This window comes from Streptomyces sp. NBC_00670, assembly GCF_036226765.1.
Lineage (GTDB): Bacteria > Actinomycetota > Actinomycetes > Streptomycetales > Streptomycetaceae > Streptomyces.
In genome coordinates this window covers 2,827,833-2,885,196 of record NZ_CP109017.1, presented here as the reverse complement: position 1 = coordinate 2,885,196, position 57,364 = coordinate 2,827,833, and the positions used below count along the sequence as shown (strand labels likewise).

Below are 57,364 nucleotides of genomic sequence, written 5' to 3'. Positions count from 1 at the left end.
CCCGTCGATCCGGGCCTCGCGGTGTTCTCCGCGTACTGGGACCGCGGTGTCGCCTGCAACCCGGCCGCGATCGCCCGACGGCTCGCCGCGCTCGCCCCGGACATCCATCAGGTGTGGGTGGTCTCGCGCGAGCGCGCCGCCCTGCTGCCGCCCGGCACGGATCACGTGGTGCCCGGCACCCGCCGCTACTGGGACGTCATGGCCCGGGCGAAGTACCTGGTCAACAACGTCAACTTCCCCAACGCGGTGGTCAAGCGCCCGGACGCGGTCCACCTCCAGACCCACCACGGCACCCCGCTGAAGCGGATGGGCCTGGACCAGCTCGACTTCCCCGCCGCCGCCAAGGGGCTCGACTTCGAGGCGCTGCTGGCCCGCGTCGACAAGTGGGACTACAGCGTCTCCGCCAACAGCCACTCCACCCGCATGTGGGAGCGCGCCTACCCCTCCCGCTGGACCCCGCTCGACCACGGCTATCCGCGCAACGACGTCTACTACCGCGCCACCGCCGCCGACATCCGCGCCGTCCGCGACCGGCTCGGCATCCCGCCCGGCCGCCGCGCGATCCTCTACGCCCCCACCCACCGCGACTACGAGGCCGGCTGGACCCCCCGCCTCGACCTGGCCGCCCTCGCCGACCGGCTCGGCGGGGACACCGTGCTCCTCGTGCGCGGCCACTACTTCTACGGCAACGCCGCCTCCCCGCTCGCCGGGCTGCGCCGTACCGGCCGGGTGATCGACGTCTCCTCGTACGACCCGGTGGAGGAGCTGGCGCTGGCCGCGGACGCGCTGGTCACGGACTACTCGTCGATCATGTTCGACTACGCCAACCTCAACCGGCCCATCGTCATCCACGCCGACGACTGGGAGACCTACGCCTCCACCCGCGGCGTCTACTTCGACCTGATGGCCGAGGCCCCCGGCCCCGTCGCACGGAGCCAGGAGGAGCTGACGGAGATCCTCGCCACCGACGCCTGGCGCGACGACGGCGCCCGCAAGGCGCTCGCCGCCTTCCGCCACCGGTTCTGCGAGTACGACGACGGACAGGCCGCCGAGCGCGTGGTGCGCCGGGTCTTCCTGGGCGCCGCCGAGGACACGCTGCCGCCGGTCGTCCCCGTCGAGACACGCATCCCCGCCCCCACCCCCGAGGAGGCGACCGCCCTGTGACCGCCCCGGACGCCGTACCCCTGACCGTGCCCGAGATCACCAGCCCGGACGTCACGATCACCGTGATCGTCTACAACGACGCCGCACGGCTGCCGCGCGCGGTCGCCTCCGCGCTGCGCCAGACCCACGCCAACATCGAGGTGATCATCAGCGACGACCACTCCACCGACGACACCCCCGCCGTCGCCCGCGCGCTGGCCGCCCAGGACCCCCGGGTGCTGCATCTGCGGCTGCCGGAGAACAGCGGCGGGTGCAGCGCCCCGCGCAACCGCGCCCTTGAGGTGGCCCGCGCCCCCTATCTGATGTTCCTCGACAGCGACGACGAACTCCCCGACGACGCGGTCGAGCTGCTGCTCGCCGCGCACCGGGAGCGCGAGGTCGACTTCGTGATGGGCGCGGTGGAGCGGGTCCGCGTGGACACCGGACGCCGCTCGCGCTGGATGGCGCACCTCGTCGCCGAGCGCCGCACGGTCGACGGCATCGAGGCCGAACCCGGACTGCTGTTCGAGCACCTGTCGACGAGCAAGATGTACGCCCGCTCCTTCCTCGACCGCCACCGGCTGCGCTTCCCCGAGGGCATCCACTACGAGGACCAGCTCTTCTCCGCACAGGCGTACTGCCTGGCCAAGTCGTTCACCGTGCTCCCCGAGCCGGTCTACCGCTGGTACATCGCCCCGTACGCCGGCGCCGACGCCGCCTCCATCTCCAACCAGCGGCACAAGCTGACCAACGTGCGCGACCGGGTGCACGTCCAGCGGCTGATCGACGCGTTCCTCGCGGAGAGCGGGCACGAGTCGCTGCGCGAGGACAAGGACTACAAGTTCCTCAAGCACGACTTCCGCATGTACGCGGGCGACCTGCCCTACCGGGACGAGGAGTGGCTGCGCGCCTTCGCCGCCGAGGTCACGCCGTACCTGGACACGCTCGCGCCGGGCGCGTTCGCCCGGCTGCCGCGCCCGGAACGCGTGGTGCTCCAACTCGTCCGCGACGGGCGGTACGCCGAGGCACGGTGGGCGGCGCGCGGCCTCGGCCACGCGGTGGCCCCCCGGGAGACGACCGAGGACGGCACCGGGCGCTACTGGGGCGCCGTCCCCCCGGCCTCGGACCAGGGCCGCCGCGAACTGGACGTCACCGATCTGGAGCTGGACTCCCGGCCCTTCCCCGGCGCCCTGTTCCGCCACGAGATCCGCTCGGTCACTCCCGGCCCCGGACTCACCCTGGACCTGGCGGTGCGGACCTACGACCCCGGGCTGCGGCTGCCGGTGGGGCCGCAGCGGGCGAGCGTGGTCGTGTCGCCCGGGCGGCGCCGGCTGACCACCGCGTTCCGGCTGGATCCGGTGCGCCCGGGGGTGTTCGAGGGGCGGGTCCGCCTGGACCTGGCGGCGGCGCGGCTGCCGCCGCAGGGCTTTGGCGGGATCCGCCATCCGCTGCTGCGCCTGCACCACCAGGACCTGACGAACACGGGGGTGCTGCTGGCCCCGCTGTCCTTCCCGGTGCTGCGGGCGGCGGTGCACGGCACCGTCGTCCCGCACGAACTGACGGTCGAACCGGAGGGCAGGGGCGCGGGCCGGCTGCAACTGCGCTGGACCCCGGTGGGCCCGGCCGCCCGGCTGCTCCTCCCGCTGGCCCGCCGGCTGTCCTCGCCGAGGATCCGCCGGGCCACCCGGCTGCTGCGCAGCGCCCTGCGCTGACCCCTAGGCCGCCGCTCCCGCCCGCCGGGGGAGCAGCCGGGACAGGCGCCTGCGCAGCACCGCCGTCGCGCCCCGCAGGCCGGGGGCCACGCGCAGGGCCAGGGAGCCGGAGTGGGTGGCGTAGGGGTGGACGAGCAGGAGGCCGTGCCGGGAGCTCGCGAGTGCCGTACGGGTCAGCAGGCCGGGCCCGGCGCTCGCGTGGGCGGTGGTGTCGCGGACCGAGCCGTCGGCGAAGCGCAGCCGCAGCCGCAGGTCCCAGACGGCCGGGCCGGCCATGGCAAGGGCGCCCGGGTCCAGCGGCAGTTCGGCGGTCCAGGTGTCGAACTCCGGGTCGGGCGGCAGCAGCGCGGCCGTGCCGAGGTGGACCGTCCTGCCGTCCTCGCGGTGGACGAACACGGCCTCCACCTCGCGCGGACCGGCCTCCTCGACCCTGCCGTACAGCTCGTGCAGGCCCAGCCGCAGCCGGGTGCCGCGCGTCCGGGGGCGCAGCTCGGCGTCGACGGCGAGCGGGAGCAGCCGCAGCGGGCGGGTCAGGACGTGGTCCAGCGGCACCTGGGGAAGGTCCGCCGACCAGACGGGCGCTCCGCCCGCCGACCGCGCGTACGGCGGCCGGAGCCGCGAGGGGCGGGCGGCCAGCTCACGCAGCCGGGGCAGGTCCCGGGGCGCCTCGGAGGCCAGCACCACGCGGGCGATCACCCGCCCCGGCGCGGGCGCCCGCGCGAAGTCCGCCTCGTCGTACGCCGCCAGATGCGCCCGCGTGAGCGCCCACCACGCGCGCTGGTACTCCGCGTCGCGCAACCCCAGCTCGCGCGCGTACATCCGCACCTCGTGCTCCAGGAACTTGGCGCGCGCCTCCCGCGCGAGCCGTTTCTCCCCGGCGCCCAGCAGGATGTCGTACGCCTGCCGGGCGGCCTCCGTGCGCGCCCGCCAGTTGTCGATCCCGGCCCGGTCCAGCGAGATGGACAGCCGGCCGGCGGTGCGCCGCACGTGCCAGACGTAGACCCGGTCGGGGATCAGCGCGAGGCGCGGTCCGGCCGCCAGCACGCGGGCGGTGAAGACGAAGTCCTCGTAGGGGAAGCGGCCCTCGGGGAAGCGGATCGCGTGCGCGCGCAGGAAGTCGGTGCGGTACAGCTTGTTGACGCACAGGGTGTCGTGCACCAGCCGGCGGCGCCCGGCGGGCCGTTCGACCAGCGCCGGGCGCGCGTACAGTTCCGGCTGCCAGGGGCTCTCGCGCCCCGACGGCAGCTCGCGGCGCACGCACAGCCCCGCGGCGACCTCGGCGCCGTGGCGCCCGGCGGCGCCGAGCAGCGCGTCCACCGCGCCGGGCGGCAGGACGTCGTCGCTGTCCAGGAACATCAGGTACGGGGCCGTCGCGGCGTCGATGCCGTCGTTGCGCGGGGTGCCGCAGCCGCCGCTGTTGACCGTGCGGCGCACCACCCGCAGCCGCGGTCGTCCGGCGGCGAGCGCGTCCAGCAACTCCGCACTGCCGTCCGTCGAGCAGTCGTCGACGGCGATCACCTCGCGCACGGCGGGACCCTGCGCCAGCGCGGACCGTACGGCGGTGGTGACGTGGGCGGCGTCGTCGTAGCCGATGACCACGACGGTCACGGCACCGGCGGTGCCGCCTCGCGCGGGGGGTGTGCCCAGGGGGTCCACGGTGTGCTCCCGGTCAGGAGACGCTCAGGCTGTCGTCCGGGAGCCGCGCCGGGTCGGGCCGGGCGTCGCGGGGCGGGACGACGGACTCGGGGCGGTGCGCCGTGGCCCGCCACAGCCGTACGAACGACCACACGGCCGCACCGGCCAGCAGCCCGTTGCGCGCCAGCATCAGCAGGCACCCCGTCCAGCTGGAGGTCATGACCTCGCCGTACAGCGCCGGGTACACCACCGTGCTCGTCGCCGTCGCCGCCAGGATCAGCCAGGCCACCGGGCGCTGGGTGGTGTGCCGGGAGGTGAGGCAGACGGCGGCCAGGCCCACCAGCCACACCATGTACTGCGGGCTGATCACCCGGCTGGTCACGGTGAACAGCAGCACCGCCGCGAGCGCCGCGTCGCACGGCGTCGCCGTCGTCCAGTGCCGGGCCCGCAGCCGCCACAGCAGCAGCAGACCGAAGGCGACGGCGGTGAGCGCGAGCGACACCGTGGCGACCTCGCGCACGTAGGGGCCCACGAACTCCCGCGCCCCGAACTGGTACCGGGTGCGCCCCGGCCAGCCGGCGCGGCGGGCGAAGCCGAGGACCGTACCGCCGAGCGACTCGATCTGCACGCCCCGCCCGCCCTGCTGGCGCAGGAAGTCGAACGGGGTACGGAACAGCGTGACCAGCAGCGCGAGCAGCGCGCCCCCGGCGAGGGCCGCCGAGACCCAGGCCCGCCGGGAGTCGCGGCCGCGAGGGGTGCCGATCAGCACCAGCGCGGGCCAGACCTTCACCAGGGCGCCGAGCCCCGCCAGCGCGCCGGAGACGCGCGGGGAGCGGGTCAGCGCCAGCAGGGAGAGCACGGCGAACGCGGTGACCTGCACGTCGTAGCGGGCCAGCGGCAGATGCAGCAGCAGCGGTAGCCCGCCGATCCACAGCGCGGCCCCGCGCAGGCTGCGGCCGGTGCGCAGTCCCGTGCGGGTCAGGGAGAGCAGCACCGCCAGGTCCGTGAGGAGGGTGAGCGCGACGAAGCCCTGGAAGTACGTCAGGCCCGGCAGCAGCGCGGGCGACAGCAGGACGAGACCGGCGCCCGGCGGGTACTGCCACATGGGGTCGCCGACCGGGAAGGCGCCGTGCACGAGGACGCCGTACCAGTGCAAGTACAGGTGGTGCACCTCGCGCGAGACGCCGCCCAGGCCGAGCAGCCGGGTGTCGTCGTGCACGAGCAGCCACAGCATCAGGGCGCGGGTGGTCAGCCAGGCGGCGGCGAGGCCGAGCAGCGGGCGCGGGCGGCGGCGGGCGGCGGCGGTGATCGAGGTGCTCATCAAGCTCGGATCGTAGGCCGGGTATACGCCTCGTGCCGGGTGATACGCCGTCAAACGGGTGCAGAAGGATGTGATGAGTACAAGTTCGGGCGATACGCTCACCCGGCTGCGTCAGTCGTCAGTCGTCAGTCGTCAGTCGTCAGTCGTCAGTCCTGCGCGGCCGTGAGCTCTCCGCTCAGCGCCTCGGGGTCGGCCACCGCCGCGTCCAGGGCCGCCGTGAGGACGTCCAGGCGCTCCTGGAGGTCCCGGATCTCGTCCGCGCCGAAGCCGGTCGCGGCGCTGATCCGGCGCGGCACCTCCAGTGCCCGCACGCGCATCGCCGTGCCCTCCTCGGTGAGGCGCACCTGGACCGAGCGCTCGTCGAGGGTGCTGCGCTCCCGGCGGACGAGACCCGCCGCCTCCAGCCGCTTGAGCAGCGGCGACAGCGTGCCGGAGTCGAGGCGCAGATGCTCGCCGAGCCGCTTCACGGGCAGCTCGCCGTGCTCCCACAGCACCAGCATCGCCAGGTACTGGGGGTAGGTCAGGCCGAGGTCCTTCAGGACGAGCCGGTAGACGCCGTTGAACGCGCGCGTGGCCGCGTGCAGGGAGAAGCAGATCTGGCGGTCGAGGCGGAGGAGTTCCGCCTCCCGCGTCGTGGAGTGCTGCGTCCGGGTCATGGCACCAGGGTAGCGCCGGACGTCATTCAGTTGCGCGCAATTCAATTGGGTGCTTCACTTATGGCTGTACGGAAGCCCCGAACACCAGAGAGGGATGGTTTCCCATGGACGCGCTCTACACCGCCGTCGCCACCGCCACCCACGGCCGCGACGGACGCACCGTCACCTCCGACGGCAAGCTCGACCTCGACCTGTCCGTCCCGGTGGAGATGGGCGGCGACGGCAAGGGCACCAACCCCGAGCAGCTGTTCGCCGCCGGGTACGCCGCGTGCTTCGCCGGCGCGCTCGGGGTGGTCGGCCGGCAGGCCAAGGTCGACGTCAGCGACGCGGCGGTGACCGGCGAGGTCTCCATCGGCAAGCAGGGCGAGGGCTTCGCCCTGGCGGTCACCCTGCGCGTCGAACTCCCCGACGCCCTCGACAAGGAGACCGGCCGCAAGCTCGTCGAACAGGCCCACCAGGTCTGCCCGTACTCCAACGCGACGCGGGGGAACGTGCCGGTGGAGCTGGTGGTCGAGTAGCGAGGCGTTCGGGGCCCTGCCCGCTACGACGGGGCCCCCGTGACCGGCCCCGCCGCGAGCCCCCGCTCGCCGAACACCACATGCCGGACGACCCGTTCCGCCGCCCGTCCGTCGTCGTACGGGCAGAACCGCTCGCGGAACGCGGCCCGCAGCAGGGACGCGTGCCGTCCGCCCCAGTGTCCGGAGAGGAACACGTCGACGACCTCGTCCTCACCGCGCACCACCGGGCCCGGCGGAAACGTCCGCAGGTCGAAGTACGTGCCGCGCGCCGCCTCGTACGCCTCGCGGTCCTCCGCGTGGATCACGACGGGGCGGTCGAGGCCGGCGTAGTCGAACATCAGCGACGAGTAGTCGGTGAGGAGCACGTCCGAGGCGAGGCAGAGCGACTCCACGCTCGGGTGGTCGCTGACGTCGATCAGCCCGGGCACGTCCCGGACGCGCACGAGCGGTTCGCCGTACGCCGGGTGCGCGCGGGCCAGCAGGACGAAGCGCGGGCCGAGCCGGCGCAGCAGCCGCTCCAGGTCGAGCGGTCGGTACGGGGTGCGCCGGTAGTCGCGGTACGTCGGCGCGTAGAGCACCGCCACCGTGTGCTCGGGGATGCCCAGCGAGGCGCGGAGACGGGCCACGTCGGCGGTGCTCGCCCGGTGGAGCCGGTCGGTGCGGGGCAGCCCGTACTCCAGGATGGTGAACGCGGCGGGGAAGGCACGCTCCCAGACGAGGGTGGAGTGACGGTTGCCGGAGAGGACGTAGTCCCACCGGTCGGCGTCGTGCAGAAGCCGCTCCAGCTCGCCGTCCCGGAGGACGGCGGGGCGGTCCCGTACGTCCAGGCCCATGCGCTTGAGCGGGGTGCCGGCCTGGGTCTGCACCACGACCTGGCCGGGCCGCTTGCGCAGCCGCGCGTCGAAGGGCGCGTTGCCGACGAGGTAGCGCGAGCGTGCGAGCGCCGTCCAGTACGCCAACGAGCCGGGGCGCACGCCCCGCGTGCCCGGTGGGACGGTGTGCCGGTGCTCGGGGTGCGCGATCCATGTCGTACGGATGCGGGGTGCGAGCTCGCGGAACGCGGCCTCGAGCGCGGCCGGGTTGCAGCCGTAGGCGTGCCCGCCGTGGCTGGCGAACACGGCACGGTCGGCCCGCACGGGCAGCAGCCGCTGGGTCCGGTAGTGCAGCCGCCCCAGCACCCCGCCCAGCCCCCGGCCGACCCGGCCGGCCGCGTACCGCCCCCGGCACCCCTGCCGGGAGGCGAACGACAGCAACCGGTACGCCCGGTGCCACCCGAGCCGCACGAGCAGCCGCCGCAACCGGACACCGGGCAACGGCCGGACGCCGGACGGCGCCCCGGCGTCCGGCACCTGTCCGCCGCCGGACAGCGGCCGGTCGCCCGCCCGGGCCCCGGCGTCGCGGTGCGCACCGCCGCCCGGGAGCGAGCCGTTCGTCGTCCTCCGCGGCCCGCGGCGGGGCAGCCGGTGCCGTCGGCAGTGGGCGCGTGCCCGGCGCAGGAACTCCGCGCGCGCCCCGCGCGGGAGGTGGCGCCCGCCCCCGTCGAACAGTGCCGTGAGATGGTCCACCATGCGGCGGAACACCACCGGCCGCCAGCGCGCCAGATCGGGACGGTCCGCGAGCCGCGCGAAGACCCGGTCGTACTGCGCGAACACGTCGAACGGCCGCGCGCCCCCCGTACCGGGGAAGCCGACGCGGGGGTCCGGCACCCCGGCGACGCCGAAGGCGCCCGCGCCGGGCCGGTCGGCCCCGGCCGCCCCCGCCCCGACGGCCCCCGCCCCGACGGCCCCCGCCCCGACGGCCCCCGCCCCGGCGGCCCCCGAGCCGCCCGCGCGGGGCCGGCCCCCGCCGGGCCAGTCCCCGCCCGCCCAGTCCCCGTCGGGCCGGGGCGCCTCGGCCCGGGTCGCGCGGAACCGGGCGCCGGGTCGGTCCGGTGCCGTCGGTTCGGGGCGGGACCCGGCGGTGAGGGCCGCGTCGCCCCGGTCCAGCCGGCGGCGGACGCACACCCGGTCCAGCGTGGTGATCGTCTTCGCCGTCAGCAGGACCGGGTACGTCCAGGCCGGGTCGCCGTGTCCGCCCGGGGGGAAGAGGAGGATCTCGCGTTCCAGGAAGTCGCGCCGGTATGCCTTGTTCCAGGCCAGGGGCGGGAGTTCGAGCAGGTCGGGGCGGTCGTCCAGGGTGAAGGTGGGGGTCGGGCCGCGGCCCGTGGCGAGCCGGGCGGCGAACGGGTCGGGCGCCTCCTCGCCCGTCCACAGCGCGTACGTGTGGCCGTAGAGCAGCAGGTCCGGCTCCTCCGTCTCCTTCAGCCGGACCGCGATCGCCTCCAGCGCCCCCGGCGTCAGGCTGTCGTCGCCGTCCAGCAGGACGACGTAGTCCCCGTCCGCCCGGGCCAGCCCGGCGTTGCGGGCGGGCCCTGAACCGGCGTTGCGCGGCAGATGCACCGGCACCACCCGCGCGTCGCGGGCCGCGAACTCCTCGATGATCGCCCCGCACGAGTCCGGCGAGCAGTCGTCGACCGCGAGCAGTTCGAGATCCGGACACGACTGCTCCAGCACGGACCGCAGGCAGGCGTGCAGCTGGGCCTGCACCTTGTACGCGGGGACGATGACACTGAACCTGGGCACGGAGACATCCATATGGTCGGCACGGGCATATGCCCGGGAACGGCCGAAGGAGTGATCGGGTTACGCCGTTTGTGGCATTTGGGGGACACTCCGGCGTGTCGGCACACGGAAGGGGCGGACCCGTGCTCGGGTCCGCCCCCCGGAAGACGGCCGGCGCTACTTCACCGCCCCCGCCATCACCCCCGACACGAACTGCCGCTGGAAGGCGAAGAACACGACCAGCGGGATCACCATCGAGATGAACGCGCCCGGCGCCAGCACGTCGATGTTGCTGCCGAACTGCCGCACCTGCGTCTGCAGGGCGACCGTGATCGGCTGCGTGCCCGCCTTGGTGAACACCAGCGCGACCAGCATGTCGTTCCACACCCACAGGAACTGGAAGATGCCCAGGCTCGCGATGGCCGGCCCACCCAACGGCATCACCACCCGCAGGAACAGCCGCAGTTCGCCCGCGCCGTCCAGCCGTGCCGCCTCCAGCAGTTCGCGCGGGATCTCCGCGAAGAAATTCCGCAGCAGGAACACCGCGAACGGCAGCCCGAACCCGACGTGGAACAGCACCACGCCGAAGATCGTGCCGAACAACCCGATGTTGCCGAACAGTTCGGCGATCGGGATGAGCGCCACCTGCACCGGCACCACAAGGAGCCCGACCACGCCCAGGAACCACCAGTCGCGCCCCGGGAACTCCATCCACGCGAAGGCGTACCCGGCGAGCGAACCGATCAGCACGACCAGGACCGTGGCCGGCACCGTGATCAGCACCGTGTTCCACAGGGAGTCGGTGATGTCGCCGTTCTCCAGGAGCTTCTGGTAGCTGTCGAACGTGAGCTGGGAGGGCCGGCTGAACACCTTCCACCACCCGGAGGCGCTCATGTCCTCCGGTGTGCGCAGCGAGGCGAGCAGCAGACCGATCGTCGGCACCAGCCAGAACAGGCCGACGAGGAGGAGGAAGACCCGCAGCAGACCGCCGCTGACCCCCTCGGTGATCCGCGTCGCCCAGGACCGCCGGGCCTTGACGGCCGTCCCGGCCGGCGGCGCGGGCGCCGGTGCCGCCGTACTGATTCCTCCGGCCTCGGCAGTCATCGCCGCACCTCCCGCCGCAACCGACGCACGTTGCTGTGTCTTCCCGGGGGCCAACCCCCGGACCCCCGGCCGGAAAGCGGTCGTGCCCTCATCGCCGCACCTCCCGCCGTAGTCGCCGCACGTTGAACAGCATCACCGGGATCACCAAGAGCAGCAGGAACACCGCGATCGCGCTCGCGACGCCCGGCTGGTCCTCGGCGAAGCCCTTCCGGTACAGCTCCAGGGCGAGCACGTCGGCGTCGTCCTGCGAGGAGCCCGGCGGGATGATGAACACCAGGTCGAAGACCTTGAGCACGTTGATCATCAGTGTGACCACGACGACCCCGAGCACCGGCGCGAGCAGCGGCACCGTGACCCGGCGGAACACCTGCCACTCGTTCGCCCCGTCCACCCGCGCCGCCTCCAGGAGTTCGCGCGGCACACCGGCCAGCCCCGCCGCGATCAGCACCATCGCGAACCCGGCCCACATCCACACGTACGCCCCGATCACCGCCGGGGTGACGAGCGACGGGCCGAGCCAGTCGACGCCGTTGTACGGCTCCTTGAAGTTGCTCGCGGGCAACCGCAATTGAGCCCCGTCCGCCTTCGCCGACAGTGTGAACGTGCCGTCGTCGGCGGCCTTCGTGGAGTCGACGACCTCGCCGTCCTTCACCGCCTCGATCCGCATCCCGGCGTACCCCTGCTCCGAGGCGTCGACCCCGCCGAGCGTGCCGACGCCCTTGCCGCGCGTGAAGTCCTGCCAGGTCGTCCCGGTGATCCTCCCCGGGTCGGCCTTCGGCGCGGCCGCCTTCTTCGCGCTGTCCGGCATCTGGTCGGGCGCGACGCCGACGAGCGGCAGCGTGACCGTGTCGCCCGTGTGCACCGTCGCCCTCGTCAGGAACCCGCCGTCCCGCGCGACCAGCGGCGACTCACGCCCCGGGTGCGCCTTCGGGAACGCGGACGACTGCGCGAACGTGTCGTGCACGCCCACCCAGACCGCGTTCGCCACGCCCTTGTCCGGGTCCTGGTCGTACACCAGCCGGAAGATGATCCCCGCCGCGAGCATCGAGATCGCCATCGGCATGAAGACGACCAGCTTGAACGCCGTGCCCCAGCGCACCCGTTCGGTCAGCACCGCGAACACGAGTCCGAGGGCGGTCGCGACCGTCGGCGCGAACACCACCCACAGGATGTTGTTCTTCAGCGCCGTACGGATGCCGTCGTCGGTGAACAGGTCCTTGTAGTTGTCGATGCCCGCGAAGGAGTCACCGGAGGAGTCGTAGAAACTGCGGACGACGGAGTACCCGATCGGGTAGACCACGAGCGCACCGAGCAGCACCAGCGCGGGCAGCAGGAAGAGCGCTGCCACCGTGCGCCGGGTGCCGGTCACGCTTCTGCGCTTCGACGGGACGGGGGGCGTCGCCGGGGACTCGGCGACCCCCTCCGCGGTGGCCGACGTCATCGCCGGTCACCCGCCCCTCGTGCCCGGCGCGGGCTCAACTCCCGCTCCCGTACGCCTTGGCCGCGGCGGCCTCCAGCTTCGCCTGCGCACCGGCCACGTCCTTGGGGTTGGTCAGGAAGTCCTGCAACTCCTTCCACTCGCCCTTGCCGGGCGTGCCGCCGAACGCCTGCGGGGCCTGGTCGGACATGTCGAACCGGAAGTCGTCACCGGCCGCGACCAGCGACTTGGCGATCTTCCGCTGCACCGCGTTCGGGTACGCCGAGTCCGGCACGTTCTTGTTGGGGGAGAGGTAACCGCCCAGCTTGGCCTGGATGGTCGCGGCGTCCGGCGAGGCCAGGAACGTCACCAGGGCCTGCGCGGCCTTGGAGTCGTCCAGGATGACGGCCGCGTCGCCGCCGCTGACCACGGGCGCGGTGTCGCCCACGGCCGGGAACGGGAAGACCTTGGCGTCCGTGCCGATCCTCGCCTTGGTCTCACCGATGTTGACCTGCGCGAAGTCGCCCTCGTAGACCATGCCGGCCTTCGGCTGGTCGCCGCCGGTGAAGGTCTGGGTGACCGACTCCGGGAACGCCGTCCCCAGTGCGCCCTTCGCGCCGCCCGCGACGTAGTCCTTCTTGCCCCAGATCTGCGCGAGGGTGGTGAGCGCCTGCTTGACCGAGGGGTCGGTCCACTTGATCTTGTGTTGGGCGAGCTGGTCGTACTTCTCCGGGCCGGCCTGGGAGAGGTAGACGTTCTCGAACCAGTCGGTGAGCGTCCAGCCGTCCGCGCCGCCCACCGAGAAGGGGGTGACACCGGAGTCGTAGACCGTCTGCGCGGTGCTCAGCAGGTCCTGCCACGTCTTCGGCTCGCTCGCCCCCGCGTTCTCGAAGACCTTGGCGTTGTACCAGATCAGCGACTTGTTGGCGGCCTTGTAGTAGGCGCCGTACTGCTTGCCGTCGACCTTGCCGATGTCCTGCCAGCCCTGCGAGTAGTTCTTCGCGAGTTCCTTCGTCGCCTCCGCGCCCAGCGGCTTGGCCCAGCCCTTGTCCACGGCCTGCTTGATCGCGCCGGGCTGCGGCAGCAGCGCGACGTCCGGCGGCTGGCCGCCGGCCACCTTCGAGCCGAGGAAGTTGATGATCGGGTCCTGGGCGGGCACGAAGGTGACCTTGGCGCCGGTGCGCTTCTCGAACTCGGCGAGGACCTTCTTGAAGTTCTTCTGCTCACCACCGGTCCACACGGCGGCGACCTCCAGGCTCTCGCCGTTCAGCTTGGGCAGCTGAACGGTGGAGCCGCCGCCGTCGCTCGCGCGGCTGGGCTTGGTGTCGCCACTGGAGGTGTCGTCGTCCCCGCCACAGCCGGAGACGGCCAGCGCGAGGGCGGTGGCGAGGAGGACGGCGGCGGCTCTGGGGGTCCGCCGCCGGGTGGTCGTGGGGGAGGCCCGGAAGGTTTCCCTGGTACGGCGATTCTTCTCGGTACGGAAGGTGCTGTAGCTACTGGCGGTGCTGTCGTTATGGACGGTGCCGAAGTTGCTGCTCCTGGTGCTGCGCATCACTGCCCCGTTCTTCGTTCCTCGTCGAACGTCGTTCCGGCGCTGTTCCGTGCGCTCTGGTGTACGCCGGGCCAGGCGGGTCGGCAAGAGCGCCTACGGTGTCAAGCGGACCATCGTGACCGCGTCGTTGTGTGTGGGGGAGTGGAGGTGGGGGCGGAGCCCTCCGCGCCGGCCGGAGCGGAGCCCCCTCACAGCAGTGAGGGGACTGCCGTCGCCGAGACCGACCGGGCCGCCCGCTCCAACGCACTGGCGAGCAGCGCCAGATCCGTCGGCCCGTTGCCCAATTCCCGTACCGTGCGGCGGGCCGGCGGGTCGCCCATGCGCTCCCACTCCACGGGAGCCACCGTGGGCCGCACGGTCGCCGTCCGCGGGATGCGCCCCGTGACGCGGCCGCCCTGGAACTCCGTCGCCCGGAGGTCCCGGTCCTCCGCATCAGGCGCGTACGTCAACCGCCCCCGTCCCGGGGCGGGTTCGTCCGCGCCCGGCGCGGGCGTGCGCAGCCGCACCCGCAGCCCGGCGGCCCAGCCCGGCTCGGACCGCGGCGTACGGCCGCCCTCGACGCCCGTCGCCGCCACCAGGTGCACCCCGAGCCGGGCCCCGTCCCGCCCGACCGCCTCCAGCGCCCGTACGACCGAACCGGCCGACGGCCGGCCGGGCGAGCCGAGGGCGGGCGAGAGCAGCGCGTCCAGGTCGTCCACGACGACCACCAGCCGGGCCAGCGGCGGCCCCGGCTCCGGTGCCCGGCGTGCCGCGGGCGGCCGCAGCCGCAGCGTCGCGCTCGGCGGCGACTCCAGGTCGGCGGCGCCGGCACCGGAGCCCGCGGCCGTGGCGGACGTTCCGTCCGCCGCCCCCGGGCGCCGTGCCGCCGTCCCGCTCGCCGTGGTCCGCTGCGGCACCAACCGCTCCGACACCGCCCGCCGCGTGTGCCACTCGGCGAAGTCCAGCCGGCCCAGCAGCTCGGCGCGCCGCTTCAGCTCCGCGCTCAGCGCCTGCGCGAACTCCCGCATGCGGACGGGGTCGTTGGCGACGAGGTGGGTGGTGACGTGGGGCAGGTCCGTGCACAGCCGCAGACCGTCGTCGGCGCCGGAGGCGCGCGGCCCGCAGTCGCGGCCCTCTATCAGCACCATGCCGAGCCGGTCCGGGCGCTCGGCCGCCGCGAGGGACGCGGCGACGGCCCGCAGCAGCTCCGTACGGCCGCTGCCCGACGGCCCCTCCACCAGCAGGTGCGGACCGTCGGCGGCGAGGTCCACGACGACCGGACCGCGCGGCCCGGCCCCGAGCACCGCCCAGGCGCGGCCGCCCAGCGACTCGGTGTCGTCGGCCGCGGCCGCCCAACGGGCCATCAGCGAGGCGGGGGTGGCGCGGGCCAGCCCCAACTCGTCCAGCAGACGGGCCGTCCGGGGCAGCGGCGCGGAGACCCGCGGGTGCGGGAGCGACCCGCCGGCGGGACCGTCCGTACGCAGCGGGGCGAGCGCGCGGGCGAACCGCTCGGCCCACGCGAGGGACACCGCGTCGACGGCGGCGACGGTGCCCTCGCTCACCGGCCCGCGGCGTATCCGCCCACCGTCGCCGGCCTCACCGGGACCACGCCCGGCGACGACCGCCGCGTCCCGCAACGCCCGCCCGGTGCGGTCGTGATGCGTGGCCTGGGGGTCGTAATGGGTGGCTTGGGGGTCGTGGGGCGTGGTGCGGGGGTCGTGGTGGGTGGTCCGGGAGTCGTAATGCGTGGCTTTGGGGTCGTACGGGGCGCCGGGAGCGCCGTACTCGCCGCGGGGCTGCGGGATGCCGGTCGCGCGCCCCTCACCGGTGCGCCCGGCACGGGCGGTCGTCCCGCCGCGCACCGCGTCCCGCCCGTCGGCGGGGACCCCAGCACCGTACGCATCCGCGCCCCCGGCGAACCCGTGCCGCCCGGACACACCCCGGCCGTCGCCACCGGGGGCGGCCAGACCACCGGCGCCCGGCGCGCCCGGCCCACTGGCGCCCTGCTCGCCCGGCGCGGCCGGGCCGTCGGCGCCGTACGGTCCGGGTGCGGATCGGCCGCTCGCGTCCTGCGTGCCTGACACGCCCCGGTCGCCCGCGCCCCGGGCGTCCGGTGCGACCTGGCCGCGCGTGTCCTGCGCGCCCGGTGCCGTCCGGCCGTCGGCGAAGCCGTGCCGCCCCGACACGGCTCGGCCGCTCGCGCCCTGCGCGTCCCGTGCGCCCTGGCCGGCGCCGTACGAGGCCGGTGCGCCCTGGCCGTCGGCGCCGTACGAGCCCGGTGCGGTTCGATCGGGCGCGGAACCGGAACCGGGGCTGCGGTCGGGCCCGACGGCGGGGGAGCCGTTCGGCTCCGGTCGGGGTGCGACTCGCAGGACGTGCACCGCCGTGGCCACATCCCCGCTGAGCAGGGCCACCGCCCCGCACTCCCGGAACGTCGGCGAACCGGCGCACGCCGCCTCGTACGTCTCCGCGACCGGCGAGGCGGGGGAGGCCGCCGCCGTCTCGGCCAGGCAGATCACATGGATGCCGGCCCGCGGCCCCTCCCGTACCAGCCGCACCACCGCCTCGCGCACATCCGCGCCGCCGGGGTCGCCGTCCACCACCAGCACGGTGCGGGGACCGGCGTACGGCTCGGCCGGCGCGCCGTCCCCGTCCCGCGCCCAGGAGGGGCGCCGTACGGTGTCGTCCTCGTCCCTGGGGCCGCCCTGCTGGGGCACCCGGGGCGCGGCGTCGGGCGCCGGGTCGCCGAGCCGGTCGTCCAGGCGGCGCAGCAGCTCCGCCGTACGGGCCGTCGCCTGCTCACGGTCGTAGGCGAGCAGCAGCCGGCAGTCCTGGCCGTGCGCCGGTACGAGGTGCGGCAGCCAGCCGAGCCACGACCACTCCGCCGTGCGCTCCTCGACGGGGCGCGCGCGGTCCGCGCTGATCAGGACGAGTTCGAGCGTGTCGGGGGAGTGCAGCGCGGCCAGCTGCGCCAGTACGGCACGGGCGAGCCCGTCGAGGCGGGCCCGGGGTCCGGCCAGGCCGAGCGAGCCGACCTCGCGCAACCCCGTGGTCACCGGTACGGCGAGCAGCGGACCGGAGCCGTCGGGCGCGGCGGGCACGTCGGCGGTGCCGAGCCGCACGGTGAACGCCTCCGGGTGCAGCGGCCCGCGCTCCCAGAGCCGGGGCCCCGGCCGGAGCGCCGTCAGCAGCAGCGCGGCGGGATCCGGCCATTTCTCGGGTCCCTGCGGACGGTACGGCAGGGTCGGGGCCACACCCTCGGCATGCGCGGTCGCCGCACCACCGGCCGCGGTGTCCTCCCGTCCCCCGGCCAGCCGCCGGGCCCACGCGGCGAGCCCCCCGCGCCGCCGGCCCCCGGCCGCCGGCGCGCCACCCCACTCCTCCGGCACGTCGGTCCCCCGCACCGGCGTCCCCTTCCGGGACCGGCCGGTACCCCGCTCCCCGGCACGACCGCCGGAATCGCCGACCGCCGAGCCGCCGCCGTGCCGGTCGTCGCCGCGACCGCCGGGGTGGCCGGTTCCGCTGTCGCCCTGTGCGTAGCGGTCGTCCCGGCCCCTGTCGGCCTCACGGCTGTGCCCGCCGGCCCCGCTCCCCGCGTCGGCGCGGTCACCGGGGCCGGGGATGTCGGCCCCGACACCGCCGGGCCGCTCGCCGCCCCGGCCGGTACGGCCGTCGACGCCATGGCCGTACGGCTCGGCACGGTCACCGGAGCCGCTGGAGCCACCGGAGCCGCCGTGGCCGTCGGCGCCGGCACCGCTGTGCGCACCGCCCCCGCCGTGACCGGCCTCGCCACCACGGCCGGAACCGCCCGTGCCGTAGCCATGGCCGTGGCCGTCGGACCGGTCCGCGCCGGTGCTGTCGCCCGCCGTCGCCCGCGCCGGCCTGCGGGGCTCGCCCCGCCCCCCGGCGTCGCCCCCACCCTGCCCGTACGGCGCACCTGCGTGCGAGCCCGGCCGTCCCGCTCCGTACGCCCCCGGCGTCGCCTGTCCGTCGGCCGCCGGGCCGTGCTCCGGGCGGCCGACGGCCGTACCGGCCGCGGCGCCCGCCTGCGCACCCGGCACCGACGACGCACCCGGTACCGACGGCGCCCCCGCGCCCCGTACGCGCGCGTGTCCCTCGCCGTCCGGTGTCGTCGGGACCGGACGCACTCCGCCCGGCGGGGTCAGCCGCAGCGTCGACTCGCCGAGGCGCAGGAGCGCGCCCGGGGCCAGCCGGACCGGGCGGTCGGTGACGCGGACGCCGTCCAGCGTCGTGCCGTTGGTGGAGCCCAGGTCGGCGACCGTGACCCGGCCGTCGGGCGCGACCGTGACCGCGCAGTGCAGACGGGAGACGTCCGGATCGTCGAGCGGGACGTCGGCGTCGGCCGAGCGGCCCACCCGGATCTGGCCGCCGTGCAGCAGATGCACCCCGCCCGCGTCCGGCCCCGCCACCACGTGCAGCTCCGCCGAGACGTCGTCGTCCGAGGCCTCCGGGCCCGGCTCCGCCGGGGCGCCCAGCGTCAGCACGGCGCCGTCCGTCAGCGGCGGCTCGCCCAGCGTGCGGCGCTGCGGGTCGAGCCGCTCCGCGCCCGCGTACAGCACCGCCGGGCCCTCGCCGCCGCCCACCGCCGAGACGAGGCCCGCGACCACCGCCGCCAGCGCCGTCCCGGCAGGGGCGGTGACCAGGACGTCGCGGCTCGCGGCACGCGCTCCCGGCTCCGCGGGCGGGCCCAGCGGGTCAACGACGGTCAGCCGGATCTGCATCGCCGTCAGCGGTCCCTTCTGCGCAAGCACCCGCGGGCGGGGACGAAGGCGCCGCCCGCGGTCCCCCGACCGCGGACCTTCCCCCGGGACTCCCCCCACCGCTCACGAGCACATCGGCCAGTAACTGGAGGCATCCTCGCACCTGCCACTGACAACGCGCCCGCCCCCCGAGGGCAAGTGATCTTGATTGGTCGGCTCTGCCCGCAAAAGTGCCCGCCCGATGACCTGCCCCGATCCACGAATGACCACTCGGAGCCCGCTTGCGATCGACTGCGGACCGCTCACGCCAGGGCCGGGCAACCAACCGTCGCGAACCGAGCGTCTTCCCGTCGAACGCGCACGGCGGCAGGCCCGTACCCCTGCGCGAGGGCGCCGGAGCCCCACGGCCACGGCGAGGGCTTGACAACCCGGTGCCACCCGGCACCGCACTACAGTGGGTCGGAACACCCGGAACCCGGAGCCGGGGTCCCGGACCGGGGCCCGAAGCCCGGAACAGCACGGTGCGCGAGGTGGACAACGGTGTGTGGACAGCGGTGTACGGACCAGACACCCCGATCAGCAGGGAGCCCATGACGTGCGGCCGGTAGGCAGCAAGTACCTGCTCGAGGAGCCGCTCGGACGCGGCGCCACGGGCACGGTGTGGCGTGCGAGCCAGCGCGAGACCGCGGGCTCCGAGGCGGCCGTCGCCGGCCGGCCGGGCGAGACCGTCGCGATCAAGGTCCTCAAGGAGGAGCTCGCGAGCGACCCGGACATCGTGATGCGCTTCCTGCGGGAGCGCTCCGTCCTGCTCCGGCTGACCCACCCGAACATCGTCCGGGTGCGGGACCTGGTCGTCGAGGGCGATCTGCTCGCCCTCGTCATGGACCTCGTCGACGGCCCCGACCTCCACCGCTACCTGCGGGAGAACGGTCCCCTCACCCCCGTCGCCGCCGCCCTGCTGACCGCCCAGGTCGCCGACGCGCTCGCCGCCAGCCACGCCGACGGCGTGGTCCACCGCGACCTCAAGCCCGCCAACGTCCTGCTGAAGCAGACCGGCGGCGAGATGCACCCGATGCTCACCGACTTCGGCATCGCCCGCCTCGCCGACTCCCCGGGCCTGACCCGCACCCAGGAGTTCGTCGGCACGCCCGCGTACATCGCGCCGGAGTCCGCCGAGGGCCGCCCGCAGACCTCCGCCGTGGACATCTACGGCGCCGGGATCATGCTCTACGAGCTGGTCACCGGCCGCCCCCCGTTCGGCGGCGGCAGCGCCCTCGAAGTGCTGCACCAGCACCTGAGCGCCGAGCCGCGCCGCCCCTCCACCGTGCCGGACCCGCTGTGGACGGTGATCGAGCGCTGCCTGCGCAAGAACCCGGACCAGCGCCCCAGCGCCGAGAACCTGGCGCACGCCCTGCGGGTCGTCGCCGACGGCGTCGGCGTGCACGCGAACTCCGCGGCGATCGCCGCCGCCGAGGGCGTCGGCGCCCTCCTCGGCCCCGACCTCGCCCCGGCGCCCGTACCCGGCACGCCCGGCGCCGCCGACCCCCCCCAGGTTCTGCCGCACACGCCGGGCGCCCAGGACCCGGGCGGCTTCCACCGCGATCCCACCCTCCCGAACGGCTACGACCCCAACGGCGCCACCAGCGTCCTCCCGCACACCTCCGGCGCCGGGGCCGCCGACCCCACCGCCGTCCTGCCGCAGACCGGCGCCGCCGACCCGACCGCCGTCCTGCCCCCGGTGCCGCCGGGCGGACCCGGACAGCAGGGCGACGCGGGCGGACCCGAGCAGCCGCATCCCTGGCAGACCCAGCTCCGCGCGGCCCGCGACCGCAACGACCAGACCCAGGTCCAGTACCTCGACCCGAACGAGGACCCGCTGCGCCGCCGCCCGCAGCGCCAGGTCGCCCGCCCCCAGCAGCAGCCGCGCCGGCAGCCGCCCCCGCAGGACGGCTACGGCTACCCGCAACAGCAGCAACCGCAGCAGCCGCCCGGACAGCAGCGGTACGCCCCCCAGCGGGCGCCCCAGCGCCGCCGCGAGACCCCGCAGCCGCAGCAGTACGCCCCCGCGCCCCAGCACCAGCCCCAGCGCTACGCCCCGGAGCCGCAGCGCCCCGCGCCCCGCCCCGAGCGCGAGCCGAGGGCACCGCGGCAGCGCGGCGCCAACCCGATGAAGATCCCGGGCCTCGGCTGCCTCAAGGGATGCCTGTTCACGCTCGTCATCCTGGTCGTCGCGAGCTGGCTCGTCTGGGAGCTGAGCCCGCTCCAGGACTGGATCGGCGACGGCAAGGGCTACTGGCACCAGCTGCGCGACTGGGCCTCGTCCACCGCGGACTGGGTGAAGGACCTGGGTTCGAACTAGCTCCTCGCACTGCACACCGGACGGCACCCGGGGCACAGCCCGGGTGCCGTCCGGCGCTCCGACCTTGGGGATTTGTCGACACCCACCGGGTGATTTCCGTCGCCCGGGTGAAGGCCGGCTCCCGCGACGCGTAGTTTTGGCGACAACACGCGGACCGTTGGAGCGAGCGGAGCAGCCTTGGCACGGAAGATCGGCAGTCGGTACACCGCGCACCAGGTCCTGGGACGGGGCAGCGCCGGCACGGTGTGGCTGGGCGAGGGCCCCGAGGGGCCCGTGGCCGTCAAGCTGCTGCGCGAGGACCTCGCGTCCGACCAGGAACTGGTGGGCCGGTTCGTCCAGGAGCGCACGGCGCTGCTCGGCCTGGACCACCCCCACATCGTCTCGGTGCGCGACCTCGTGGTCGACGGCAACGACCTGGCCCTCGTCATGGACCTCGTACGCGGCACGGACCTGCGCACCCGCCTGGACCGGGAACGCAGGCTGGCCCCCGAGGCGGCGGTGGCGATCACCGCCGATGTCGCCGACGCGCTGGCCGCCGCCCACGCGGCCGGGGTCGTGCACCGCGACGTCAAGCCGGAGAACGTCCTGCTCGACATGCAGGGCCCCCTCGGACCCGGCGGCGCGCACCCCGCGCTGCTGACCGACTTCGGTGTGGCCAAACTCATCGACACCCCGCGCCGGACCCGCGCCACGAAGATCATCGGCACGCCGGACTATCTCGCCCCCGAGATCGTCGAGGGGCTGCCGCCGCGCGCGGCCGTCGACATCTACGCGCTGGCCACGGTCCTGTACGAGCTGCTCGCCGGGTTCACACCGTTCGGCGGTGGGCATCCGGGCGCCGTGCTGCGGCGGCACGTCACGGAGACGGTGGCACCGCTGCCCGGCATCCCCGACGAGCTGTGGCAGCTCCTCGTGCAGTGCCTGGCCAAGGCGCCGGCCTCCCGGCTGCGCGCCTCCGAGCTGGCGGCGCGGCTGCGGGAGCAGCTGCCGTCGCTGGCGGGGATGGGGCCGCTGGACGTCGACGAGCCGGGGGCGGAGCCGGAGGAGGACGACGACGAGGCTGGGGCCGCCCCGGGCGAGTGTGCCGACGGGGAGCGGACGGACGCGCCGTCGGGCGAGCGGCGGGTGCGGCGGGGGGCCGTGCCGCTGGTGCCCGGCGCGAAGCCGGACTCCAACCGGGACACGCACACGTCGATGCGGGTGCCGGGGCCGGAGGAGCTGGCGGGAGGTGCGCGGGGGACGGCGCGGGTGCCCCGGGCGGCGGGGGCGCCGCGGCCGGGGTCCGCGCGGAACCGTGCGGTTGCCCGCCGGCGGCGGTTGACGCTGGGGGCGGTGGCGCTGGTACTGGTCGCCGCGGCGGGCTTCGGGGCATGGGCGGCCATGTCGGACGACGACACCGACATCCACCCACAGGACTCCAACAACTCCGCACCGGCGGTTCCGTAGGCGTTCTCTCGCCCCCGCCGCCCCTACCCTTCCCATCCCTTCAAGGGGCTCCGCCCCTTGGACCCCGCACGGGGCTTCGCCCCGTTTCGCGCAGTTCCCCGCGCCCCTCAAGGGGCGCGGGGAACTGCGCGACAAGCCACGACGTACTCGCAGCCGCCCTCCCACCGATCCCCCCGAGTTCTCCCGCGCCCTTCCCCCTCCAGCGGAACCGTTACGCTGGGGAGCGTGGCAGTCGTCGACGTATCCGAAGAGCTCAAGTCCCTCTCCTCGACCATGGAGTCGATCGAGGCCGTCCTGGACCTCGACAAGCTGAGGGCAGACATCGCCGTGCTCGAGGAGCAGGCGGCCGCGCCGTCCCTCTGGGACAACCCGGACGAGGCGCAGAAGATCACCAGCAAGCTGTCCCACCTCCAGGCCGAGGTCCGCAAGGCCGAGGCCCTGCGCGGCCGGATCGACGACCTCGGCGTCCTCTTCGAGATGGCCGACGAGGAGGACGACCCGGACACCCGCGCCGAGGCCGAGTCCGAGCTCACGGCCGTGAAGAAGGCGCTGGACGAGATGGAGGTCCGCACCCTCCTCTCCGGCGAGTACGACTCCCGCGAGGCCCTCGTCAACATCCGCGCCGAGGCCGGCGGCGTCGACGCCGCCGACTTCGCCGAGAAGCTCCAGCGCATGTACCTGCGCTGGGCCGAGCAGCGCGGCTACAAGACCGAGGTCTACGAGACGTCGTACGCGGAAGAGGCCGGCATCAAGTCGACCACCTTCGCCGTCCAGGCCCCGTACGCCTACGGCACCCTCTCCGTCGAACAGGGCACCCACCGCCTCGTGCGCATCTCGCCCTACGACAACCAGGGCCGGCGCCAGACCAGCTTCGCGGGCGTGGAGATCCTCCCCGTCGTCGAGCAGACCGACCACGTCGAGATCGACGAGTCCGAGCTGCGGGTCGACGTCTACCGGTCCTCCGGGCCCGGCGGCCAGGGCGTCAACACGACCGACTCCGCGGTGCGCCTGACCCACATCCCCACCGGGATCGTCGTCTCCTGCCAGAACGAGCGGTCACAGATCCAGAACAAGGCCACCGCGATGAACGTCCTCCAGGCCAAGCTCCTCGAGCGGCGCCGCCAGGAGGAGCAGGCCAAGATGGACGCGCTCAAGGGCGACGGCGGCAACTCCTGGGGCAACCAGATGCGGTCGTACGTCCTGCACCCGTACCAGATGGTCAAGGACCTGCGCACCGAGTTCGAGGTCGGCAACCCCGAGTCCGTCTTCAACGGCGAGATCGACGGCTTCCTGGAGGCCGGGATTCGCTGGCGCAAGCAGCAGGAGAAGTAACGGAACGGGTTTCCGTCGCGGCCCGGCCGCCCCGGAAACACCGTTTTGTCGACAAGGCAACTGCCGCCCCAGTGGCGTCAGTTGCCTTTTCTCTGTGATCTTTCCCTACTCTCTCCGCACTCTCTCGTGACGAAAGCGGCGGTATGGGACATCGCGTGCGCAACGGCCTTGACGTTGCTTAAAAAAATCGGAAAGGTGTCGGGTGGCATGCGCATTATCGGGGCGCATGTGAACCGGGGGAGTTCCACGTTCATGACCTGCCTCCGTTGATCACGGCCCCGTGGCGCTGTTCCACTGACGATCGGCTACTGGGGGTAGCAGTCATATGACGAAGAAGACACGGGTCCGCGTGGCGCGCATCGCCGCGGGTGCCGTGATTGCCGCGGGTGCGTCGCTGACGGCCGCGGGTGCGGCGTCCGCGCTCGAACTCACCGCGAGCGCGGACAGCAACGGGATCCAGGCCCAGGTGAAGACGGGCGGTGAGGACGAGGGCGCTTCCCTCGGCCTGACCGAGGGCACGACCGCCGGCACGGAGGGCACCTCGACCGGTACGTCCACCGGCACTTCGGAGGGTTCCTCCGAGGGGACGTCCGAGGGCACCTCCGTCGGTGCCTCGGAGGGCACCTCCGAGGGCACCTCGACCGGTACGTCCGAGGGCACGTCCACCGGCACTTCGGAGGGCACGTCCACCGGCACTTCGGAGGGCACCTCGACCGGTACGTCCGAGGGCACGTCCACGGGCTCCTCCGAGGGCACCTCGACCGGCTCCTCCGAGGGCAACGGCAACGGTGGCAACGGCAACGGTGGCTCCGGCAACAACGGTGGCAACGGCAACGGTGGCTCCGGCAACAACGGTGGCAACGGCAACGGTGGCTCCGGCAACGCCGGTGGTTCCGGCAACGGCGGCTCCGGCAACGCCGGTGGCTCCGGCAACGGCGGTACCGAGGTGGACGGCGGCGGCAACAACCCCGTCGAGCAGAGCAAGGGTTCCTCCGCTCTGACCGACACCGGCACCGAGGCGTCGGACACCACCGCCCAGGGCGGCGACGACGGCGAGCTGGCCGAGACCGGTGCCGGCCAGACCGCGTTCCTGCTGGTCGGCGCGGCCACGATGATCGCCGGCGGCATCGGCTTCCGGTTCCTGCCCCGCCTGGTCAACGGCCGGGGCGGCGCCGCGGCCTGACCGCCATAGGCGCGACAGGCACGACAGGCGCAGCGTGACGTAACGCAGAAAGGCCCGGAGCAGCCGGCTCCGGGCCTTTCGCGTGTTCTGAAACGGACGGGACGACTACACCGTCTGGTGCGCCACCAGCGCCAGCGCCGCGATCAGTACGACGAGCAGGGCGATCAGCGTCATCGGGTTCAGGTGGGCGAACGGGCTCTGCTGCTGGAGCCGCTCCCTGCTGGCCCGGCAGACGGGGCAGCGACCCTCGCTCACGGGCGCAGCGCAGTTCGCGCACACCAATCGGTCGTACGTCATGCGCCTCGGCCTCCTCGCACCGCCTTCACCCCGTACAACGTGCCGGACGCCCATTACGTTCCCGTACGGTTCCGTCCCCGTTCCCGTTCCGCGTCCGCCACCACTTCCCACTGTGCCAGGTTCCGCGACTCCGCGCGGCGGCGCGGGGAAGCCGAGCGGTCCCGCGGCCCCGCGGGCCCCGACAAAACGCACAACATTCGCGCATGCCCACCGACGACTGCACGCACACATCCGGTTCGCGTATGGTCACGCTCACCAACCCCGGCGACTTGTGGTGCATCCCGTGATCCGATTCGACAACGTCTCCAAGGTCTACCCCAAGCAGACCCGCCCCGCGCTCAGGGATGTCTCCCTGGAGGTGGAGAAGGGCGAGTTCGTGTTCCTCGTGGGATCGTCCGGCTCCGGAAAGTCCACGTTCCTGCGTCTGATCCTGCGCGAGGAGCGGTGCAGCCACGGCCAGGTGCACGTCCTGGGCAAGGACCTCGCCCGCGTCTCCAACTGGAAGGTGCCGGGCATCCGGCGCCAGTTGGGCACGGTGTTCCAGGACTTCCGGCTGCTGCCCAACAAGACCGTCGCCGAGAACGTCGCCTTCGCACAGGAGGTGATCGGCAAGTCGAAGGGCGAGATCCGCAAGTCCGTGCCGCAGGTGCTCGACCTCGTCGGGCTCGGCGGCAAGGAGGACCGCAGACCGGGCGAGCTGTCCGGTGGTGAGCAGCAGCGCGTCGCCATCGCACGCGCCTTCGTCAACCGGCCCAAGCTGCTGATCTGCGACGAGCCCACGGGCAACCTCGACCCGCAGACCTCCGTCGGCATCATGAAGCTGCTCGACCGCATCAACCGGACGGGCACCACCGTGCTGATGGCGACCCACGACCAGAACATCGTGGACCAGATGCGCAAGCGCGTCATCGAGCTGGAGAAGGGCCGCCTCGTCCGTGACCAGGTGCGCGGCGTCTACGGCTACCAGCACTGACGACGAGGAACGAAAGGCTTAACCAGACGCCATGCGCGCCCAGTTCGTGCTCTCGGAGATCGGCGTCGGTCTCCGCCGCAACCTGACGATGACCTTCGCGGTCATCGTCTCGGTCGCCCTGTCCCTGGCCCTGTTCGGCGCGTCCCTCGTGCTGAGCGACCAGGTGTCCCAGATGAAGGGCTACTGGTACGACAAGGTCAACGTCTCGATCTTCCTCTGCAACAAGAGCGACGCCGACTCCGACCCCAACTGCGCCAAGGGCGCGGTGACGTCGGAGCAGAAGGAACAGATCAAGACCGACCTGAGCAAGATGTCGGTGGTCGAGAAGGTCACCTACGAGTCGCAGGACGAGGCGTACAAGCACTACAAGGAGCAGTTCAAGGACTCCCCGCTGATCAGCTCCCTCACGCCGGACCAGATGCAGGAGTCGTACCGCATCAAGCTGAAGGACCCGCAGAAGTACCAGGTGATCGCGACCGCCTTCGACGGGCGGGACGGCGTGCAGTCGGTGCAGGACCAGAAGGACACCCTGGACAACCTGTTCCAGCTGCTGAACCTGATGAACCGGGCGGCGCTCGGCGTGATGGCGCTCATGCTGGTCGTCGCGCTGCTGCTGATCGTCAACACCGTGCGTGTCTCGGCGTTCAGCCGCCGCCGCGAGACCGGCATCATGCGGCTGGTGGGCGCCTCCGGCTTCTACATCCAGGCCCCGTTCATCATGGAGGCGGCCGTCGCCGGCCTGATCGGCGGAGGCGTGGCGTGCGTCTTCCTGGTCCTCGGCCGCTACTTCACCGTCGACCACGGCATGGCCCTGTCCGGCAAGCTGACGCTCATCAACTTCGTCGGCTGGGACTCGGTCCTGACGAAGCTGCCGCTCATCCTCGCGGCGAGCATCCTGATGCCGTCCCTGGCCGCGTTCTTCGCGTTGCGCAAGTATCTGAAGGTGTGACACACGCCAACGGGGCGGGCGGGTCAACCGCCCGTTTCGTAGGCACCCTTCCCCTAGACTCACCGCCATGCCCGGCCGAGATCCGCTCTTCTCACCGCCCCGCCGCCGCACCGGCCGCGGGGCCGCGCTGACGCTGGTCTTCGCGAGCGTGGTGGTGGCCGGCGCGGTGACCGGCTCATTCAACGAGAGCGCGGCGGTCGCGAGCCGGGCCGCCGCCCGCCAGGCCCCCGTTGACGACTCCACCGGCTCGGCCGCCGCCACCCGGGAGCGGGAGGTCGCCCGGGCCGCCGCCCGCGCGATGGCCGACGGCACGTCCCCCATGGAGGCCGCCGAGCGGGCCGTCAGCCGCAGCGGCGACCGCTGGGGTGCCGTCTACTCCCAGGACGAGTACGAGGAGTTCCAGGAGGCCCTGGACGGTGAGTACACCGGCGTCGGGCTCTCCGCCGGGCGCGGGAGCGACGGCCGGATCGAGGTGACCCGGGTCCGCCCCGGCTCGCCCGCGGCCGCCGCCGGGATCCGCGCCGGGGACCGGCTGCGCAGCGTCGACGGCGAGAAGGCCGACGACCGCCCGGTCACCGAGGTCGTCGCCCTGCTGCGCGGGGACGCCGAGGACGGCGACGGCGCGGACGCCGGCGCCGGCACCCGCGTCTCCGTCGGCCTCCAGCGCGGCACGCGCGCGTGGACGACGACGCTGCGCCGGGCCCGGCTGTCCACCGAGGACGTCACCACTCGCCGCGTCGCCGGCCGGACCACCGTCATCAGGGTGACCGCCTTCACCAAGGACTCCGGCGACCTGGTCCGCGCCGCCGTCGAGGAGGCGCCCGAGGGCGACGGGATCGTCCTGGACCTGCGCGGCAACTCCGGCGGCCTGGTCACCGAGGCCGTCTCCGCCGCCTCCGCGTTCCTCGACGGCGGCCTCGTCGCCACGTACGACGTCGAGGGCGAGCAGCGGGCGCTGCACGCCGCGCGCGGCGGCGACACCGACAGACCCGTGGTCGTGCTCGTCGACGGCGGCACGATGAGCGCGGCCGAACTCCTCACCGGCGCCCTCCAGGACCGCGGCCGCGCGATCGTCGTCGGCACCCGCACCTTCGGCAAGGGCTCGGTGCAGATGCCGAGCCGGCTGCCCGACGGCTCCGTCGCCGAGCTCACCGTCGGCCACTACCGCACACCGTCCGGCCGCGGCGTCGACGGCCACGGCATCACTCCGGACCTGGAGACGGACGGGGACGCCGCCCTGACCCGCGCGGAGCACGTCCTGTCCGGCCTGGGCAGCTCGTGACCCGACCGACCCCTGCGGAAACTCGGTAAACGGCTTTCCCCCCACCCCCTCCGAGGTGCGAAAATGGCCAGCACTATGGCCAAGGGAATGTACGTACCGAAAGAGGCCCAGCCGAAGCAGGGCAAGCAGGCCGCGAAGGCGCGGGACGGCGAGAAGGGCGGCAAGCGGCGGATCGTCGCGCAGAACAAGAAGGCGCGCCACGACTACGCGATCATCGACGTCTTCGAGGCCGGCCTCGTGCTGAGCGGCACGGAGGTGAAGTCGCTGCGCCAGGGACGGGCCTCGCTGACCGACGGCTTCGTGCAGATCGACGGGGACGAGGCGTGGCTGCACAACGCGCACATCCCCGAGTACAGCCAGGGCACGTGGACCAACCACTCCGTGCGCCGCAAGCGCAAGCTGCTGCTGCACCGGGAGGAGATCGACCGGCTGGAGGCGAAGTCCCAGGAGACGGGGCACACGATCGTGCCGCTGGCGCTCTACTTCAAGGACGGCCGGGCGAAGGCGGAGATCGCCCTCGCGCGCGGCAAGAAGGAGTACGACAAGCGGCAGACCCTGCGCGAGCGCCAGGACCGCCGCGAGTCCGACCGCGCGATCGCGGCGGCGAAGCGCCGCCAGCGGGCACCGCAGGTCTGAGCGGCGGCCCGGGCGCTCCTGGGGCACCCGGAATAAGCTGGCACCGACCCGCGTTGGTCACGTACGATGGGACCGTACCGCGCAGCCGGTGCACGCGATTGAAAAATCAACATGGGGATGATCGGTTTCGACAGCGGCTGTCGAAGCAGGGGAAGCGTGTCGAGGAAGCGGCCATGATCTCGTAAACCACAGGCCGAAAAAAATAATCGCCAATACCAAGCGCGATTCCTCCCAGCAGGCCTTCGCCCTCGCTGCCTGATCTCAGGTAGCGATCGCGAGCCTCCTACACAGGGAGTGTCAGCCCGGGGCTGTTCCCGACCCGGATCCTGGCATCAGCTAGGGGACTAAACCTTGATCCCGGTCACGGGGTGAAGAGGGAAACCAAACAGTGACTGGGCCCGTCGGAGACTTGTTCGCGTGATCTCCGGGGCCGAGAAAATCGCAGCGAACTGCACACGGAGAAGCCCTGATTCCGCACCGTTGGACGCGGGTTCGATTCCCGCCATCTCCACCACCGAAGCCCGGGGGCACGTCCCCCCGGCTCCCGGTACCCCATGTGGGCAAAGGCCCCGCCGCGCGAAGCGGCGGGGCCTTTGTCATGCGTAGAGAACGGTCAGGTGCGAGGGCCGTCGTGGACGTTGTGCTGGCTCAGTTCCACTGCGAACCGGGCGGCCGTCACGAAATCCGCGTCGTCGTGCAGGACGACCATTCCGTGGTGGGCGGCCGTCGCGCAGATCTGAAGATCAATGGCGGACAGCGCCCTGTGTGCGCCCTGCTCCGCCGCCCGCTGTTGGAAGGCGCCGATCCAGTGGCTCGCGTTCTTGGGTACGGAAACCTCGTCGTAGAGATCGGCGAACATGTCGCAGAACGTCTGGTACTCCTTGGAATCGCGCGAAGACCGGAGGAATTCGGCGCGCTGCGGATAGCACGAGACCACCTCTCCGTCCATGATCGTCGGATGCCACGCCTCATGGAGATCCCGAGCCCTGAGCAGGCGCCACAGCGCCGACGAGTCGAGCAGGTAGCGCATCACAGCCGTGCCGACTCCTTGTCCGCACGATGCGCCTGCTCGGCTCCTTCGATGTCCCAGGCTTGGGCCAACTCGAAGTACCTGTCATGGGCGGCAGCGCGCGCCAGCCGCTTGTTGTAGGCCTCCAGCGCCGCCGACACGGCGGCCGTCTTGGTCCGGTGGCCGCCCAGCCGTTTGGCTGTTTCCAAGGCTTCGTCATCAATGTCGATGTGGGTGAGCGACATCGAGCCCTCCGCAATGTACATACCAGTTCGCTTTCGAGGAAATTATTGTACATCAGTACAGAGCTCGAACCAGACGGTCTTGCCGATGCCGCAGAGGCGGGGTTCCGCGCCCCAGTCGTCGGCGAGGGCGGCGACGAGGGGGAGTCCGCGGCCGGACTCGTCGTCCGGGGCGGGCTCCCGGAGGACCGGCAGTGTGTCGCTCGCGTCGGTCACGGAGAGGCGCAGCCGGTCGTCGGTCTCCACGCACCGGGCCCGGATCTCCCGGCCGGCCGGGACCTTGGCGTGCCGGTAGGCGTTGGTCATCAGCTCGCTGAGCAGGAGTACGGCGGTCTCGGCGATGGCGTCCGGGATTTTCCAGAGCCTGGCCTGCTCGCGGAACAGTGTTCGGGCGCGGCCGACGCTGCGGGGGTGGCGGGGGAGCCGCCATTCGATGTCGTGGGGGAGTGCGGTGCTGCTGGGGGATGGGGGCGGGGTCGACATAGGGGAGGGGTTCCTTGCGTGTGATTTCCCGTCGTTCGGTGAGATCAGGGTGGCGGCCTGTGTTTACGCTCACGAGTAGCGATCCGGGTACGCAGCGTGGCTGTACCCGGGGTGACGTGAGGGGACGGGTGGTGCGGGTGGCGACGGGGGAGTCCCAGCAGGCGCAGCAGAACTGGCGTTACTGCGGCGGACAGATCAAGCTGTGGCGCGAGAGCGCGGGCGTGACGCGGCAGGGCTTGGCGGACGAGGCGGGCTACGACTACGAGTACGTCAAGTCCATGGAGTGCGGCCGGCGCCGGCCGACGTTGCGGTTGCTGCAGATCGCGGACCAGATGTGTCGGGCGGGCGGCAAGCTGACGGCCGCGCACGAGTTCATGAAGCCGGAACGGTTTCGCTCCTACGCGGAGGATTACGTTCGGTACGAGGCAGACGCCATCTCCGCCGGTTGCTACCAGCCGCTGCACATCCCTGGGCTTCTGCAGACAGAAGAGACGATGCGGGCGCTTCTCAACGCATACTTGCCTCCGCTCGACGACGAGACCATCGACGAACGGGTCGCTGGGCGCCTGGGGCGGCAAGCGTTGATGGACAAGCGCACCAGGGCGTTCAGTTTCGTCATCGGTGAAGCCGCGCTGAGGAATCCTGTCGGGGGTGGCGACGTACACAAGCGGCAACTGCTCTGGCTGCTGGAGCTCGGCGGAGCACGCAACGTGACGATCCAGGTGTTGCTGTTCGTCGGAGCGGGCCCCGGCGTGGATGGCCCGTTCGTGCTGTTGGAGACCGTTGAGCACGAGTTGCTGGTCTATGAAGAGGGGCATGAGACGGGGAGGCTCTACGCGGACGCCGATAAGGTCAGTGCCATCGTGCAGAGGCATGCCATGATCCTTCGGCAGGCTCTCAGTCCCGACGAGTCAGCGCGGTTCATTACGGAGTTGGTGGAGGAGCTGTGAGCACCGAGTTGACCTGGTTCAAGTCCAGCTACAGCAACAGCGGCGGCGGCGAATGCCTCGAAGTCGCCTACCCCTGGCGCAAGTCGAGCCACAGCAGTACAGGCGGCGGTGAGTGCCTCGAAGTCACCGCCTGCCCCCACACCGTCCACGTCCGTGACTCCAAACTCGGAGCCCACAGCCCCCGCTTCGGCGTGCCCGCGAGCGCCTGGACCGCGTTCCTCGGGTACGTCTCCCACGACGCGGCCTGAGCCGAGCCCCGGATAGTAGGGCCACGTCGTGCTGCTACTGCTCCGGGGTGGATCCCTGGTGGCGTGTGGCGTGGAGGCTGCCCAGGAGGGTGAGGGCCTGGGCGCTGGGGGTGTCCGGGGCGGCGTGGTAGATCACCAGTTGCTGGCCCGGCGCTCCGCGGACGTCGAAGGTCTGGTAGGTGAGGTCGAGGGGGCCGACGTCGGGATGGACGAGCTCCTTGCCGTCACGGGTCTTTCCGTGCACGGTGTGCGAGGACCACAGGGCGGCGAACTCCTCGCTCGCCTCGGTCAGGGAGTCGACGACGTCGTGCAGGCGCCGGTAGTTCGGGTCCAGGCCCGTGGCGTGGCGCAATCCGGCGACGACCGCCTCGGCGGCCCGTTGCCACTGGGTGAAGAAGCCGCGGGCGGCCGGGTCGAGGAACGTCATGCGGGCCATGTTGTCCATGGCCTCGTACGGTGAGAACAGCGCGTCGGCCAGCGCGTTCGAGGCGAGGAAGTCGGTGGCCGGGTTCAGGACGAAGGCCGCGGCATTCGGGTAGCCGTCCAGCAGTTGGCGCAGCGCGGTACTCACCGTCTCCCTCGGCTGCGGTCGCGCGCCGTCCGGCGCGGTGCCGGCGAGCCGGAACAGGTGCTCCCGCGCTTCGTCGTCCATCCGCAGCGCGCTGCTGATGGACTCGAGGATCTGCGGGGACGGGCTGCGCTCGCGGCCCTGTTCGAGGCGGGCGTAGTAGTCGCTGTTCATGCCGGCCAGGACGGCGACCTCCTCTCGTCGCAGCCCCGCCACCCGGCGGGCGCCGTAGGAGACGAGCCCGACGTCGTCGGGGCGCAGGCGGGCGCGGTGGGCGCGCAGGAAGTCTCCGAGGTCGTTGCTGGTCACCTCTTCAGGCTAAGCCGCTCCCCCTCCGGGTGCCTGGGTGTGCCGTACCCAGGCACGGATCGTCCTGGCTCCCTTCCTCCGGGACGCTCAGGCTGGTGATCAGCAACCGGACATGAGAGGGAGCGCAAGCGCATGGTGAGGAAGAGGAATGAGTCGGGCCGGCCCGAGGAAGCCACCGCACGAAGGACCGATGGCGCGGACGTGGACGCGGACGTGGACGCGGACGCGGACGTGGACGTGGTCGGGATGTGGGTGACCGCGGACGGACACATCCGTCAGGAGCTGCTGCCCGACGGCCGCTACGACGAGGCCCGCGGCAACCGTCGCAGTGCCTACACCGGCCGCTACACGGTCACCGGCCACCACCTCGAGTACGTCGACGACACCGGGTTCACCGCCACCGGCGACATCCGCGACGGCGTGCTCTTCCACGAGCACCTCGTCCTGTACCGGGAGAGGGAGAACGAGACGGAGAACCACGAGGAGGAGCAGGCGTGATGCCCACCGCCAAGGTCTTCTTCATCACCGGCGTCAGCAGCGGTCTCGGCCGCGCCTTCGCCACGGGCGCCCTGGACGCCGGACACACCGTCGTCGGCACCGTCCGCAAGGACGCCGACGCGCGCGCGTTCACCGCGCTGCACCCCGAGCGCGCCCACGCCCGCCTTCTCGACGTCACCGACGACGAGGCGGTCCTCGCCGTGATCGGCGAGGTGGAGCAGTCCGTGGGCCCCGTCGACGTGCTGATCGCGAACGCGGGGTACGGCCTGGAGGGCACCTTCGAGGAGACGTCCCTGGCCGACCTGCGTACCCAGTTCGACGTCAACGTCTTCGGCGCCGCCGCCACCGTGCGGGCCGTCCTGCCGTTCATGCGCGCACGGCGCCGCGGGCACATCCTGGCCGTCACCTCCATGGGCGGCCTGGCCTCCTTCCCCGGTGTCTCCGCCTACTGCGGCAGCAAGTACGCCCTGGAGGGCATCCTCGAAGCCGTCGGCAAGGAGGTCTCCGGCTTCGGTATCCACGTCACCGCCATCGAGCCGGGCTCCTTCCGCACCGACTGGGCGGGCCGCTCCATGGTTCGCGTGCCGCGTTCCGTCCCCGACTACGACGAGCTGTTCGAACCCATCCGCACCGCCCGGCGGACCGCCAGCGGCAGGCAGCTCGGCGACCCCGCCAAGGCGGCCGCCGCCCTCCTGCGCATCCTCGACGAACCGGACCCGCCGGCCCACCTCGTCCTCGGATCCGACGCCCTGCACCTGGTACGGGCCGCACGCAAGGCGGTCGACCACGACCTCGACACGTGGGAAACCCTCACCCTCTCCACCGACCACACCCCCTGAGCCTCTCGGGGGGGGGGCCTGTCAACAGCCGCCCACTCCTTCGGGGACCGCGACCCACCCGAACCTCACCGCGTCGTCGTAGGTCAGGCAGAACTCAGCCGCGTGCGGCGAGCACGAACATGTGGAGCGTGAGCCACAGCCCGACGCCGAGCATGCCCAGGCCGATGAGAGTGACCACGGCCATCACCGTCTGCTCGTAGCGGGACTGGCGGGCGACGGCTCGGGCGGGGTTGTCCGGGTCGTAGCTCAGTTCCAGTTGCTGTCCTCCCGGTGTGCCCCGGTAGTGGTGGGTTCCGCCGTCCAGGTCCGTGTACCGGTAGATCCCCGCCTTGTCGGTGTAGTGGCTGAACTCGGCCAGCACCGTGATGCCGTGCCGGGGGAGTCGTATCCCGTCGTACAGTCCGCGGCCCAGCAGCCCCACGATGAGCGCTCCGGTGACGACGAAGAGTTGGACGCACGGCATGAGGGCGAGGTAGCCGGCGCCACCGAGCACCCCCGCCGTCACGTCGATCGCGGCGAAGAGGGCGAGCGCGGCGTAGATGGCGAGGCGGGTGCGCGACGGGCGGCCGCTTGTGGCGGTGACCGTCGTGACGAGGTCCTCGCCCTCGGGGCGCGGATCGTCCGGGCCTCGCTCGGGCAGTCGGGCTCGGACGGTGTCGCGGAACGCGGTCACCGCGGCGGCCCCGGCGCCGTGGACGGCGTAGACGGCGGCGGGGCGGTCGGACCGCGCGGTGGCCAGCACGACCTCGACACCGCGCTCCGTACCGCGCACGTCCTCGACGGCTTCGAGCGGGATGCGGACCGTCCGCCCGCCACCCTCCCACCGCACATGATCCGCCCCGCTCTCGAACCGAGCGGTGGCATCACGGCCGCGCAGAACAAGCGAGGGCGCGGCTGAAGGTGTCGTCGTCACACCTCCCAAGACAGCCCCGCCCGTCGAACGGTTGTAGCTCACAGTCGATGCCTGTCGCGAATGTCGTACATTCCTGCGAAGAGTGAACTATTGCGCCTGATGGGCTAGTTGGTCCAGTTGGGCGATATGCTCCGTGAGCGCACTGGACGCGCCCTCCTTCCAAGGACGATCCGGACCCCGCCCCTCGGGGCCCGGCCCGAACCAGAAGAGCGGCAGCCACCGGGAACTTGGCTGCCGCATCTGGAAGGAGGGCGCTATGGGGCGCCATCGGAAGAGGCCACAACACAAGCGGGTCGTCGCGAAGAGGGCACCGATCATCCAGATCGTTCTTCTCATCGTGGTGATCCGACAGCTGTGGAGGTGGTTCAACCGGCGGTGATCGCCAGTCCTCACAACACCTGAGGGCTGACGGTCGACAACCGTCATCCGATGAAGGTCCCCGTTTGGATAACCGGTCCAGGCGGGGGCCTGCTCCTCATGGAATCACAGTCGGCTCCTCATAGCATCACCCGCACGGGTGAGGGTCGCCCCGCCCCTCCTCACCCCACCGCCCTCCTCCCCGTGCTCCCCCGCACCGTCAGGTGGGGTGGGAGGAGGGTCGCGTCCGCCACCTTCCCGCCGTCCAGTTTGCGCATCAGTAGCTCCACCGACCTCGCTCCCACCTCCGCCGACGGGATCGCCACCGACGTCACCGGGACGCGGGCCCTCGTTGCCACCTCGTCGGGGCAGATGGCCGTGATCGACAGGTCCGTCGGGACCCGTAGGCCCAGGGATTCGAACGCCTCTATCAAGGGGTCCACCAGTGGTTCGTTGTGGACGACCACCGCCGTCAGCGCCGGCCGTTCGCGCAGGAGTTGCTCGGCGACCAGGCGCGCGCCCGTCGCCGTCGCCTCGCAGGGGTGGACCGTGGAGGAGAGGCCGTGGCGGGCCGCCGCGGCCGTGAAGCCCTGGACCACCCGTTGCGCGAAGCCCGTCTCCCGTACGTACACCTCCGGCGGCGAGCCGATCAGGGCCACGATCCGGTGGCCGAGCCCCGCCAGATGCTCCACGCACACCTCGCCCGCCGCCCGGAAGTCCAGGTCGACGCAGGTCAGGCCGGACGGTTCGGCGGGGAAGCCGATCAGGACGGAGGGGAGGTCCAGGGTGCGTAAGAAGGGGAGGCGGTCGTCGTGGAGTTGGACGTCCATCACGATCAGCGCGTCCACCAGTGCCGTGTCCGCGACCCGGCGCAGGCCGTCCTCGCCCTCCTCCTGGGTAAGCAGGAGGACGTCGTGGTCGTGGCGGCGTGCCGTCGTGACCACCGACACCGCGAACTGCATCACCACCGGCACATGCATTCCGGCCCGCAGCGGCACCACCAGGGCGAGGACGTTCGAGCGGCGGCCGGCCAGGGCGCGGGCGCCCGCGTGCGGGCGGTAGCCCAGCTCGCGGACGGCCGCCTCGACGCGCCGCCGGGTCTCCTCCGAGATCGGCCGCTTGCCGCTGAGGGCGTAGGAGACGGTGCTGGGGGAGACCCCGGCATGGCGCGCCACGTCCGTGATCTTCACCATCGTCACGCCCCCGAAGCCGACGCCCGGTCCCCCGGCTCCGTCGCCGATTCCCCCAGCTCCAACGACACGAACCCCGTCCCCGCCGCCGCCCGTACCACCCGCTCCCCGGCCGCCAGCGCCCACGGCGCCGCCGGGTCACCGCACGACGCGCGCAGCGTGTCGCCCTCGCGTACGACCGTGAACGTCACGCCGCCCGCTTCCACCGTCACCTGCGCCCCGCGTGCCAGTTCGTACGCGTGCAGGGTGACGCCGTCGGCGTAGGCGTAGTCGGGGCGGTCCGCCACCGCGCCGACCGGGATCACGGATCCCGGGCGGACCAGCAGCGGCACGCTCAGGAAGCCGTGCCGCTCCCGGACCCAGCGCGGGCCCGTGACCGTACGCCCCGTGCCGTAGTGGGTCCAGGTGCCCTCGGGGACGTAGTACGAGACGTCGCCCTCGTCGTCGAACACGGGGGCTACCAGCAGGTCGGGGCCCAGCATGTACTGGCGTTCGAGGTGTGCGCAGGCGGGGTCGTCGGGGAATTCCAGGACCATCGCCCGCATCATCGGCACCCCCTCCTCGTGCGCCGTGCGGGCGGCCTCGTACAGGTACGGCATCAGGCGCAGCTTCTGCCGGGTGAAGTGGCGCAGGACGTCGACGGACTCCTCGTCGAACAGCCACGGCACCCGGTAGGAGGAAGAGCCGTGCAGGCGGCTGTGGGAGGAGAGGAGGCCGAAGGCGATCCATCGCTTGAAGAGGGCCGGCGACGGGGTGCCCTCGAAGCCGCCGATGTCGTGGCTCCAGTAGCCGAAGCCGGTCATGCCGAGCGAGAGACCGCCGCGCAGCGACTCCGCCATCGACTCGTACGTCGCCTCGCAGTCGCCGCCCCAGTGCACCGGGAACTGCTGGCTGCCGGCGGTGGCCGAGCGGGCGAAGACGACGGCCTCCTCCTCGCCCCGGTGCTTGCGCAGCACGTCGAAGACGGTCCGGTTGTAGAGGTACGTGTAGTAGTTGTGCATGCGTTCGGGGTCGGAGCCGTCCGACCACGCCACGTCCACCGGGACCCGCTCGCCGAAGTCCGTCTTGAAGCAGTCGACGCCCTGTGCGAGCAGCGCCTCCAGCTTGGCCGCGTACCAGTCCCGGGCGGCGGGGCTGGTGAAGTCGACCAGAGCCATCCCCGGCTGCCACAGGTCCCACTGCCACACGCTGCCGTCGGGGCGTTTCAGCAGGTGGCCGAGTTCCTTGCCCTCGGCGAAGAGGGGGGAGCGCTGGGCGATGTAGGGGTTGATCCAGACGCAGATGCGCAGGCCCTTGTCCTTGAGCCGGGCGAGCATCGCCTCCGGGTCGGGGAAGACGCGGGGGTCCCACTCGAAGTCGCACCACTGGAACTCGCGCATCCAGAAGCAGTCGAAGTGGAAGACGGAGAGTGGGAGTTCGCGCTCCTTCATGCCGTCGATGAAGGAGGTGACGGTCGCCTCGTCGTAGGACGTGGTGAAGGAGGTCGACAGCCACAGGCCGAAGGACCAGTCCGGCGGGAGCGCCGGGCGGCCGGTGAGGGCCGTGTACTTGCGCAGGATCTCCTTCGGCGTGGGGCCGTAGATGACGTAGTACGTCAGCTCCTGGCTCTCCGCGCTGAACTGGACCCGGGAGACCGCCTCCGAGCCGACCTCGAAGGAGACCCGGCCGGGGTGGTCGACGAAGACGCCGTAGCCGCCGTCGGTGAGGTAGAACGGGGCGTTCTTGTACGCCTGTTCGGTGGCGGTGCCGCCGTCCGCGTTCCACATGTCGACGATCTGGCCGTTCTTCACCAGCGGGCCGAACCGCTCGCCGAGGCCGTAGACGTGCGTGCCCACGCCCAGGTTGAGCTGTTCGCGCAGGTAGTGGGCGCCGGACGCCTCCCGCATGATGCCCATGCCCTTGGGGCCGCTGGTGGTGAGCACCCGGCCGTGGGCGAGGAAGTCCACGTGCCAGGGCGCGGTGCGGGCCACCTTGAGCGAGAGCGCCCCGGCGGTGAGCGTCGCGGACTCGTCGTCGTAGGAGGTGTGCACCCCGAAGTCCTCGCGGGCGAGGCCGAAGTCGGGGCCGTGCGGGGGTTCGCCCTGGAAGTGGGTGAAGGTGACGCCGATGACATCGGGCATCGGCGCGTGCGCGGTGATCGTCACGACCGGTCCCTTCAGCAGGTCGCCGCGGTGCCGGATGGGCTGGGTGGGTGCGTGGATCTCCAGCGTGCCGGGCCCGGCGGTCACATCGAGGACCTCGACCGGGTGGGCGGCGGTGACGCCTTCGCGCAACAGCCAGTAGCCGTCGGTGAACTTCACGCGGGGACCCCTTACTTGACGGCACCCACGGCGATGCCGCGGGTGAGGGTGCGTTGGAAGACGAGGAAGAAGACGAGGGCGGGGAGCACGCCGAGGAGGGCGGCCGCGTTGGTCATCGTCGCGTCCATCAGGTGCTGGCCCTGGAGGACGCCGAGCGCCACCGACACCGTCTGGTTGTCGTTGGAGATCAGCATGACCAGGGGGAGCAGGAACTCGTTCCAGGTCCAGATGAAGAAGAAGACCAGCAGCACGCCGAGGGTGGGCCGGCTCACCGGCACCACGATCCGCCACAGCACCTGCCAGGCGTTGGCCCCGTCGATACGGGCCGCCTCGATGATCTCGCGCGGGAAGGTGCCGAGCACGGAGGAGAGCAGATAGGTGCCGAACGCGGCCTGGATCACCGTGAAGACGATGATCACGCTGAGCCGGGTGTCGTAGAGACCGGCCTGCTTGCTCAGGTAGTACACCGGGTAGACCAGCGCCTCCTGCGGCAGCACGTTGGCCAGCACGAAGAACGCCAGCACCCAGGTGCGGCCCTTGATCCGGCCGATTCCGATGGCGTACGCGTTGAGGATGGAGAGGACGACGGCCAGGACGGCCACCGAGCCGCTGATCAGGACCGAGTTCCACAGCTTCTGGCCGTAGTCGACGCGGTCCCAGAAGTCCTTCAGCCCGTCGAGGTAGAAACCGTGCGGCAGGCTGAGCGGACCGTTCTGCGCGTACTCGGCGGGCGACTTCAGCGCGTTGACGGTGACGATGAGGAACGGCACGACCATGAAGAGCGCGCCGATGCACAGCGCCACCAGGACGGGGTAGCGGGCGACGACGGAGCGGGACGCACGGCGCGGGACCCGGGTTCCCGCACGGGTGTCGACGGCGGTCATACGACGCCCCCTTCCTCGGCGTCCTCGGCACGGGTCTGGAGTTTCAGCCCGACCAGGGACAGCAGCAGGATGATCACGGTGAGCACGGTGGAGATCGCCGCGCCGTAGCCCACCTGGGTCTTCTCGAAGAAGGTCGTGAAGGAGAAGTACGACGGCACGTCGGTCGCGCCGCCCGGGCCGCCCTTGGTGAGCACGTACACCGCGCCGAACACCTTGAGCGCGGCGATCGTGCACCAGGTCAGCACGACGTAGATCTCCGGGCGGATCTGCGGCAGCGTGATGTGCCAGAAGCGGCGCCACCAGCCGGCGCCGTCCAGCTCGGCCGCCTCGTAGAGCTGCGGGTCGACGCGCTGGAGTCCGGCCATGAAGACGACGAGCGGGAAGCCGATCTGCACCCACACCATCACGCCCATCACGCTGTACAGCGCGATGTCCGGGTCGCCGAGCCAGTCCTGTTGCCAGGAGCCGAGCCCGACGGCCTTCAGCAGCTCGTTGAGTGAGCCGTTCTCGGGGGCGAGGATCCAGCTCCAGACGATGCCTGCGACCGCGATCGGCAGCACCTGCGGAAGGTAGAAACAGGCACGCAGCACGGCCGCGATCCTCGGGCCGAAGTGCTTGCCGACGAAGTCGAACAGCGCGGCGGCCAGCACGAGTCCGACGACCGTCGGGACGGCGGCCATCGCGATCACCATGAGCAGGCTGTGCCGGAATGACGCCCAGAACTCGGCGTCGTCCAGCAGCTCGCGGTAGTTGGCGAGCCCGGTCCACTTCGGGCTGCCCACGCCCGACCACTCGGTGAAGCTCACGCCGGTGTTCATCAGGAACGGTCCGACGATGACGACGGCGAAGGCGAGCACGCCGGGGAGGAGGAAGAGGGCGTACGGATTACGGGGGCGGCGGTTTCCGCGCGGGCGCCCGGCGGGGGCGCGCTTGCCGAGGGCGCGCCCGCCGCGGTCGACGGTGAGCGTCATTTCTTCGGCGCGCCCTTGTCGTACGCGCTCTGCAGATTGCCGAGGAACGCGTCGGGCTTCTCGCTGCCGGTGATCAGCTTCTGCGTCTCGGAGACGAGGACGTCGTAGAAGCCGGCGACCGGCCAGTCGGGGTAGAAGGCGAGGCCGTCACGGCCGGAGACGGTGGTGAAGTCGTCGATGAGGGCCTTGGCCCTGGGCTCGGTGATCGCGTCGCTGTCCGCGGCGACGGGGATGCCGCCGCTGTTGCCCAGCAGGTTCTGGATCTTCTTCGACATGGTGATGTCGATGAAGTCGTACGCCAGTTCCTTGTTCTTGGCGCCCTTGGGGACCACCCACAGGTTGCCGCTGGAGCCGAGGGTCAGCTTGGAGTCGGGCCACAGGGCGGTGTCCCAGTCGAACTTGTTCTCCGACGCGAAGCGGCCGTACCACCAGCTGCCGCTGAAGAAGATGGGCGACTTGCCCTGGATGAAGGAGAGTCCGGCGTCCTCGGCCTTGGTGCTGCTGGACTTGTCGCTGATGTAGCCCTTCTTCACCCAGTCGGCGAAGGTGGTGGCGGCGTACGTCCAGGCGGCGTCGTGGAAGTCGACCTTGCCCTTGTAGAGCTGGTAGTCGTCGACCCAGGAGCGGTCGGCCTTGGAGAGGGCGAGCTGGTAGAGGTACTGCTGAGCCGGGTACTCGGCGCCGCCGTTGGCGAGCGGGGTGACGCCCTTCTCGACGAAGGCGTCCAGCGCGGCGGTGAGGTCGTCGAAGCTCTTGGGCTCGGTGACGCCGTACTTCTTGAACAGGTCCTTGTTGAAGTAGACCATCGCGTACTCGGCGTAGTTGGGGACGCCGTACCAGTTGCCGGAGCCCATGACGCCGCTCGCGTCGTAGCGGGCGGTGGTGGCGACGCCGGCGCTCAGCTTCTTGTCCCAGCCGTGTTTGGTGACCTCGGAGGTGAGGTCGGTGAGCAGGCCCTGCTTGGAGAGCAGTCCGGCGGTGGCGTTGCCCTTGTTGTACTCCATGACGTCGGGGGCGTCGTTGGAGTTGAGGACCATGGGGGCGGTCTTCTGGATCTGTTCGAAGCCCTTCTCCTCGAACTCGACCTTCACGCCCGGGTGTTTCGCCTTGAACTCCTTGATCGCCTCGTTCCAGGCGATGCCCATGGCGCTGTCCGCGGTCTCGTAGTGCCAGAGCTTGAGCGTCTTGCCGTCCCCGGAACCGCCGTCCGAGTCGCCGCCGCAGGCGGTGAGCAGCAGGGCTCCGCTGAGCAACGCGGCCGCGGTTGCGACCAGACGCCTTCGTGCCGTCAACATCCCGTGCCTCCTGGGTCCTGGGTCCTGGGTTCCTGGGGGAGTCGGAGTGGGGGGGGTGCGTGGGGTGGGACGCGTGGTGGGACGCGCCGTCGAACCGCTTCGACAGTGGGCATCGAAGCGCTTCGACGGGACGGTAGGCGGGGGGAGGGGGCGCGTCAATGGGTCGCGCGTGGATCTCTGCTTTTTGAACGCGTTCAACATTTCGGCTACGCTCCGAGTCCCAGGCGGAGGAGGGGCAGCCGATGAAGATCGTGATTCCCGGCGGAACCGGACAGGTCGGCGGAATCCTGCGGCGCGCGTTCGGCGCCGCCGGACACGAGGTCGTGGTGCTCACCCGGCACCCCCGGGTCGACGGCGAGATCGCGTGGGACGGCCGGACGCCGGGGCCGTGGACGGCGGCGGTCGACGGCAGTGACGTCGTGATCAACCTGGCCGGACGCAGCGTCAGTTGCCGTTACACCGAGGCCAATCTGCGGGACATGATGGACTCCCGGGTCGACTCCGCCCGGGTCGTCGGCGCCGCGATCGCGGACGCCGCCCGGCCGCCCCGGCTCTGGCTGCAGATGAGCACCGCCACGGTGTACGCCCACCGCTTCGACGCCCCGAACGACGAGGCCACGGGCGTCATCGGCGGCGCCGAGGCGGGCGTGCCGGACTACTGGTCGTACAGCGTCGACATCGCGAAGAACTGGGAGCGGGCCCAGGAGGAGGCGGACACGCCGGCCACCCGCAGGGTCGCCCTGCGCGCGGCCATGGTGATGAGCCCGGACCCCGGCGGCGTCTTCGCCGTCCTGCTGGGCATGGTCCGGCTCGGCCTCGGCGGCCCGGTGGCCGGCGGGGCGCAGTACGTCTCGTGGATCCACGACGCCGACTTCGTGCGCGCGGTGGAGTTCCTGATCGACCGGGAGGACATCACCGGCCCGGTGAACCTGGCGGCCCCGCGCCCGCTGCCGCAGCGCGCGTTCATGCGTGCGTTGCGCTCGGCGTGGGGGATGCCGGTGGGGCTCCCGGCGACCAGGTGGATGGCGGAGCTCGGCGCGTTCGCGCTGCGCTCGGACACGGAACTGCTGCTGAAGAGCCGCCGGGTGGTGCCGGGCCGGCTGACGGGGGCGGGGTTCGAGTTCCGCCACCCGGAGTGGGCGGGGGCGGCGGAGGAACTGGTGGGGCGGGTACGGGGGAGTGCGCGCACGTAGGACTCCCGTAGCGTCTCAGCGTTGGTGGCCGTCGCGTCGGTTCCCGCGGCCGCCCCCGGCGAGGAGGCCGAGCAGCAGAGCCAGGGCCGCCGCCATCGCCGGTACCGCGTAACCCGTCCGTGGTGAGAAGTGCTCCACCACCGAGCCGCCCGTCGCGGAGCCGGTGGCTATGCCGGTCAGCAGGGCCGTCACCGCGAGGCTCATGCCCTCGTTCAGGCGGCCCTCGGGGGAGCGGCGCTGGACTAGGGTCATCGCCGTCACCATCGTGGGGGCCGTGCCCGTCCCCGCGAAGAGGAGCGCGAGGGCCAGCAGGACGAGGGAGCCGGTCGTCCAGGCGGACAGGCCCGGCAGGGTCATCAGGCCGGTCATCGCCAGCAGGCACCACGGCAGCCGGCGCTCCGCCGCGCCCTTCCCGCCCGCGCGCAGCGCCCCGTACGCCAGCCCCGCCGCGCACGACCCGGCCGCCTGGAGCGCGAGGATCACCCCGGCCGCCGAACGGTGGCCCCGCGCGTCGGCGTACGCGATCGTGACGACCTCCATCGCCCCGAACACCGCGCCCGTCGCGACCAGGGTGAGCAGCAGCGCCGGCATCCCGGGGCTGCGCAGGGGCGAGCGGCCGCGGGCCTCCGCCCGGGTGGGCGGCGGTTCCGTCGCGCGCTGGGCGGTGAAGACCAGGACGCCCGTGGCCAGCAGAACGGCCGCGAGGAGCGTGCCCGCCTCCGGGAACAGCGCGCCGCACAGGAAGGCCGCGAGGACCGGGCCGAGCATGAAGCACAGCTCGTCCGCGGCCTGTTCGAAGGAGTTCGCGGTGTGCACGGCGGCGGGGTCGTCGCGGAACAGGTGCTGCCAGCGGGCGCGGGACATGCCGCCGGTGTTGGGCGTGGTGGCGGTGGCGGCGTAGGAGGCGAACAGGGTCCAGTCGGGCGCGTCGAAGTGGACGCAGAGCAGCAGGGCGAGGCTGCCGAGCGCGGCGGTCAGCGCGGCGGGCACGGCGACCCGGGCCTGGCCGTACCGGTCCACGAGCCGCGCGGTCCAGGGTCCGGCCACCGCGGTCGCCGCGAGCCCCGTGGCGGTGACGGCGCCGGCCAGGGCGTACGACCCCCTGGCCCCGGCGATCATGATCACCGCGCTGACGCCGAACATCCCGGAGGGCAGCCGGGCCATGAGGTTGCCGAGGGTGAAGGCACGGGTGCCGGGGCGGGAGAAGAGCGCGCGGTAGGGGGAGAGGAGGGTGGGGGGCGTTGCTGTGCGGGGTGCTGTCGCGGGTTCCGTTCGGGTGGGTGGCGTGTCCAGTGCTTCCGGGTTCGGCGTCGGCATGCGTATACCGTCGCGGTCGCTCTGACCTGCGGTCCAACACCTGACACGACGCCATTGACGCATCCCCGTTGTAGGTTCGCCCGATGCCAGCCACGCCGCCCGGTTCCGCCGGCCCCTCCCGTACCCCCGACCCGTCCGGCCCCTCCCGTACCCCCGACCCGTCCGGCTCCTACGCCCCCACCCTCGACCCCCGCCTCCTCCGCGCCTTCGTCGCCGTCGCCGAGGAGCTGCACTTCACGCGGGCCGCCGCCCGGCTGTACGTCGCCCAGCAGGCGCTCAGCCGGGACATCCGGCGGCTGGAGCGCGAGCTGGGCGTCGAGCTGTTCGTCCGCACCACCCGGCAGGTCTCCCTGACCGCCGACGGCACCCGGCTGCTGCCGTACGCCCGCCGGGTGCTGGACGCCCAGCGCGCGCTGCTCGCGGCGTTCGGGCGGGGCGAGCCCGAGCGGCCGCTGCTGGTGGACGTCAACAGCCCGGGGCTGTTCGGGCTGAGGGTCCTGGAGCGGGCGCGGGGGCTCGTTCCGGAGCTGGAGCTGATGGCCCGCTTCGAGTCCGGGCTGACCTGGGCCGCCGCCGAGATCCTGGCCGGCCGCGTCGACGCCTCCTTCGGCCGGTTCGCCGGGCTCGACCCCGCCGTCCGCGACCGGCTGCACCACCAGCCGGTCCGCTACGAGCGGATGGCGGTGATCCTCCCCGAGGCCCACCCGCTCGCGGAGCTCACGGAGGTGCCGCTGCGCGCGCTTGCGGGCGAGACCGTGTACGCGGGCGCGGGCAATCCGCGCACGCTGGAGTGGACCGACCTCGCGCGTCGCCTGTTCGAGGGACGCGGAATCGAACTCGCGCCCCCCGCGCCCCTCGCCGTCGGCGCCGAGGAGTTTCAGCGGATCATGGCGAAGACCCGGAACCCCATCCTCGCCGTAGAGGACTTTCCGGCCATGCCTCATACGGTCATACGACCTCTGGTTGACCCCGTTCCCCTGTCTCCCGTGTCACTCGTGTGGCGAAAAGATCTGTTCCATCCCGGTTTGGAGGCACTCAGGCGTTCTGCTACCGAACTGGCGAACGAGGAGAAGTGGCTTCAGCGGCCGGAGGGGGGATGGATTCCGGACACCGATGCACTCGTCATGGTGACCTCTCTTTGAGATGGATCTCCACTACATAGGCACATGCGCTACATTCAGTGCCCCGGGCGCAATGTGATAAAGGGGGCGCTCGGACCGGGTGGGGGCCCGGTCCGACGACAGTACGTAGGCCCGGACACGTACGCCCGCCTGCAAGTGTGATGCCCCTGGGGGGAAGTACGTGCGCGTGGAGAACTGGCGGAATAACGCCCAACCGATCGAGCGGGAAACCCGTACCGAACAGGGCGGGACGTCCGGGGAACCGAACGGACCGGCCGAGCGGTCCGCCGGACGGGAACCGGGCGGGACCGGCGAGGCCGGTGACGCCTCCGGCGATCGGGGCCCGGTCGTCTGGCCGGAAGCGGGCGGTCGTACGGCCACGTGGCCGGCCGCCCGGCCGGAGGGCGGCCCGGGGGCGGGGCTGCCGAGGCGGCCGGGGCCGTCGGGGGCGTCGGGCGAGCCCGCCGGTGCGGCGTCCGGCCCCGCGGCGGGGTCGTGGTTCGACAAGGGAACCGGTGCGTCGGCCGGCGGGGGTGCGCAGACCGGTGCCGGCGTTCGCGGCGGTGCCGGTGCGGTCCGTGGGCGGGCCGGCCGGGACGGGGTCCTCGGCCGCCCCCGGTTCGACAAGGGAGCCGCCGCCGCGTCGGACACCGCGCCCGGGTCCGTGCCGGGCTCCCCGCAGGGGGCCGCGTCCGCCGGTGCGGATCTGCTCGCGCCGTTCGACACGGCGCGGCCCTCGGCGCGGTCCGGGTCGGTCGGACCCGGTGGATCCGGTGGATCCGGTGGACCCGGTGGATCCGGTGGACCCGGCGCGTCCTCCGCGTCCTCCGCGTCCTCCGCGTCCTCCGCGTTCCCCGAGGCCGGGTCCCGTCCCGTGCCCGAAAACGCCGAGATCTTCGCCTCCGCACCAGTGACACGTGCGACGTCTGGCATGAACACGTTTGGGGTCGCCAAGCCGGGGACCACCGAGCCGAAGGTCGCCGAGCCGGGGACCGCCGTCCTCCCCGGCCCGGTCCCCGGCACCCCGGGCACCCCCGCCGGCCCCGGCCCCCGCCCCACCTGGGAACGCACCGGCGAACCCGGGCGCAACCACGATCCGCACGAGGTCACCGTGCAGCTCGACGGCATCGGCCGCCGGCTGGACGGCAACAGCGCGGGCGGACCCGGCACCGCCGCCGGGCCGGCGGGACCCGCCGACAACAAGGACTCCGACGGCCCCGTCTTCGTCGACGAGTCCGGCCGCCGCAGTCGCCGCTTCCGCCGCATCGGCATCGCCGTCGGCATCGCCTGCGGCCTCTACGCCCTCGTGATCGTCGCCACCCTGCTGTCCGGCAACTCCGCCGCGCCCTGGGTCCCGGTGCCGATCCCCGGCGCGGACGACGGCGCCCCGGCGAGCAAGGTCGAGGACTCGACCGCGCCCACGGACTCCGCCGACCCGTCCGCGGCCACCGGCGGCGTCCTCCCCGGCGTCAGCGCCGACCCCGGCGACCCGAGCGCCGGCGTCACCCCGTCCGCCGGCAGTTCCGCCGCACCCGGGGCCTCCGCCGGCAGCAGCAAGAAGCCGGGCGCCTCCACCAGCAAGAAGCCCAAGCCGTCGGCGTCCACGACGAAGAAGTCGTCCGGCGGCACCAAGACCGACCCGGGCACCGGCGGCGACGCGGGCACCGTCGTGGACCCGCCCGCCTCGTCGTCCCCGGACGCCTCGCCCCCCGCCTCCCCGGACCCCTCCCCGTCCGGCGGGACCGGTGACGCCGGCGGCACCACCACCAACAACGCGGCCGACGGGCCCGCCGCCCAGACCCCCGTCGCGGCCGGCGGCCCGTCCGCCGCCACGTCCGCCCAGTCCCCGGAGAACACCCTCTGATGGCCCGCCGCTCCAGTCGCCGCCGCTCCTCCGGGGGCGGCGCGCACTCCCAGTCCGCCTCCGGAAACATCAACGCCCGCCGCGTCCGGCTGCCGATGCGCTTCCTGCTGCCGGCCGCCCTGCTGCTCGCCATGACGGCGATGCTGCTGCTGCGCGGCTATGTGCACAGCGAGATCCTCGCCGACTACCGCATCCGACCCGAGGCCGCCACCGACCAGGTCCCCGACAAGATCCTCGACGGCGGCCCGGTCATCGACACCCGCAACGGCAAGACGACGACGCTGAGCGTGCCCCGGCACAAGCTCGTCCTCACCTTCGACGACGGCCCCGACCCCACCTGGACCCCGAAGGTGCTCGACGTGCTCAAGAAGCACCACGCGCACGCGGTCTTCTTCATCACCGGCACCATGGCCTCGCAGTACCCGGACCTGGTCAGGCGCATCGTCGACGAGGGCCACGAGATCGGGCTGCACACCTTCAACCACCCCGACCTCTCCTACAAGTCGCACAGCGGCATCGACTGGCAGCTCTCCCAGAACCAGCTCGCCCTGGAGGGCGCCGCCGGCATCCGTACGTCGCTGTTCCGGCCGCCGTACTCCTCCTTCGCCGACGCCATGGACAACAAGTCCTGGCCGGTGACGCAGTACATCGGCTCGCGCGGCTACCTCACCGTCGTCAACAACACGGACAGCGAGGACTGGCAGAAGCCGGGCGTCGACCAGATCATCGAGAACGCCACCCCGAAGCACGGCAAGGGCGCCATCGTCCTGATGCACGACTCCGGCGGCGACCGGCACCAGACCGTACAGGCGCTCGACCGGTTCCTGCCCGAACTGCAGGCCGAGGGCTATCAGTTCGAGAACCTCACCGACGCGCTCGGCGCGCCCAGCGCGCACACCCCGGTCAGCGGCGCGGAGCTGTGGAAGGGCCGGGCGTGGGTCTTCCTCGTCCAGGCCTCCGACGGCATCACCGGCGTGATGGTCGCCTGCCTCGCCGTCGTCGGCTTCCTGGTCTTCGCCCGCTTCGGGCTGATGCTGCTGCTCTCCGGCCGGCACGCCCGCCGGGTGCGCCGCAGGAACTTCCGCTGGGGCCCGAACGGACCCATCACCGAACCGGTCACCGTCCTCGTGCCGGCGTACAACGAGGCCAAGTGCATCGAGAACACGGTGCGTTCGCTCGTCGCCAGTGACCACCCCATCGAGGTGCTGGTCGTCGACGACGGCTCCAGCGACGGCACCGCCCGCATCGTCGAGGACCTGAACCTGCCCGGCGTACGGGTGGTGCGGCAGCTCAACGCGGGCAAGCCGGCCGCGCTCAACCGGGGCCTGGCCAACGCGCGGTACGACATCATCGTGATGATGGACGGTGACACGGTCTTCGAACCGTCCACCGTGCGCGAACTGGTGCAGCCGTTCGCCGACCCGAAGGTCGGCGCGGTCGCCGGCAACGCGAAGGTCGGCAACAAGGACTCGCTCATCGGGGCCTGGCAGCACATCGAGTACGTGATGGGCTTCAACCTCGACCGCCGGATGTACGACCTCCTCGGCTGCATGCCGACGATCCCCGGCGCGGTCGGCGCCTTCCGGCGCAGCGCGCTGGAGCGGGTGGGCGGCATGAGCGACGACACGCTCGCCGAGGACACCGACGTCACCATGGCGCTGCACCGCGACGGCTGGCGCGTGGTCTACGCGGAGAACGCGCGCGCCTGGACCGAGGCGCCGGAGTCCGTGCAGCAGCTGTGGTCGCAGCGCTACCGCTGGTCGTACGGCACGATGCAGGCGATCTGGAAGCACCGCAGGGCGCTCGTCGAAGGGGGCGCGTCCGGCCGCTTCGGCCGCGTCGGGCTGCCGTTCGTCTCCCTGTTCATGGTGGTGGCGCCGCTGCTCGCCCCGCTGATCGACATCTTCCTGCTGTACGGGGTGATCTTCGGCCCCACGCAGAAGACGATCGTGGCCTGGCTGGGCGTCATGGCGATCCAGGGGATCTGCGCGGCGTACGCGTTCCGGCTGGACCGCGAGAAGATGCGGCACCTCGTCTCGCTCCCGCTCCAGCAGATCCTCTACCGGCAGCTGATGTACGTGGTCCTGCTCCGCTCCTGGACCACGGCGCTCACCGGCGGCCGGCTCCGCTGGCAGAAGCTGCGGCGCACGGGCGTCGTGGAGGCGCCGGGCGTCATCCCGCAGCAGCGCACGGGTGAGCGGAGTGGCAGCGGTAGCAACAGTGGGAGCGAACGGAGGCCCGTCGGATGACGGCGCAGGACGGTAGGGGCGCGGGGCCGTACGACGGGTACGGCCCGTCCGACGGGTACGGCCCGTCCGACCCGTACAGGGCGTACCCGGAGGGTGCGGGCGCGGAGGGCTGGGGACCGGCGGGCTCCGCGGCGCCCGGTGGTCCGGATGCCGGTCCGGACTCCTGGACGCGCGCCTCGGCCGCCGAACGGGAGGCGTGGGCGGCCGCCCCGCTCGCAAACGCGGACCCGTACGACCCGGCGACGGACCCGGCGCTCGCCACGGACCCGGCGCTCGCCACGGAACCGGTCCCGGCCCCGTCGGCCGGCTCGTTGACGGACGGTTTCCCGGTCCAGCGATCGGCGGCGACGGCGGCGGACCGGGGTCCCTCTCCGGCACCGTCCGTCACGGAGGACGCCCCGGAGAAGCCCGCGGCCCCGGCGAAGAGACCCGGCCGTGACCGTTACCTGGACCTCCTGCGCTCGCTCGCCCTGGTCCGCGTCGTCGCGTTCCACATCTTCGGCTGGGCGTGGCTGACGATCCTCTTCCCCTCCATGGGCGTCATGTTCGCCCTCGCGGGTTCGCTGATGGCCCGCTCGCTCAAGCGCCCGCCGCTGAGCGTGATCAAGAGCCGACTGCGCCGGCTGCTGCCCCCGATGTGGCTGTTCGGGGCGGTCCTGCTGACGATGATGATCGTCGGCGGCGGCTGGAACCCCACGAAGGATCCCGACCTCGGCTCCGGCTTCGGCGGGCTGGTGAAGCTGCTGGAGTACATCGTCCCGGTCGGCGCCCCGCCGTACCCGGCCGAACTCGGCGCCGACTCCACCGGCATCCTCGGCGCCACCTGGCCGGACGACGCGGCCGGCCCCCTGTGGTACCTGCGCGCCTACCTCTGGTTCGTGGTCGCCTCCCCGCTGCTGCTGTGGGCGTTCCGCCGCTTCCCGTGGCCGACGCTGCTCGCGCCGCTGGGCCTGACGGTGCTGATCGACGCGGGCATCGTCAGCATCCCCGGCGAGACCGGCAACGCGGTGACGGACTTCGCGGTCTACGGCAGCTGCTGGGTGCTCGGCTTCGCGCACCACGACGGCATGCTGAAGAAGATCCCCCGTTACGCCGTCGTCTCGGGCTCCGCCTTCGTGATGGCCTTCGCCCTGTGGTGGGCCTCGGGACACCTCGGCGACGAGGGCTGGAACCTGGACGAGATGCCGTTCGTCCAGGCGGCCTGGTCGCTCGGGTTCGTGGCCATCCTGCTCCAGTACTCCCCGTCGTGGCAGGAGCTGCCGGGCAGGCTGGCGAAGTGGGACAAGCTGGTGACCCTGTCGAACAACCGCGCGGTGACGATCTACCTCTGGCACAACCTGCTGATCGCGTTCACGTTCCCGATCATCGACCAGTTCTACAACCTGCCGTTCATGCAGAGCGAGAGCGCGGTGTCGATGCTCGACTCCTCCTACGAGTACTGGCCGTTCGTCCTGGTCTGGCCCATGCTCGCGGCGGCGATCCTCGCCTTCGGCTGGGTGGAGGACCTGGCGGCCAAACGGCGACCGAGGCTGTGGCCGAACGGGGCGAAGAGGGGACGGGCCAGGGCGGCCGCCACCACCTGACCTGCCCCGATGCCCGAACCGTATCGGCCCGTGCGAAACAGGCTTTGGACGGTGCCGGCCGCTCGCTCCGATGCTGGAGGGGAACGACGGAACGAAGCGGCGGCGAGAGGACGGCGGTCGGGGTGTCGGAGAAGACGGGGCGGCCCGGAACGGAATCCGGGGCGGCCGGGGCGGCCGGTGACGGCGGCGGCATCTGGATCCTGGGTGGCACCGGGCGCGTCGGCCGGGCGGTCGCCGCGCGGCTGATGGCCCGGGGCCTGTCGCCGGTCCTGGTGGGCCGCGACGCGGGCCGGCTGCGCGAGGCGGCCGGGCAGGTGGGCGGGGACCCGCGCACCGTCGTGGCGCCCACGCTCGAGGAGACGAAGGCGGCGCTGGCACGCGAGGCCCCCGCCGTGATCGTCAACACGATCGGACCGTTCACCACGACCGCCGTGCCGCTCGTCCGGGCCTGCCCGCCCGGCACCCACTACCTCGACCTCTCCAACGAGTTGACGTCGATCCGCCAGGTCCTCGACCTGCACGACGAGGCGGTGGCGGCCGGCAGCACGCTGGTTCCCGGCGCCGGTTTCGGCGTGTGCGCCACCGAGAGCGCCGTACGGAAGGTCTGCGAGGGCCGGCCGCCGGCGGAGCGGCTGCGGGTGGACGCGGTGCCGTCGGTCCGTACCGAGCCCGGTCCGCTGGGCGAGGCGCTGGCGGCCAGCCTGGTCGACGGCGTCACGGTGGGCGGTCGCCGCTACGAGCGGGGCCGTCTCGTCCGTACCCGGATCGGCGCCGGGGTCGAGCGCTTCACCCTGCCGGACGGCTCCGCGGCCCGTGCCATGGCACTGCCGGCCGGTGACCTGGAGGCCGCCCACCGCGCGAGCGGGGCCCCGTACGTGACGGCCGGCAACGCGGAGATCCCGAGCGCCCTGATGGTCCGCGCGCTGCTGCCCGTCGTGGCGGCCGTGCTGTCCCGCCCGGCGATCGGCAACGCGGCGAAACGGCGGCTCGCCCGGGTCCGCGCCACCGCACGCGAGGCCCCCCGCCCCCACTCCTGGGCCCGCGCCCGCGCGACCTGGCCCGACGGCACCACCCACGAGATGTGGCTGCGTACCGGCGAGGCCATGGAGTTCACCACGAGGCTGGCGGCGGAGGTCGCCACCCGCCTGTCCCGGGGCGAGGCCGCCCCGGGCGCCAGCACCCCGGCCACGCTGTTCGGACCGGGGTTGGCGGAGGCGGCGGGGGCGGGATTCCTGACGGGCGGCGTTACTTCAGCGAGCGTATGAGCTGTCGCAGGGCGGCCGGGGTGGTGGTGAGGACGCGGTCCTCGGGTTCGTCGCTTTCGCGGAGGAGGACGGTGGAGGAAGAAGCAGCGGCCACGTGGACGCAGTTGGAGCTGTCTCCGCTGTACGTGGACTTCTGCCAGGTGAGGTGGCGCACGGTCGCTCCTTCTCAGATCTCCTGGGTCAGGCGGTGGATGAAGTCCCGGGAAGCGACCGGGGGCAGCGCGCAGGACTCCATGTGATCCAGTACGTCACGGTACTTGCTCAACTGGGCCTCCGCGTCCAGGAATCCGCAGCCGCCGTGGTGGGTGTCCAGTTGGACGGTGTCGAGCTGGTGGACGGGTCCCTCCACGTAGTCGAAGGACTGGCCCGTGCTCGGGTAGTACTCGGTGCCGAACGGGATCACCCGAACGGTGACGTGCGGCAGTTCGTTCGTGTCGAGCAGGTGGTTCAGCTGTCCCCGGGACACGTCAGGGCCCCCGAACCCCATGCGCAGGGCGGACTCGTGGATGATCGCGGCGTACGGCGGCGGATCGTCCCGGTGCAGGATGCCCTGCCGTCTGATGCGGTGGGCGAGCCGGTGCTCGATCTCGTACGGGCGCATGGGCGGGACCACGGCCCGGAAGAGAGCGCGGGCGTGGTCCGTGGTCTGGAGCAGTGCGGGAATGTGGATGGCCAGGGCGACGCGCAGCGCGGTCGCGTGGTGCTCCAGCTCCGCCAGGTCGACCAGCGCGGCGGGCAGGTGCTCGCGGTACTCCTCCCACCAGCCCCGCACGCGGCGCCCCGTCATCGAGGCGAGCGCGTCGACCAGGGCCTCGTCGGAGCAGTCGTACGCGGATGCCATCCCGCGCACGCGGTCGGCGCTGAGCGGACTGCGTCCGGTCTCGATCATGCTCACGCGCCCTTGGTTGACGCCGAGGTGCGCAGCCGCCTGGGTGACCGTGAAGCCCGCTCGTTCACGGAGTTTGCGCAGCTCGGCGCCGAGTCGCCGTTGCCGCAGCGTGGGGTTGTTGATGGGTGGCACGGCACCTCCTTTCGTCCATGCGTGGCCGTTGGTGTACCTCACACGAGGTAACTGCGGGTACATCTCCCAGTTTTGGGAGATTCATCTCCCGAGCAGGCCCTAGCCTGATGCGTACCGCCCAACTCCCCGTATCCGTAAGCCGGAAGCGCACCGGACAGGCAGAGCCACCGCCGGACGCGGGTGGGTGAATGCGGTCCGACCCCCCTGTGTGAAGGAGCCGTCGTTCATGGTCACCGTAGCCCTGCCCGACACCTGGGTGTACGCCCTTCGGCTGCCGCATGACCCGCGCGCCGCACGCGTCGCACGTATGACCGTGCGGGCGGCGCTGCACGGGCACGGCATGGGTGAAGTGGTGGACACCGTCGAGCTGTTGACGTCCGAGCTGGTCACCAACGCCTATCTGCACGGCGGCAAGGGGTCGGCGTCCCTACGGCTGACCGCGCTGGGGGACGGGCGGCTGCGCGTCGGACTGTGGGACGGCTGCCCCCGCATCCCGCCCCCCTTCGACCGCCCAACCGGCGACCGCGTCCCCCTCGTCCCGCCGGACAGCGAGACCGGGCGCGGGCTGTACCTCGTGCAGCGGTACGCCGACGCCTGGGGTGGCTGGCCGCTGGCCGGCGACCTCCTCGGCCGGGGTGGCGGCAAGCTGTTGTGGTTCGAGGTGAGGGGAGGGGCGGTTGGTGACTGAGTGGAGTGGAGTCGCTTGGTCACTCCGTCGCGGCTTAGCCGGAATCCGTTCAGGCTAGTTGCAGTCCGGCTGTGTGGCGTCGGCCGAAAACTCGCACACTCACCCCGCGCGGTGACCTCTCACCCCGTCCTCGCCCCGCGTGAGTGCAACGTTCCCTTGTGGTGACGCGCTGCCACAGGGGTGAAACGCGGTGTTTCTAGCGTCGGAGGCCGGCACCCGTCCGCAGCACCGTGGAGGCACGATGACCGTTCCGAGCAGGTCCGCCGGCCGCTGGATCGAGCGTTGGGATCCGGAGGACGAGGCGTTCTGGGAGGAGAGGGGGGAGCGGATCGCGAACCGCAATCTGTTCTTCTCCGTGGTGTCCGAGCACATCGGGTTCTCCGTGTGGACCCTGTGGTCCGTGCTCGTGCTGTTCATGGGCCCCGAGTACGGGCTGAGCCCCGCCGACAAGTTCCTGCTGACGTCGGTCGTCACGCTCGTCGGCGCGGTCGTCCGCGTCCCCTACACCTTCGCCGTCGCGGTGTTCGGGGGGCGGAACTGGACCGTGATCTCCGCGAGTCTGCTGCTCGTGCCGACCACCGCCGCGTTCGTCGTCATGGAGCCCGGCACCTCCTTCTCCACCTTCCTCCTCGTCGCGCTGCTCGCCGGGATCGGCGGCGGCAACTTCGCCTCCTCCATGACCAACATCAACGCCTTCTTCCCGCTGCGGAAGAAGGGGTGGGCGCTCGGGCTCAACGCGGGCGGCGGCAACATCGGCGTGCCCGTGATCCAGCTCGTCGCGCTCGCCCTCATCGGCGCGGGCGGCGGCCCCCGGCTGCTGCTCGGCATCTACATCCCGCTGATCCTGCTGGCCGCCGTGCTCGCCGCGCTGCGCATGGACAACCTCGCCTCCGTGAGGAACGACACCGGCGCCGCCAAGGACGCCGCGCGGGACGTCCACACCTGGATCATGTCCTTCCTCTACGTCGGCACGTTCGGTTCGTTCATCGGCTACAGCTTCGCCTTCGGGATGGTGCTGCAGAACCAGTTCGGGCGCACCCCGCTGCAGGCCGCGTACCTCACTTTCATCGGCCCGCTCCTCGGCTCCCTCATCCGCCCCGTCGGCGGCCGGCTCGCCGACCGCTACGGCGGCGCGCGCATCACCCTGTGGAACTACGTCGGCATGGCCGCCGCCACCGCGGGGCTCCTCGCGGCCGGCCTCGCCGGTTCGCTGCCGCTGTTCGTGACCGTGTTCGTCGCACTGTTCGTGCTCAGCGGGCTCGGCAACGGCTCGACGTTCAAGATGATCCCCGGCATCTTCCAGGCCAAGGCCCTGGCCGAGGGGCTCACGGGCGAGGCGGCCGCGGCGTACGGGCGCCGGCTCTCCGGCGCGGCGATGGGGCTGATCGGCGCGGTGGGCGCGCTCGGCGGCGTCGGCATCAACCTCGCCTTCCGCCAGTCCTTCCTCTCCTACGGCTCCGGCACCGGCGCGTTCGCCGCCTTCCTCGCCTTCTACGCCGCCTGCTTCGCCCTCACCTGGGCCGTATACCTTCGCCGCCCGGCCGGCCGGCCCCGTACGACGGCCGCCTCGGAGGCGAAGGCGCAGCTCAGCTACGTTGAGGTGTGAGGCGGGACGTAACACGGGCGACATGGGGCCGAACCGGGACCGTCACGCGGCGTTGGCACGCTCGTAAGACGGGCAGGCAGGCAGGCAGGGACGGACGGGTTCACACCGGCCGAGCACGGGACGAGGGCCATGGACGACGAACAGCAGTCATCGCAGCAGGGGCCGCCGGGCGGGGGCCCTGGGGCCGGGCACGCGTACGGGCCGCTCGCCGGGTTCACCGTCGGGGTGACCGCCGCGCGCCGGGCCGAGGAACTGGGCGTGCTGCTCGAACGGCGCGGCGCCGCCGTCCAGCACGCCCCCGCCCTGCGTATCGTGCCGCTCTCCGACGACGGCGAACTCCTCGCCGCCACCAAGGAGTTGCTGCGCCAGGCGCCCGACGTGGTGGTCGCCACCACGGCCATCGGCTTCCGCGGCTGGATCGAGGCCGCCGACGGCTGGGGGCTCGGCGAGGAACTCCTCGCCCGGCTCCGCGACGACGACGTCGAACTCCTCGCCCGCGGCCCCAAGGTCAAGGGCGCGGTACGGGCCGCCGGGCTCACCGAACGCTGGTCGCCGTCGTCGGAGTCGATGGCCGAGGTGCTCGACCGGCTCCTCGACCAGGGCGTCGACGGCCGCCGCATCGCCGTCCAGCTGCACGGCGAGCCGCTGCCCGGCTTCGTCGAGGCGCTGCGGGAGAGCGGGGCGGAGGTGGTCGGGGTGCCGGTGTACCGGTGGCTGCCGCCGGAGGACCTCGGGCCGCTCGACCGGCTCCTCGACGCGACGGTCGCGCGCGGGATCGACGCCCTGACGTTCACCAGCGCGCCCGCCGCCGCCTCCCTCTTCTCCCGGGCGGAACAACGGGGGATGCTCGACGACGTGCTCGCCGCACTGGAGCACGACGTGCTGGCGGCGTGCGTCGGGCCGGTGACGGCGGTGCCGTTGCAGGCGCGGGGGGTGCCGACGGTGCAGCCCGAGCGGTTCCGGCTCGGGCCGCTCGTGCAGCTCCTGTGCCGTGAGCTGCCGGGGCGTGCCCGGACCCTGCCGGTGGCCGGACACCGGGTGGAGATCCGGGGCCATGCGGTGGTGGTGGACGGGGAGTTGCGGGCGGTGCCGCCGGCGGGGATGTCGCTGCTGCGGGCGTTGGCGCAGCGGCCGGGGTGGGTCGTGCCCCGGGCCGTGCTCCTGCGTGCGCTTCCGGGTGCCGGGCGGGACGAGCACGCCGTCGAGACGGCGATGACTCGGCTGCGGGCGGCGTTGGGTGCGCCGGGGTTGATTCAGACGGTGGTGAAGCGGGGGTACCGGCTGGCGCTGGACGCGGCGGGTGACTGCGAGCCGGGGTGAGCGTCACGGCGACGTCCGCGAACCGGCGCCGGCCGGGTGCTTCCCCCTGCTCGGACGAAGCCGAGAGCCCGGGGAGGGCGAAGGCGACGGGGGCGGAATACGCCTGCCCAGTTCCCAGGGGTTCCCGCCGAGCCCCGCGCCGGGCACTGTAGAGAGACCGGCTCCCCCCAAGGCGGTGACCGCTCATATGCTCCCGTCCTCCACAACCGGCGCCCCCGCCGACACCCCCCGCTTCGACGCCGGCCGCCCCTCCCTCGCCCTCCTCG

At 72.5% G+C, this 57,364-nt stretch carries 47 protein-coding genes and 1 other RNA gene (2 of these 48 only partly in view); 26 read left to right on the top strand and 22 right to left on the bottom strand.

Annotated features, from left to right (window positions below):
* On the top strand, positions 1-1,164 hold the 3' portion of the coding sequence (locus tag OIE12_RS12790) for a CDP-glycerol glycerophosphotransferase family protein (protein WP_329134827.1). It extends 1,128 nt beyond the left edge of the window; 1,164 of the gene's 2,292 nt are visible here — the last part of the coding sequence; its start codon lies beyond the left edge, outside the window; the stop codon is at positions 1,162-1,164.
* Complete coding sequence (locus OIE12_RS12785; protein ID WP_329134825.1) at positions 1,161-2,855, top strand: glycosyltransferase family 2 protein; 1,695 nt, start codon at positions 1,161-1,163, stop codon at positions 2,853-2,855. Before OIE12_RS12790 ends, OIE12_RS12785 begins: the two co-directional genes overlap by 4 nt.
* 3 nt (positions 2,856-2,858) lie before the next feature.
* On the opposite strand, the gene OIE12_RS12780 is transcribed toward OIE12_RS12785, so the two are convergent.
* From OIE12_RS12780 to OIE12_RS12770, 3 genes are all read right to left on the bottom strand, one after another.
* Positions 2,859-4,511: a glycosyltransferase family 2 protein gene (locus OIE12_RS12780; RefSeq protein WP_329134823.1), complete on the bottom strand. Its 1,653-nt coding sequence runs from the start codon at positions 4,509-4,511 to the stop codon at positions 2,859-2,861.
* Positions 4,512-4,524: 13 nt separating this feature from the next.
* The gene (locus OIE12_RS12775; RefSeq protein WP_329134821.1) at positions 4,525-5,811 is read right to left on the bottom strand and encodes a glycosyltransferase family 87 protein; all 1,287 of its coding nucleotides are present in this window, start codon (positions 5,809-5,811) and stop codon (positions 4,525-4,527) included.
* A 146-nt stretch (positions 5,812-5,957) separates the two neighbouring features.
* Positions 5,958-6,467: a MarR family winged helix-turn-helix transcriptional regulator gene (locus tag OIE12_RS12770; protein WP_329134819.1), complete on the bottom strand. Its 510-nt coding sequence runs from the start codon at positions 6,465-6,467 to the stop codon at positions 5,958-5,960.
* Between the two features lie 104 nt (positions 6,468-6,571).
* On the opposite strand from OIE12_RS12770, the gene OIE12_RS12765 reads away from it, so the two are divergent.
* A complete protein-coding gene (locus OIE12_RS12765) occupies positions 6,572-6,985 on the top strand; it encodes an organic hydroperoxide resistance protein (protein ID WP_329134817.1) in 414 nt (137 codons plus the stop codon).
* 23 nt (positions 6,986-7,008) lie between these two features.
* Here OIE12_RS12765 and OIE12_RS12760 read toward each other — a convergent pair whose 3' ends face one another.
* The 5 genes from OIE12_RS12760 to OIE12_RS12740 form a co-directional block, all read right to left on the bottom strand.
* Positions 7,009-9,606 (bottom strand): bifunctional glycosyltransferase family 2 protein/CDP-glycerol:glycerophosphate glycerophosphotransferase, encoded by a 2,598-nt coding sequence (locus OIE12_RS12760; protein WP_329134815.1) that lies wholly within the window; start codon positions 9,604-9,606, stop codon positions 7,009-7,011.
* A gap of 156 nt (positions 9,607-9,762) precedes the next feature.
* Positions 9,763-10,689 carry a carbohydrate ABC transporter permease gene (locus tag OIE12_RS12755; protein WP_329134813.1) on the bottom strand — a complete coding sequence of 309 codons (927 nt, stop codon included), beginning with the start codon at positions 10,687-10,689 and terminating at the stop codon, positions 9,763-9,765.
* A gap of 88 nt (positions 10,690-10,777) precedes the next feature.
* Entirely contained in the window at positions 10,778-12,130 is a 1,353-nt protein-coding gene (locus tag OIE12_RS12750) for a carbohydrate ABC transporter permease (RefSeq protein ID WP_443053810.1), read from the bottom strand.
* Between the two features lie 34 nt (positions 12,131-12,164).
* Positions 12,165-13,658 carry an ABC transporter substrate-binding protein gene (locus OIE12_RS12745; protein WP_443053809.1) on the bottom strand — a complete coding sequence of 498 codons (1,494 nt, stop codon included), beginning with the start codon at positions 13,656-13,658 and terminating at the stop codon, positions 12,165-12,167.
* A gap of 188 nt (positions 13,659-13,846) precedes the next feature.
* The gene (locus OIE12_RS12740; RefSeq protein ID WP_329141905.1) at positions 13,847-18,379 is read right to left on the bottom strand and encodes an FHA domain-containing protein; all 4,533 of its coding nucleotides are present in this window, start codon (positions 18,377-18,379) and stop codon (positions 13,847-13,849) included.
* Between the two features lie 574 nt (positions 18,380-18,953).
* Here OIE12_RS12740 and OIE12_RS12735 point away from each other — a divergent pair.
* From OIE12_RS12735 to OIE12_RS12720, 4 genes are all read left to right on the top strand, one after another.
* Complete coding sequence (locus OIE12_RS12735) at positions 18,954-20,717, top strand: serine/threonine-protein kinase (RefSeq protein ID WP_329134808.1); 1,764 nt, start codon at positions 18,954-18,956, stop codon at positions 20,715-20,717.
* Between the two features lie 177 nt (positions 20,718-20,894).
* Positions 20,895-22,163, top strand: coding sequence for a serine/threonine-protein kinase (locus OIE12_RS12730; protein WP_329134806.1), 1,269 nt, complete (start codon positions 20,895-20,897; stop codon positions 22,161-22,163).
* A 225-nt stretch (positions 22,164-22,388) separates the two neighbouring features.
* Positions 22,389-23,495 (top strand): peptide chain release factor 2, encoded by a 1,107-nt coding sequence (gene prfB, locus OIE12_RS12725; RefSeq protein ID WP_329134804.1) that lies wholly within the window; start codon positions 22,389-22,391, stop codon positions 23,493-23,495.
* A gap of 325 nt (positions 23,496-23,820) precedes the next feature.
* The gene (locus OIE12_RS12720; RefSeq protein WP_329134801.1) at positions 23,821-24,678 is read left to right on the top strand and encodes a hypothetical protein; all 858 of its coding nucleotides are present in this window, start codon (positions 23,821-23,823) and stop codon (positions 24,676-24,678) included.
* Positions 24,679-24,783: 105 nt separating this feature from the next.
* Here OIE12_RS12720 and OIE12_RS12715 read toward each other — a convergent pair whose 3' ends face one another.
* A complete protein-coding gene (locus OIE12_RS12715; RefSeq protein WP_329134799.1) occupies positions 24,784-24,975 on the bottom strand; it encodes a hypothetical protein in 192 nt (63 codons plus the stop codon).
* Between the two features lie 283 nt (positions 24,976-25,258).
* On the opposite strand from OIE12_RS12715, the gene ftsE reads away from it, so the two are divergent.
* From ftsE to ssrA, 5 genes are all read left to right on the top strand, one after another.
* Positions 25,259-25,948, top strand: coding sequence for a cell division ATP-binding protein FtsE (gene ftsE / locus OIE12_RS12710; protein ID WP_030380509.1), 690 nt, complete (start codon positions 25,259-25,261; stop codon positions 25,946-25,948).
* Between the two features lie 31 nt (positions 25,949-25,979).
* Positions 25,980-26,897, top strand: coding sequence for a permease-like cell division protein FtsX (gene ftsX / locus OIE12_RS12705; protein WP_329134797.1), 918 nt, complete (start codon positions 25,980-25,982; stop codon positions 26,895-26,897).
* A gap of 67 nt (positions 26,898-26,964) precedes the next feature.
* A complete protein-coding gene (locus OIE12_RS12700; protein ID WP_329134795.1) occupies positions 26,965-28,179 on the top strand; it encodes a S41 family peptidase in 1,215 nt (404 codons plus the stop codon).
* Between the two features lie 87 nt (positions 28,180-28,266).
* On the top strand, positions 28,267-28,815 hold the full coding sequence (smpB, locus tag OIE12_RS12695) for an SsrA-binding protein SmpB (protein WP_329141904.1): 549 nt from the start codon (positions 28,267-28,269) through the stop codon (positions 28,813-28,815).
* 113 nt (positions 28,816-28,928) lie between these two features.
* Positions 28,929-29,329: a transfer-messenger RNA gene (ssrA, locus tag OIE12_RS12690) on the top strand.
* Positions 29,330-29,428: 99 nt separating this feature from the next.
* Here the strand turns inward: ssrA and OIE12_RS12685 are convergent.
* Genes OIE12_RS12685 through OIE12_RS12675 form a run of 3 tightly spaced genes read right to left on the bottom strand, consistent with a single transcriptional unit; the run spans position 29,429 to position 30,549 of the window.
* On the bottom strand, positions 29,429-29,845 hold the full coding sequence (locus tag OIE12_RS12685) for a PIN domain-containing protein (RefSeq protein ID WP_329134793.1): 417 nt from the start codon (positions 29,843-29,845) through the stop codon (positions 29,429-29,431).
* Complete coding sequence (locus OIE12_RS12680) at positions 29,845-30,069, bottom strand: type II toxin-antitoxin system VapB family antitoxin (protein ID WP_329134790.1); 225 nt, start codon at positions 30,067-30,069, stop codon at positions 29,845-29,847. The genes OIE12_RS12685 and OIE12_RS12680 overlap by 1 nt, the downstream gene beginning before the upstream one ends.
* A gap of 42 nt (positions 30,070-30,111) precedes the next feature.
* Positions 30,112-30,549 (bottom strand): ATP-binding protein, encoded by a 438-nt coding sequence (locus OIE12_RS12675; RefSeq protein WP_329134788.1) that lies wholly within the window; start codon positions 30,547-30,549, stop codon positions 30,112-30,114.
* Between the two features lie 137 nt (positions 30,550-30,686).
* On the opposite strand from OIE12_RS12675, the gene OIE12_RS12670 reads away from it, so the two are divergent.
* Positions 30,687-31,499, top strand: a complete 813-nt coding sequence (locus OIE12_RS12670; RefSeq protein WP_443054038.1) for a helix-turn-helix domain-containing protein — start codon at positions 30,687-30,689, stop codon at positions 31,497-31,499.
* The gene (locus OIE12_RS12665) at positions 31,496-31,747 is read left to right on the top strand and encodes a DUF397 domain-containing protein (protein WP_329134785.1); all 252 of its coding nucleotides are present in this window, start codon (positions 31,496-31,498) and stop codon (positions 31,745-31,747) included. Before OIE12_RS12670 ends, OIE12_RS12665 begins: the two co-directional genes overlap by 4 nt.
* Positions 31,748-31,781: 34 nt before the next feature.
* On the opposite strand, the gene OIE12_RS12660 is transcribed toward OIE12_RS12665, so the two are convergent.
* A complete protein-coding gene (locus OIE12_RS12660) occupies positions 31,782-32,624 on the bottom strand; it encodes a helix-turn-helix transcriptional regulator (protein ID WP_329134783.1) in 843 nt (280 codons plus the stop codon).
* Positions 32,625-32,870: 246 nt separating this feature from the next.
* Here OIE12_RS12660 and OIE12_RS12655 point away from each other — a divergent pair, with 246 nt between their 5' ends.
* Positions 32,871-33,122, top strand: coding sequence for an Atu4866 domain-containing protein (locus tag OIE12_RS12655; RefSeq protein ID WP_329141902.1), 252 nt, complete (start codon positions 32,871-32,873; stop codon positions 33,120-33,122).
* Positions 33,122-33,961 carry an oxidoreductase gene (locus OIE12_RS12650; RefSeq protein WP_329134781.1) on the top strand — a complete coding sequence of 280 codons (840 nt, stop codon included), beginning with the start codon at positions 33,122-33,124 and terminating at the stop codon, positions 33,959-33,961. Before OIE12_RS12655 ends, OIE12_RS12650 begins: the two co-directional genes overlap by 1 nt.
* 94 nt (positions 33,962-34,055) lie before the next feature.
* Here OIE12_RS12650 and OIE12_RS12645 read toward each other — a convergent pair whose 3' ends face one another.
* The 6 genes from OIE12_RS12645 to OIE12_RS12620 all read right to left on the bottom strand — a co-directional run bounded on the left by OIE12_RS12645 (position 34,056) and on the right by OIE12_RS12620 (position 41,871).
* Positions 34,056-34,874 (bottom strand): hypothetical protein, encoded by an 819-nt coding sequence (locus tag OIE12_RS12645; protein ID WP_329134779.1) that lies wholly within the window; start codon positions 34,872-34,874, stop codon positions 34,056-34,058.
* Between the two features lie 539 nt (positions 34,875-35,413).
* A complete protein-coding gene (locus OIE12_RS12640; protein ID WP_329134777.1) occupies positions 35,414-36,424 on the bottom strand; it encodes a LacI family DNA-binding transcriptional regulator in 1,011 nt (336 codons plus the stop codon).
* A gap of 2 nt (positions 36,425-36,426) precedes the next feature.
* Positions 36,427-38,721 carry an alpha-xylosidase gene (gene yicI, locus OIE12_RS12635; protein WP_329134775.1) on the bottom strand — a complete coding sequence of 765 codons (2,295 nt, stop codon included), beginning with the start codon at positions 38,719-38,721 and terminating at the stop codon, positions 36,427-36,429.
* A gap of 11 nt (positions 38,722-38,732) precedes the next feature.
* Positions 38,733-39,605, bottom strand: a complete 873-nt coding sequence (locus tag OIE12_RS12630; protein ID WP_329134773.1) for a carbohydrate ABC transporter permease — start codon at positions 39,603-39,605, stop codon at positions 38,733-38,735.
* Positions 39,602-40,576: a carbohydrate ABC transporter permease gene (locus OIE12_RS12625; RefSeq protein WP_329134771.1), complete on the bottom strand. Its 975-nt coding sequence runs from the start codon at positions 40,574-40,576 to the stop codon at positions 39,602-39,604. Before OIE12_RS12625 ends, OIE12_RS12630 begins: the two co-directional genes overlap by 4 nt.
* On the bottom strand, positions 40,573-41,871 hold the full coding sequence (locus OIE12_RS12620) for an ABC transporter substrate-binding protein (RefSeq protein ID WP_329134769.1): 1,299 nt from the start codon (positions 41,869-41,871) through the stop codon (positions 40,573-40,575). Before OIE12_RS12620 ends, OIE12_RS12625 begins: the two co-directional genes overlap by 4 nt.
* A gap of 242 nt (positions 41,872-42,113) precedes the next feature.
* Here OIE12_RS12620 and OIE12_RS12615 point away from each other — a divergent pair, with 242 nt between their 5' ends.
* Positions 42,114-43,064, top strand: coding sequence for an epimerase (locus OIE12_RS12615; RefSeq protein ID WP_329134767.1), 951 nt, complete (start codon positions 42,114-42,116; stop codon positions 43,062-43,064).
* Positions 43,065-43,079: 15 nt separating this feature from the next.
* Here OIE12_RS12615 and OIE12_RS12610 read toward each other — a convergent pair whose 3' ends face one another.
* On the bottom strand, positions 43,080-44,381 hold the full coding sequence (locus OIE12_RS12610) for an MFS transporter (protein ID WP_329134766.1): 1,302 nt from the start codon (positions 44,379-44,381) through the stop codon (positions 43,080-43,082).
* Positions 44,382-44,464: 83 nt separating this feature from the next.
* Here OIE12_RS12610 and OIE12_RS12605 point away from each other — a divergent pair, with 83 nt between their 5' ends.
* The 5 genes from OIE12_RS12605 to OIE12_RS12585 all read left to right on the top strand — a co-directional run bounded on the left by OIE12_RS12605 (position 44,465) and on the right by OIE12_RS12585 (position 52,463).
* Complete coding sequence (locus OIE12_RS12605; protein ID WP_329134764.1) at positions 44,465-45,523, top strand: LysR family transcriptional regulator; 1,059 nt, start codon at positions 44,465-44,467, stop codon at positions 45,521-45,523.
* A gap of 910 nt (positions 45,524-46,433) precedes the next feature.
* Positions 46,434-47,366, top strand: a complete 933-nt coding sequence (locus tag OIE12_RS12600; protein ID WP_329134762.1) for a hypothetical protein — start codon at positions 46,434-46,436, stop codon at positions 47,364-47,366.
* Entirely contained in the window at positions 47,366-49,615 is a 2,250-nt protein-coding gene (locus OIE12_RS12595; protein ID WP_443053808.1) for a glycosyltransferase, read from the top strand. The genes OIE12_RS12600 and OIE12_RS12595 overlap by 1 nt, the downstream gene beginning before the upstream one ends.
* 311 nt (positions 49,616-49,926) lie before the next feature.
* Positions 49,927-51,198, top strand: coding sequence for an acyltransferase family protein (locus OIE12_RS12590; RefSeq protein WP_329141898.1), 1,272 nt, complete (start codon positions 49,927-49,929; stop codon positions 51,196-51,198).
* Between the two features lie 122 nt (positions 51,199-51,320).
* The gene (locus OIE12_RS12585) at positions 51,321-52,463 is read left to right on the top strand and encodes a saccharopine dehydrogenase NADP-binding domain-containing protein (protein ID WP_329134760.1); all 1,143 of its coding nucleotides are present in this window, start codon (positions 51,321-51,323) and stop codon (positions 52,461-52,463) included.
* On the opposite strand, the gene OIE12_RS12580 is transcribed toward OIE12_RS12585, so the two are convergent.
* Both OIE12_RS12580 and OIE12_RS12575 read right to left on the bottom strand, forming a co-directional pair.
* Positions 52,444-52,617 carry a DUF397 domain-containing protein gene (locus OIE12_RS12580; protein ID WP_329134758.1) on the bottom strand — a complete coding sequence of 58 codons (174 nt, stop codon included), beginning with the start codon at positions 52,615-52,617 and terminating at the stop codon, positions 52,444-52,446. The genes OIE12_RS12585 and OIE12_RS12580 overlap by 20 nt on opposite strands.
* 12 nt (positions 52,618-52,629) lie before the next feature.
* The gene (locus OIE12_RS12575) at positions 52,630-53,484 is read right to left on the bottom strand and encodes a helix-turn-helix domain-containing protein (RefSeq protein WP_329134755.1); all 855 of its coding nucleotides are present in this window, start codon (positions 53,482-53,484) and stop codon (positions 52,630-52,632) included.
* Positions 53,485-53,710: 226 nt separating this feature from the next.
* Here OIE12_RS12575 and OIE12_RS12570 point away from each other — a divergent pair, with 226 nt between their 5' ends.
* The 4 genes from OIE12_RS12570 to OIE12_RS12555 form a co-directional block, all read left to right on the top strand.
* Positions 53,711-54,172, top strand: a complete 462-nt coding sequence (locus OIE12_RS12570; protein ID WP_329134753.1) for an ATP-binding protein — start codon at positions 53,711-53,713, stop codon at positions 54,170-54,172.
* 241 nt (positions 54,173-54,413) lie between these two features.
* The gene (locus OIE12_RS12565) at positions 54,414-55,778 is read left to right on the top strand and encodes an MFS transporter (RefSeq protein WP_329134751.1); all 1,365 of its coding nucleotides are present in this window, start codon (positions 54,414-54,416) and stop codon (positions 55,776-55,778) included.
* Positions 55,779-55,907: 129 nt separating this feature from the next.
* Positions 55,908-57,098 carry a uroporphyrinogen-III synthase gene (locus tag OIE12_RS12560; protein WP_329134749.1) on the top strand — a complete coding sequence of 397 codons (1,191 nt, stop codon included), beginning with the start codon at positions 55,908-55,910 and terminating at the stop codon, positions 57,096-57,098.
* A 187-nt stretch (positions 57,099-57,285) separates the two neighbouring features.
* Positions 57,286-57,364 carry the 5' portion of a CGNR zinc finger domain-containing protein gene (locus OIE12_RS12555; protein WP_329134747.1) on the top strand. It continues 533 nt past the right edge of the window, so only the first 79 of its 612 coding nucleotides appear in the window; it begins with the start codon at positions 57,286-57,288; the stop codon falls past the right edge of the window.

Excerpts from the sequence above, each read along its gene's own strand:
- OIE12_RS12775 (WP_329134821.1), bottom strand. The coding sequence starts at position 5,811 with ATGAGCACCTCGATCACCGCCGCCGCCCGCCGCCGCCCGCGCCCGCTG.
- OIE12_RS12770 (WP_329134819.1), bottom strand. The coding sequence starts at position 6,467 with ATGACCCGGACGCAGCACTCCACGACGCGGGAGGCGGAACTCCTCCGC.
- OIE12_RS12765 (WP_329134817.1), top strand. The coding sequence starts at position 6,572 with ATGGACGCGCTCTACACCGCCGTCGCCACCGCCACCCACGGCCGCGAC.
- OIE12_RS12755 (WP_329134813.1), bottom strand. The coding sequence starts at position 10,689 with ATGACTGCCGAGGCCGGAGGAATCAGTACGGCGGCACCGGCGCCCGCG.
- OIE12_RS12750 (WP_443053810.1), bottom strand. The coding sequence starts at position 12,130 with ATGACGTCGGCCACCGCGGAGGGGGTCGCCGAGTCCCCGGCGACGCCC.
- OIE12_RS12745 (WP_443053809.1), bottom strand. The coding sequence starts at position 13,658 with ATGCGCAGCACCAGGAGCAGCAACTTCGGCACCGTCCATAACGACAGC.
- OIE12_RS12740 (WP_329141905.1), bottom strand. The coding sequence starts at position 18,379 with ATGCAGATCCGGCTGACCGTCGTTGACCCGCTGGGCCCGCCCGCGGAG.
- OIE12_RS12720 (WP_329134801.1), top strand. The coding sequence starts at position 23,821 with ATGACGAAGAAGACACGGGTCCGCGTGGCGCGCATCGCCGCGGGTGCC.
- OIE12_RS12715 (WP_329134799.1), bottom strand. The coding sequence starts at position 24,975 with ATGACGTACGACCGATTGGTGTGCGCGAACTGCGCTGCGCCCGTGAGC.
- ftsX (WP_329134797.1), top strand. The coding sequence starts at position 25,980 with ATGCGCGCCCAGTTCGTGCTCTCGGAGATCGGCGTCGGTCTCCGCCGC.
- OIE12_RS12700 (WP_329134795.1), top strand. The coding sequence starts at position 26,965 with ATGCCCGGCCGAGATCCGCTCTTCTCACCGCCCCGCCGCCGCACCGGC.
- smpB (WP_329141904.1), top strand. The coding sequence starts at position 28,267 with ATGTACGTACCGAAAGAGGCCCAGCCGAAGCAGGGCAAGCAGGCCGCG.
- OIE12_RS12685 (WP_329134793.1), bottom strand. The coding sequence starts at position 29,845 with ATGCGCTACCTGCTCGACTCGTCGGCGCTGTGGCGCCTGCTCAGGGCT.
- OIE12_RS12680 (WP_329134790.1), bottom strand. The coding sequence starts at position 30,069 with ATGTCGCTCACCCACATCGACATTGATGACGAAGCCTTGGAAACAGCC.
- OIE12_RS12675 (WP_329134788.1), bottom strand. The coding sequence starts at position 30,549 with ATGTCGACCCCGCCCCCATCCCCCAGCAGCACCGCACTCCCCCACGAC.
- OIE12_RS12655 (WP_329141902.1), top strand. The coding sequence starts at position 32,871 with ATGTGGGTGACCGCGGACGGACACATCCGTCAGGAGCTGCTGCCCGAC.
- OIE12_RS12650 (WP_329134781.1), top strand. The coding sequence starts at position 33,122 with ATGCCCACCGCCAAGGTCTTCTTCATCACCGGCGTCAGCAGCGGTCTC.
- OIE12_RS12640 (WP_329134777.1), bottom strand. The coding sequence starts at position 36,424 with ATGGTGAAGATCACGGACGTGGCGCGCCATGCCGGGGTCTCCCCCAGC.
- OIE12_RS12630 (WP_329134773.1), bottom strand. The coding sequence starts at position 39,605 with ATGACCGCCGTCGACACCCGTGCGGGAACCCGGGTCCCGCGCCGTGCG.
- OIE12_RS12625 (WP_329134771.1), bottom strand. The coding sequence starts at position 40,576 with ATGACGCTCACCGTCGACCGCGGCGGGCGCGCCCTCGGCAAGCGCGCC.
- OIE12_RS12620 (WP_329134769.1), bottom strand. The coding sequence starts at position 41,871 with ATGTTGACGGCACGAAGGCGTCTGGTCGCAACCGCGGCCGCGTTGCTC.
- OIE12_RS12615 (WP_329134767.1), top strand. The coding sequence starts at position 42,114 with ATGAAGATCGTGATTCCCGGCGGAACCGGACAGGTCGGCGGAATCCTG.
- OIE12_RS12610 (WP_329134766.1), bottom strand. The coding sequence starts at position 44,381 with ATGCCGACGCCGAACCCGGAAGCACTGGACACGCCACCCACCCGAACG.
- OIE12_RS12605 (WP_329134764.1), top strand. The coding sequence starts at position 44,465 with ATGCCAGCCACGCCGCCCGGTTCCGCCGGCCCCTCCCGTACCCCCGAC.
- OIE12_RS12600 (WP_329134762.1), top strand. The coding sequence starts at position 46,434 with ATGAACACGTTTGGGGTCGCCAAGCCGGGGACCACCGAGCCGAAGGTC.
- OIE12_RS12595 (WP_443053808.1), top strand. The coding sequence starts at position 47,366 with ATGGCCCGCCGCTCCAGTCGCCGCCGCTCCTCCGGGGGCGGCGCGCAC.
- OIE12_RS12570 (WP_329134753.1), top strand. The coding sequence starts at position 53,711 with ATGGTCACCGTAGCCCTGCCCGACACCTGGGTGTACGCCCTTCGGCTG.
- OIE12_RS12565 (WP_329134751.1), top strand. The coding sequence starts at position 54,414 with ATGACCGTTCCGAGCAGGTCCGCCGGCCGCTGGATCGAGCGTTGGGAT.
- OIE12_RS12560 (WP_329134749.1), top strand. The coding sequence starts at position 55,908 with ATGGACGACGAACAGCAGTCATCGCAGCAGGGGCCGCCGGGCGGGGGC.